General features: G+C 57.7%; 54 protein-coding genes and 2 pseudogenes (1 of these 56 running past the window's edge). 23 read left to right on the forward strand and 33 right to left on the reverse strand.

Annotated elements, in window-relative coordinates; genetic code table 11:
- Positions 1–259: 259 nt before the first annotated feature.
- A complete protein-coding gene (locus ABLV30_RS17810; RefSeq protein ID WP_048263708.1) occupies positions 260–1027 on the reverse strand; it encodes a phytanoyl-CoA dioxygenase family protein in 768 nt (255 codons plus the stop codon).
- A gap of 252 nt (positions 1028–1279) precedes the next feature.
- Between ABLV30_RS17810 and ABLV30_RS17815 the strand changes: the two genes are divergently transcribed.
- Entirely contained in the window at positions 1280–2113 is an 834-nt protein-coding gene (locus ABLV30_RS17815; protein ID WP_025106241.1) for an AraC family transcriptional regulator, read from the forward strand.
- 1 nt (position 2114) lies between these two features.
- Here the strand turns inward: ABLV30_RS17815 and ABLV30_RS17820 are convergent, their stop codons facing one another.
- On the reverse strand, positions 2115–3017 hold the full coding sequence (locus tag ABLV30_RS17820; protein ID WP_025106240.1) for a GGDEF domain-containing protein: 903 nt from the start codon (positions 3015–3017) through the stop codon (positions 2115–2117).
- Between the two features lie 1209 nt (positions 3018–4226).
- Between ABLV30_RS17820 and ABLV30_RS17825 the strand changes: the two are divergent.
- The 4 genes and pseudogenes from ABLV30_RS17825 to ABLV30_RS17840 all read left to right on the forward strand — a co-directional run bounded on the left by ABLV30_RS17825 (position 4227) and on the right by ABLV30_RS17840 (position 6526).
- A pseudogene (locus ABLV30_RS17825) lies at positions 4227–4431 on the forward strand (hypothetical protein).
- Positions 4389–4505, forward strand: coding sequence for a hypothetical protein (locus tag ABLV30_RS17830; protein ID WP_239659190.1), 117 nt, complete (start codon positions 4389–4391; stop codon positions 4503–4505). The pseudogene ABLV30_RS17825 and the gene ABLV30_RS17830 overlap by 43 nt, the downstream one beginning before the upstream one ends.
- 329 nt (positions 4506–4834) lie before the next feature.
- Positions 4835–5413: a hypothetical protein gene (locus ABLV30_RS17835; RefSeq protein ID WP_025106238.1), complete on the forward strand. Its 579-nt coding sequence runs from the start codon at positions 4835–4837 to the stop codon at positions 5411–5413.
- 48 nt (positions 5414–5461) lie between these two features.
- Positions 5462–6526 (forward strand): hypothetical protein, encoded by a 1065-nt coding sequence (locus ABLV30_RS17840; RefSeq protein WP_265800587.1) that lies wholly within the window; start codon positions 5462–5464, stop codon positions 6524–6526.
- A gap of 154 nt (positions 6527–6680) precedes the next feature.
- Here the strand turns inward: ABLV30_RS17840 and ABLV30_RS17845 are convergent, their stop codons facing one another.
- The gene (locus ABLV30_RS17845; RefSeq protein ID WP_025106236.1) at positions 6681–7079 is read right to left on the reverse strand and encodes a MerR family transcriptional regulator; all 399 of its coding nucleotides are present in this window, start codon (positions 7077–7079) and stop codon (positions 6681–6683) included.
- A gap of 83 nt (positions 7080–7162) precedes the next feature.
- On the opposite strand from ABLV30_RS17845, the gene ABLV30_RS17850 reads away from it, so the two are divergent.
- Positions 7163–7642 carry a DUF2938 family protein gene (locus ABLV30_RS17850; RefSeq protein ID WP_077254595.1) on the forward strand — a complete coding sequence of 160 codons (480 nt, stop codon included), beginning with the start codon at positions 7163–7165 and terminating at the stop codon, positions 7640–7642.
- Positions 7643–7712: 70 nt separating this feature from the next.
- Here ABLV30_RS17850 and ABLV30_RS17855 read toward each other — a convergent pair whose 3' ends face one another.
- Together ABLV30_RS17855 and ABLV30_RS17860 are read right to left on the reverse strand one after the other, a co-directional pair.
- Positions 7713–8027 carry a chorismate mutase gene (locus ABLV30_RS17855; RefSeq protein WP_014228778.1) on the reverse strand — a complete coding sequence of 105 codons (315 nt, stop codon included), beginning with the start codon at positions 8025–8027 and terminating at the stop codon, positions 7713–7715.
- Positions 8028–8103: 76 nt separating this feature from the next.
- A complete protein-coding gene (locus tag ABLV30_RS17860) occupies positions 8104–8640 on the reverse strand; it encodes a LuxR C-terminal-related transcriptional regulator (RefSeq protein ID WP_025106233.1) in 537 nt (178 codons plus the stop codon).
- Between the two features lie 691 nt (positions 8641–9331).
- On the opposite strand from ABLV30_RS17860, the gene ABLV30_RS17865 reads away from it, so the two are divergent.
- Positions 9332–10033 carry an oligogalacturonate-specific porin KdgM family protein gene (locus tag ABLV30_RS17865; protein WP_025106232.1) on the forward strand — a complete coding sequence of 234 codons (702 nt, stop codon included), beginning with the start codon at positions 9332–9334 and terminating at the stop codon, positions 10031–10033.
- A 68-nt stretch (positions 10034–10101) separates the two neighbouring features.
- Positions 10102–11811, forward strand: a complete 1710-nt coding sequence (locus tag ABLV30_RS17870; RefSeq protein WP_064405528.1) for a pectate lyase — start codon at positions 10102–10104, stop codon at positions 11809–11811.
- Positions 11812–11875: 64 nt separating this feature from the next.
- Here ABLV30_RS17870 and hpxK read toward each other — a convergent pair whose 3' ends face one another.
- The 7 genes from hpxK to hpxU form a co-directional block, all read right to left on the reverse strand.
- Positions 11876–13138: an allantoate amidohydrolase gene (gene hpxK, locus ABLV30_RS17875; protein ID WP_049101184.1), complete on the reverse strand. Its 1263-nt coding sequence runs from the start codon at positions 13136–13138 to the stop codon at positions 11876–11878.
- On the reverse strand, positions 13135–14376 hold the full coding sequence (locus ABLV30_RS17880) for an alanine--glyoxylate aminotransferase family protein (protein WP_257198582.1): 1242 nt from the start codon (positions 14374–14376) through the stop codon (positions 13135–13137). The genes hpxK and ABLV30_RS17880 overlap by 4 nt, the downstream gene beginning before the upstream one ends.
- Before the next feature lie 10 nt (positions 14377–14386).
- Entirely contained in the window at positions 14387–15127 is a 741-nt protein-coding gene (locus tag ABLV30_RS17885) for an amino acid ABC transporter ATP-binding protein (RefSeq protein WP_025106229.1), read from the reverse strand.
- Positions 15108–15764, reverse strand: coding sequence for an amino acid ABC transporter permease (locus ABLV30_RS17890; RefSeq protein ID WP_014228771.1), 657 nt, complete (start codon positions 15762–15764; stop codon positions 15108–15110). The genes ABLV30_RS17885 and ABLV30_RS17890 overlap by 20 nt, the downstream gene beginning before the upstream one ends.
- The gene (locus ABLV30_RS17895; protein ID WP_014228770.1) at positions 15764–16429 is read right to left on the reverse strand and encodes an amino acid ABC transporter permease; all 666 of its coding nucleotides are present in this window, start codon (positions 16427–16429) and stop codon (positions 15764–15766) included. The genes ABLV30_RS17890 and ABLV30_RS17895 overlap by 1 nt, the downstream gene beginning before the upstream one ends.
- A 9-nt stretch (positions 16430–16438) precedes the next feature.
- Positions 16439–17224, reverse strand: a complete 786-nt coding sequence (locus tag ABLV30_RS17900) for a transporter substrate-binding domain-containing protein (RefSeq protein ID WP_014838043.1) — start codon at positions 17222–17224, stop codon at positions 16439–16441.
- Between the two features lie 214 nt (positions 17225–17438).
- Positions 17439–18278 carry a MurR/RpiR family transcriptional regulator HpxU gene (gene hpxU, locus ABLV30_RS17905; protein WP_004849708.1) on the reverse strand — a complete coding sequence of 280 codons (840 nt, stop codon included), beginning with the start codon at positions 18276–18278 and terminating at the stop codon, positions 17439–17441.
- 168 nt (positions 18279–18446) lie between these two features.
- On the opposite strand from hpxU, the gene hpxW reads away from it, so the two are divergent.
- The 4 genes from hpxW to hpxZ are packed head-to-tail and all read left to right on the forward strand — an operon-like array spanning position 18447 to position 22005.
- Entirely contained in the window at positions 18447–20030 is a 1584-nt protein-coding gene (gene hpxW, locus ABLV30_RS17910) for an oxamate amidohydrolase (RefSeq protein WP_265800582.1), read from the forward strand.
- Between the two features lie 9 nt (positions 20031–20039).
- Positions 20040–20228, forward strand: a complete 189-nt coding sequence (gene hpxX / locus ABLV30_RS17915; protein ID WP_004131209.1) for an oxalurate catabolism protein HpxX — start codon at positions 20040–20042, stop codon at positions 20226–20228.
- Entirely contained in the window at positions 20225–21622 is a 1398-nt protein-coding gene (locus ABLV30_RS17920; RefSeq protein ID WP_265800580.1) for an AtzE family amidohydrolase, read from the forward strand. The genes hpxX and ABLV30_RS17920 overlap by 4 nt, the downstream gene beginning before the upstream one ends.
- The gene (gene hpxZ, locus ABLV30_RS17925; RefSeq protein WP_009653539.1) at positions 21619–22005 is read left to right on the forward strand and encodes an oxalurate catabolism protein HpxZ; all 387 of its coding nucleotides are present in this window, start codon (positions 21619–21621) and stop codon (positions 22003–22005) included. Before ABLV30_RS17920 ends, hpxZ begins: the two co-directional genes overlap by 4 nt.
- A 129-nt stretch (positions 22006–22134) precedes the next feature.
- Here hpxZ and puuE read toward each other — a convergent pair whose 3' ends face one another.
- From puuE to ABLV30_RS17940, 3 genes and pseudogenes are all read right to left on the reverse strand, one after another.
- A complete protein-coding gene (puuE, locus tag ABLV30_RS17930; RefSeq protein WP_004849698.1) occupies positions 22135–23067 on the reverse strand; it encodes an allantoinase PuuE in 933 nt (310 codons plus the stop codon).
- A pseudogene (locus tag ABLV30_RS17935) lies at positions 22955–23827 on the reverse strand (aspartate/glutamate racemase family protein); the annotation flags it as partial. The pseudogene ABLV30_RS17935 and the gene puuE, both read right to left, overlap by 113 nt.
- Entirely contained in the window at positions 23827–24543 is a 717-nt protein-coding gene (locus ABLV30_RS17940) for a GntR family transcriptional regulator (protein WP_014228762.1), read from the reverse strand. The pseudogene ABLV30_RS17935 and the gene ABLV30_RS17940, both read right to left, overlap by 1 nt.
- 144 nt (positions 24544–24687) lie before the next feature.
- Here ABLV30_RS17940 and ABLV30_RS17945 point away from each other — a divergent pair, with 144 nt between their 5' ends.
- Both ABLV30_RS17945 and guaD read left to right on the forward strand, forming a co-directional pair.
- The gene (locus ABLV30_RS17945; RefSeq protein ID WP_014228761.1) at positions 24688–26175 is read left to right on the forward strand and encodes an NCS1 family nucleobase:cation symporter-1; all 1488 of its coding nucleotides are present in this window, start codon (positions 24688–24690) and stop codon (positions 26173–26175) included.
- 109 nt (positions 26176–26284) lie between these two features.
- Positions 26285–27604, forward strand: coding sequence for a guanine deaminase (guaD, locus tag ABLV30_RS17950; protein WP_025106222.1), 1320 nt, complete (start codon positions 26285–26287; stop codon positions 27602–27604).
- Positions 27605–27708: 104 nt separating this feature from the next.
- On the opposite strand, the gene uraH is transcribed toward guaD, so the two are convergent.
- Genes uraH through ABLV30_RS17965 form a run of 3 tightly spaced genes read right to left on the reverse strand, consistent with a single transcriptional unit; the run spans position 27709 to position 29892 of the window.
- The gene (gene uraH, locus ABLV30_RS17955; protein WP_025106221.1) at positions 27709–28035 is read right to left on the reverse strand and encodes a hydroxyisourate hydrolase; all 327 of its coding nucleotides are present in this window, start codon (positions 28033–28035) and stop codon (positions 27709–27711) included.
- Positions 28032–28532, reverse strand: coding sequence for a 2-oxo-4-hydroxy-4-carboxy-5-ureidoimidazoline decarboxylase (gene uraD, locus ABLV30_RS17960; protein ID WP_038424292.1), 501 nt, complete (start codon positions 28530–28532; stop codon positions 28032–28034). The genes uraH and uraD overlap by 4 nt, the downstream gene beginning before the upstream one ends.
- Positions 28510–29892, reverse strand: a complete 1383-nt coding sequence (locus tag ABLV30_RS17965) for a nucleobase:cation symporter-2 family protein (protein ID WP_049071245.1) — start codon at positions 29890–29892, stop codon at positions 28510–28512. Before ABLV30_RS17965 ends, uraD begins: the two co-directional genes overlap by 23 nt.
- A 346-nt stretch (positions 29893–30238) precedes the next feature.
- Here ABLV30_RS17965 and hpxO point away from each other — a divergent pair, with 346 nt between their 5' ends.
- The gene (gene hpxO / locus ABLV30_RS17970; protein ID WP_265800577.1) at positions 30239–31393 is read left to right on the forward strand and encodes an FAD-dependent urate hydroxylase HpxO; all 1155 of its coding nucleotides are present in this window, start codon (positions 30239–30241) and stop codon (positions 31391–31393) included.
- A gap of 615 nt (positions 31394–32008) precedes the next feature.
- Here the strand turns inward: hpxO and hpxR are convergent.
- Positions 32009–32941 (reverse strand): LysR family hpxDE operon transcriptional regulator HpxR, encoded by a 933-nt coding sequence (gene hpxR, locus ABLV30_RS17975; RefSeq protein ID WP_025106218.1) that lies wholly within the window; start codon positions 32939–32941, stop codon positions 32009–32011.
- A gap of 125 nt (positions 32942–33066) precedes the next feature.
- On the opposite strand from hpxR, the gene hpxD reads away from it, so the two are divergent.
- Together hpxD and ABLV30_RS17985 are read left to right on the forward strand one after the other, a co-directional pair.
- Positions 33067–34104 carry a molybdenum cofactor-independent xanthine hydroxylase subunit HpxD gene (gene hpxD, locus ABLV30_RS17980; protein WP_014228754.1) on the forward strand — a complete coding sequence of 346 codons (1038 nt, stop codon included), beginning with the start codon at positions 33067–33069 and terminating at the stop codon, positions 34102–34104.
- 13 nt (positions 34105–34117) lie between these two features.
- Entirely contained in the window at positions 34118–35086 is a 969-nt protein-coding gene (locus tag ABLV30_RS17985; RefSeq protein ID WP_265800576.1) for a PDR/VanB family oxidoreductase, read from the forward strand.
- A 10-nt stretch (positions 35087–35096) separates the two neighbouring features.
- Here ABLV30_RS17985 and ABLV30_RS17990 read toward each other — a convergent pair whose 3' ends face one another.
- From ABLV30_RS17990 to leuO, 5 genes are all read right to left on the reverse strand, one after another.
- Positions 35097–36125, reverse strand: coding sequence for an ABC transporter ATP-binding protein (locus ABLV30_RS17990; protein ID WP_265800574.1), 1029 nt, complete (start codon positions 36123–36125; stop codon positions 35097–35099).
- Entirely contained in the window at positions 36126–37700 is a 1575-nt protein-coding gene (locus ABLV30_RS17995; RefSeq protein WP_064358326.1) for an iron ABC transporter permease, read from the reverse strand.
- A gap of 23 nt (positions 37701–37723) precedes the next feature.
- On the reverse strand, positions 37724–38740 hold the full coding sequence (locus ABLV30_RS18000) for an iron ABC transporter substrate-binding protein (RefSeq protein ID WP_025106214.1): 1017 nt from the start codon (positions 38738–38740) through the stop codon (positions 37724–37726).
- Between the two features lie 261 nt (positions 38741–39001).
- Positions 39002–39481: a hypothetical protein gene (locus tag ABLV30_RS18005; protein WP_162557613.1), complete on the reverse strand. Its 480-nt coding sequence runs from the start codon at positions 39479–39481 to the stop codon at positions 39002–39004.
- Positions 39482–39991: 510 nt separating this feature from the next.
- Positions 39992–40939: a transcriptional regulator LeuO gene (gene leuO, locus ABLV30_RS18010; protein WP_014228748.1), complete on the reverse strand. Its 948-nt coding sequence runs from the start codon at positions 40937–40939 to the stop codon at positions 39992–39994.
- A gap of 908 nt (positions 40940–41847) precedes the next feature.
- On the opposite strand from leuO, the gene ABLV30_RS18015 reads away from it, so the two are divergent.
- The 5 genes from ABLV30_RS18015 (at position 41848) to ABLV30_RS18035 (ending at position 46274) form a co-directional block, all read left to right on the forward strand.
- On the forward strand, positions 41848–42228 hold the full coding sequence (locus tag ABLV30_RS18015; protein WP_032719734.1) for a hypothetical protein: 381 nt from the start codon (positions 41848–41850) through the stop codon (positions 42226–42228).
- A 46-nt stretch (positions 42229–42274) separates the two neighbouring features.
- Positions 42275–44299, forward strand: coding sequence for a protein-disulfide reductase DsbD domain-containing protein (locus ABLV30_RS18020; RefSeq protein ID WP_265800571.1), 2025 nt, complete (start codon positions 42275–42277; stop codon positions 44297–44299).
- Between the two features lie 6 nt (positions 44300–44305).
- Positions 44306–45028 carry a DsbA family protein gene (locus ABLV30_RS18025; RefSeq protein ID WP_046877440.1) on the forward strand — a complete coding sequence of 241 codons (723 nt, stop codon included), beginning with the start codon at positions 44306–44308 and terminating at the stop codon, positions 45026–45028.
- Between the two features lie 44 nt (positions 45029–45072).
- A complete protein-coding gene (gene dsbG / locus ABLV30_RS18030; protein ID WP_109240741.1) occupies positions 45073–45831 on the forward strand; it encodes a thiol:disulfide interchange protein DsbG in 759 nt (252 codons plus the stop codon).
- Positions 45832–45938: 107 nt separating this feature from the next.
- Entirely contained in the window at positions 45939–46274 is a 336-nt protein-coding gene (locus ABLV30_RS18035; protein WP_014228743.1) for a gamma-glutamylcyclotransferase family protein, read from the forward strand.
- 43 nt (positions 46275–46317) lie between these two features.
- On the opposite strand, the gene ABLV30_RS18040 is transcribed toward ABLV30_RS18035, so the two are convergent.
- From ABLV30_RS18040 to ABLV30_RS18050, 3 genes are all read right to left on the reverse strand, one after another.
- Positions 46318–47346, reverse strand: a complete 1029-nt coding sequence (locus ABLV30_RS18040) for an LLM class flavin-dependent oxidoreductase (protein WP_014228742.1) — start codon at positions 47344–47346, stop codon at positions 46318–46320.
- Between the two features lie 191 nt (positions 47347–47537).
- A complete protein-coding gene (locus ABLV30_RS18045; RefSeq protein WP_048263131.1) occupies positions 47538–47915 on the reverse strand; it encodes a RidA family protein in 378 nt (125 codons plus the stop codon).
- A 580-nt stretch (positions 47916–48495) separates the two neighbouring features.
- Positions 48496–48717 (reverse strand): cold-shock protein, encoded by a 222-nt coding sequence (locus ABLV30_RS18050; RefSeq protein WP_064358333.1) that lies wholly within the window; start codon positions 48715–48717, stop codon positions 48496–48498.
- A gap of 662 nt (positions 48718–49379) precedes the next feature.
- On the opposite strand from ABLV30_RS18050, the gene ABLV30_RS18055 reads away from it, so the two are divergent.
- The gene (locus ABLV30_RS18055; protein ID WP_004849644.1) at positions 49380–49592 is read left to right on the forward strand and encodes a cold-shock protein; all 213 of its coding nucleotides are present in this window, start codon (positions 49380–49382) and stop codon (positions 49590–49592) included.
- Between the two features lie 137 nt (positions 49593–49729).
- Here ABLV30_RS18055 and ABLV30_RS18060 read toward each other — a convergent pair whose 3' ends face one another.
- The 6 genes from ABLV30_RS18060 to citF form a co-directional block, all read right to left on the reverse strand.
- Positions 49730–51163, reverse strand: a complete 1434-nt coding sequence (locus ABLV30_RS18060; protein ID WP_265800569.1) for an anion permease — start codon at positions 51161–51163, stop codon at positions 49730–49732.
- Between the two features lie 108 nt (positions 51164–51271).
- The gene (acnB, locus tag ABLV30_RS18065; RefSeq protein WP_265800568.1) at positions 51272–53872 is read right to left on the reverse strand and encodes a bifunctional aconitate hydratase 2/2-methylisocitrate dehydratase; all 2601 of its coding nucleotides are present in this window, start codon (positions 53870–53872) and stop codon (positions 51272–51274) included.
- Between the two features lie 68 nt (positions 53873–53940).
- A complete protein-coding gene (locus ABLV30_RS18070) occupies positions 53941–54507 on the reverse strand; it encodes an alpha/beta hydrolase (protein ID WP_014838027.1) in 567 nt (188 codons plus the stop codon).
- Between the two features lie 32 nt (positions 54508–54539).
- Complete coding sequence (gene citG / locus ABLV30_RS18075) at positions 54540–55412, reverse strand: triphosphoribosyl-dephospho-CoA synthase CitG (protein WP_143439634.1); 873 nt, start codon at positions 55410–55412, stop codon at positions 54540–54542.
- On the reverse strand, positions 55387–55935 hold the full coding sequence (gene citX / locus ABLV30_RS18080) for a citrate lyase holo-[acyl-carrier protein] synthase (protein ID WP_014228731.1): 549 nt from the start codon (positions 55933–55935) through the stop codon (positions 55387–55389). The genes citG and citX overlap by 26 nt, the downstream gene beginning before the upstream one ends.
- Positions 55932–55982 carry the 3' end of a citrate lyase subunit alpha gene (gene citF, locus ABLV30_RS18085; RefSeq protein WP_032749691.1) on the reverse strand. It continues 1470 nt past the right edge of the window, so the window shows 51 of its 1521 coding nt (coding positions 1471–1521); the start codon falls outside the window, past its right edge; it ends in the stop codon at positions 55932–55934. Before citF ends, citX begins: the two co-directional genes overlap by 4 nt.

A 55982-nucleotide genomic window follows, 5' to 3' on the forward strand; every position in this document is an offset into this window, starting at 1 on the left:
CCGGGGCTACAGGTTCACCGCCGTTTGCCGTTTTGTAGCCCGGGCAAGGCGCTTGCGCCGCGGCCCGGGGAAGTAGCACTTCGCCTGCTCAGACTTCCCCCGGTCGCGCTGCGCTTACCGGGGCTACAGGTTCACCGCCGTTTGCCGTTTTGTAGCCCGGGCAAGGCGCTTGAGCCGCGGCCCGGGGAAATAGCACTGCGCCCGCTCAGACTTCCCCCGGTCGCGCTGCGCTTACCGGGGCTACAATTCCATGCGATTTTTACGCCACCCCCAGCAGCCATTTCTGCGCGGGCGTCAGGCGGCTGGCGGTTTCCGGCGTCAGCCAGCGCTGCTGATCCTGCTGCGCGGTATCCGCTCTGTCGATATATAAGCCGTGCAGCACGCGCCTTCTGCTGCCGACGCGGTTGCGCGTCCCGCCGTGCCAGGCGTGGGCGTTATAAATCATCACGCTGCCCGCCGGCGCGGCGAACACCACCTCATCAGGATGCGCCAGCTCCGGGTCATCCAGCACCGCTTCCGGCAGCTCCGGACGCAAATGGGTGCCGGGAATAATGCGCGGCGCGCCGTTTTCAGCGCTCAGATCATCGATAGCCCAGATGGTATTTACCAGATGCACTTTCGGAAAATCGTGACGCGGCTTTTTCCAGTCCGCATGCAGCGGCTGATGGCCGCCGTTGAACAACGCTTCCCGCGCGTTCAGGCTGGAGACTTTAAAATCCCCCTGAAAAACATGCCGACAGGCGGAGAGAATCAGCGGATGGGACCAGACCTTTTCCCAAATCGCGCCTTTGTTAATCAGGTTAGCGATGCGGGTTGCCGTCGCTTCCTGGTGGTGCTCCATCGCCAGATTATCGCCCTCTCTCTCGACGATGGCGTCGATAAGCGCGCGCATCGCCGCCAGCCACTCCGCGTCCGCCACGTTATGCACGACGGTGTAGCCCAGGGTATCCAGCTCCTGTTTCATTGCCGGGCTCAGCGCAACGTTCGCCCCCAGCGCATCCAGATAAACCGCAGATTGTTGTTCCATATTTATATTCCTTAACTTATCGATAACACAAAACAAACTCTAATCGGCGGCGGGCGGGAATACATGAGGGCAAAACTACGAAAAACTGGACGAGCGTACGCGGCAGGGAAAAGTGTGATGGCCATCAAAATCCAGCTTTTTCCCCCTTCCTGCAGGGCAGGCATTAGCGAAGCCGCCTGATACAGAACAAACCTGTGCAGATAAAATAGATTATAATCAACAGGATAATTGCTCTCTTCTAAGGCATACGGAATGATTGACGATCTGGCGGATATTTTAAATCGTTTAGTAAATCAGAAAGATAATCTGCACGTCAGGTTCCCCGACCCGGATATCTCCGAGCCCGAGCTGGCGTTTAAGGTGCCCTTTCCGCGGCTGGAAATTGTGCTTGAGGGCGAGCTTAAGGAGAGCGGGCTGCCGCTGTCGGAGACAATGCTCTCCGCCTCGCAGGTGCTCTACGTCCAGGCGGGTAAATGGACGCTGCCGGAATGGACCGCGCCGGCGTCGACGTTAAGCATTCTGTTTGGTCGCCAGAAGCTCGGGTTTTGCGTTCAGCACTGGGACGGCAAGCAGCTGCGCACGGAAAAGCAGAACGTCGCCCGCCTCGGACCGCGCGTGGGCTCCTACCTGCTGCTGTCGCTCAATGAAATCTGCCTGCAGCCGGACCCGGTAACCGCCAGGCTGGTGGTCGCGGCCCTGTTGAGCCACTGCCTTGAGCAGCTGGTCGGACTGGAGATGCGCGTCAGCCGCAGCCGCGATCTGTTTCTGGCGGTACAGGATTATCTCGAAGAGCATCTCACCCAGCCGCTGACCCGCGAGTCGGTAGCGAAGCGTTTTCATATTACGCCCAACTACCTGTCGCATATATTCCAGAAATCCGGCTCCGTCGGTTTTAATGAGTTTCTCACCAGCGTCCGCCTGGAAAAGGCGAAAAAGCTGCTGCGCGGCTACGACCTCAAGGTCAAAGAGATCGCCCACAACTGCGGTTTTGTCGACAGCAACTATTTCTGCCGGGTGTTTAAACGCTACACCGAGCGCTCACCTTCCGAATATCGTCGCCACTGCCGCAGCGCGCAGCAGGGATAGTTCACGCGGCCCATTCAACCCGTCCGCGGCCGTTATTTTTCGCCTTATAGAGCGCGTCATCGACCTTTTTAATAAACAGGTTCTGCGGCTCGTCTTTATGGCGCAGACCGACGCCAATGCTGATCGACAGCGGGTTATCGTGGTTGATCAAGATCGCGCGGGCGTTTTGCAAAATCGACTGCGCCAGTTCATCCACTTCCTGCGCCGACAGGCCATCGACAATAATGGCAAACTCTTCTCCGCCAATCCTCGAGGGCAACACCTTATCGCTGGTAAGCTTCGCCAGCTGTTTGCCAAGGGCAAACAGCACTTCGTCCCCCACCAGATGTCCCCAGGTGTCATTAATTTTCTTGAAGTAGTCGATATCCACAATCATCAGCGCCAGCCTGCGCCCCTCCTTCTCGCGGATGGTGTCGATAAAAAAGCGACGGTTGGGCAGCTGGGTCAGCTCATCCTTGAGCGATTGCGAACGCGCGTCGACGTACAGGAGATTGATGCGCTCAATAATTTTGTAGACCCCGACCGCGCTCAGCAGCATGCCGGACAGGCGCAGCAGATCTTCGCAGTAGTACCCCATCCAGCGCGGCTGGTGGAATATTTCGTCCATCAGATCGAAAGTGCCCCCGGCAATCCACAGCAGCAGGCCGTAGCGTACCCAGTTAACCGCCACGTGGTTCATCCGCACCTTGGTCGAACTCCAGAGCATAAACAGCAGAAATAGCAGCGCCAGCAGATCGATATACATCCCTGGATTGGTCAAAATTTCGCGCCACGGCCCCAGCGGCGGCGAGACGAACGCGCACAGGCTCGATACGACGACGATCGCCAGCATTGCCGGAAGAATATGCGTTCGAGAGATAGAGGAAGAGGGTTGAATATGGATGTTTTTTTCGCGTTCGGGCATGGTCAGGTCTCATTACAGCGCGGCTTGCCGGGTTTTTAGCATAACAGCGCAGAGCGTTTGCGCGAACTGTAAAGGTGCGATGCCGGGCGACGGGCGCGGACTTCCACCTATCCCATGCTCTGTATGAGATGAAATTGTTATCGAAGCGGGTTCGCGCAAGCGCGCGAGTCTGGGAGCAGAGGGTTGCATCAGCAGGCGATGGGAGAATATTCATCAAAGCCACGCCGGGGTCAGGGATAAACTTCATAAACCGCAGGAAGCCCATCGTAAAATAAGGGGTTCCGCGCCGTTTTTGCATTTCCATACCAACTGGCTGAATCGGGATTGCCATTATTTATCTGCCACAACTATGCTGATAGTACCCGCCTCATCAGCCGTGTCCTGCCGGTTAAACGCTAAATATAAGGTGTCGTTATGGCCATTGATCCGGAGCTCTTATATATAGAAATCCTGGAGACTATTCTGATGGCGGCGCTGGATCCCCAGTTCTGGAAACCCGCGCTGCAGAAACTATCGTTACTGACAGGACATCAGTACGCGGCATTGCTTTATTATGACAAAGGTAATGCGCATCTCATGACGGATTCATTACTCTTTGATGAAAAAGTCTTTACGGCCTATCGGGATATCTTTCTGGCAATAGATCCTGCCGAAAAAATATTGACGGGGTTACCTGTAGGGCAGATGTACAGGGACAGGGAGTTTTTAGGGGATAAATTTATTGCTAACAGCGCTTATTATAATGAATTTCATCATCCTAATGATTTGAATTATCTGACCAGCGTTAAATTGTGTACCGTCAACGGTTATTCTACGTATTTATCACTGATGACGGCTAATGAAGCCAGCTATCCGCTGGCTGTACAATTTGACCTGTTCCGGCGTCTCATCCCGGCGTTAATTTCCGCCAGCCAGCTTCATGCCAGATTTGAACAACTTCGTGACACGATTAAATATCAGAGTGCCGTTATGGATAACGGTATCTACCCGGTCTGGCTGGTGGATCGCGCCGGGAAAATGCTTTACGCCAGCACCCAGGCCGAACATTACCAGCGCGCAAACCACAAAGCGATCTGGTCTGTCGGCGCTGACACCCTAAGCCTGAATACGGACAGCAAAAAACTGCGGCATGCCATTGAACAGGCCACCCGGACGGAGGCGCGTCCGCGGGCAGGATTATGCTACACCGCCGGACGGTATCCAAAACCGATTCTGGTCATCCCGTCCCCCAGCATTCCCGGTACGGCTTGCATTATCATCCCTGAACCCTTCCTCAGCGGCAGCGCGCTCATGGAACTGTTTAATGTCAAACCCGCCGAAAATGCGGTGGCAGAGCTGCTGCTCAGAGGGATGACTGCGGATGAATGCGCCATGCATCTGGGCGTCGCCATCACCACCGTCAGAACCCATCTGAGTGCGCTTTACCGAAAAACGCATACCCGCAATCAGTCCGAGCTCCTGCTCATTATCAGGGCTATTTATCGCTGATTTATTTTGCTCGCTCATTCATTTGAATGAATGTGGATGCCATGACCACCATTATACTGAACCCTATACGCGGGGCCGCGTATCATTAAACCACGTGGTTTTTGCTTGCTGCCAGCCGGTCCGGAGAGCACGTCAGCACCCGGCTTGCCTGTGGCTTTTCATAAAACCCGCTAAAGAGAGGCGGTGGAGGTCAGAAAAAAGAAATCATCTTATCGGCATAGCAAACGGGAATAAGCGAGTATCCTGTAGTCAGTAGAAATATCCGCGTATATATCTTTATCTTCGCATGCCACATATAAATAAACTTTATATTGGTGAGGAATATACTTATGTTTTTGCTAAAAAGACACACATCAGCATCGGCAATCGTTTTGTTTTTTCTCTCTGCCGCAGTTCACGCTAATGATGTATCCTGTCAGGCTGAGCAGCCCTGCGGTGATAACATCGACAAATATTTAATTTACCTTGTATTTTTCATCGTTATTTTTGGTACCTTGCTTTCTATTTTAGTCATCCGCAAGTCGCTTCCTGAAGCGTGGTCTTTAGCCGATGCGCTTTCGGAAGACGTTGAATTATCCGCTACCGAAGAGGTTAAAACCACCACGGACGGCACTGATACCGTGACAAAGAAACCGCTTTATGACGTTGCGGGCAAACCGCTTCTGGTCAAAGAGATGAAAGCCAGTTCGAGCCGGCTCATTGCGCTAATCGGCATGCTGGTTATTTTGTTTATGTATATTGGCTTCGGCTCGTTATTGCTACTTGATTTTGGCCACAATAGAAAAATATCCAACCCTGATGCTCTGGGTGAAATCATTAAATTCCTGATAGCCGGAATGACATTATTTGCGCCTTACCTGGTAAATAAAGTTTCTTCTCTCTTTCAGGGCTTAACCTCGAGTAAATAGACCTAAGACACTATCTCAATATTCGTCACCGTCATGAAGGAGAGTTTTATGGATACTAGCAACAAGCGTATATTCATCGCGACTCGCTATCCCGTCAGCACGCAGCATGGTCGTCCACCGATAGCGTTTTTAGAACAGCTAGTCGATACTTTAAATGCTTTACCTGATGAGGTTTTTGCTGAAAATAAGCTTCATGATATCTATGCCGTAATGAAAGGGGCTCTGGGGCCCTACACCAGCCTTTTACACCGTAAAGCCGTCATGTGTGAAGTGCTTCGCGTTCAGGCGGGGTTTGAATCAGACTGGCGCTGGGATGCCGGCGTTGATTCCAAAAACGCTCGTTCACAGGCTCATATCGAAAGCGAAGAAACCGGGGCGTTTCAGGTGTCATTTGACAGTATCGGCAATGGAAAGGCGGAACTCCGTAATTTTGCCAAACAGCATGACATTGATACAGCTGAAAATTTCATTACAAAAATGAAAACAGACCACCCGCTGGCGATAGAGTATTGTGCCCGATTGTTGCGTTTCAGCACCAGCTGGTGCGGTACCATCGTATACCCCGCGATGGTTATTTCTCACGTGCGACGTGATGCCGTGGAGGAATTCCAGACATTTGTTACGCTACATACGCCTCCTGTGATGTTTGCCGATAGCATCGCGCCGCTGAGCGACAAAGAAAAAATGCGCAACGTAGTCAATATTGCCAAAACGCCGGTTCGTTATGAAAACGTTCAGGCCGTCGCTGCGATTGAGCTTTTCAAATTAGCCCATGAGCAGTGGCCGCATGATGGTTGCGCCCTGAACCTGGCCAACCTGTTACAGGCCGGAGGGATTGCCGTTCCCGATATTACGCAGGCATTAGCGTTGGGCAACTATCTTCGTGATAAACGACAATGGGAAGTCATTTCTGTGGGTGAACAACGGCCCGGCGATGTCGGCTCCACCTGCGGTCCCGCGGCGCACCACGGTTACGATCATATTTATCTGGTTCTGGAATGCGAAGGTAACGACATAATGCTCATTGCCGATAATCAAAAACCAGTCCCTCATCAACGACTAGCCAGTGGAAATGGCAAAACACCCACAACATTCTTTTTGCGGCCAGTCTGATACCACAGGGTCAAACTTACCGCGCGCTGAATCCCACCGCGGCATCGCTTTCGGGATAACGCGGGCCGGGGAGCCCGGACCGGGATGTGCCGTCTCCGGGCCTCCCGGCGTTTCCGGCCTGCGTCGCGAAAAACCGTAGGCTCGCTCATTCTCGTTAGCTGACCAGCCTCAGCCCTCTCGCGACAATCCTTTTAAACTCTTCACAATGCCTATGCTCCGGCTGCGTGCAGCGCGCAGCGTGCTTCAGCCCGCGGCTTAACAGCCGCAGCCTGCGAATGGTGGCGTCAATCTCTTGTGCGCGCTGGTGTAGCTGCGCCCGGTCTATCGCTAACGCTGATGCGGTACCAAACATCGCGGCAAGTTCATCCAGAGAGAACCCTGCCGCCTGCCCCAGCACAATGAGCTGCAGCTTATTGAGCACATTTTCATGATACTGCCTTCGTAAACCATTACGGCCAACAGGCTGAATTAACCCCTTTTTTTCGTAATACCGCAAGGCTGAGGGGGTAACGCCTGAGAGGTCGGCAATTTGTCGGATATCCAGCGCTTTCATCGTTGACTTAAACCTCGCTTTAAGTTGCACACTGGCTACCAGCCTGTCATTGATTGGAAAAGGAGTACACCCTGGATACGATTATTGTTGTTAAAACTGTCATAACGGGTATTGGCGCGACGCTGATTATGGATTTGTGGTCATGGTGTCAAAAAGACCTCCTCAAGATACCGCCGCTGAACTATGCCCTGGTCGGTCGCTGGATATTATGGCTATCCAGAGGAAAGCTTTGCCATCGCACCATCGTCTCAACGCCGGAAATCGCTGGGGAGAGGCTTACCGGCTGGGTATTTCACTACCTGACCGGGATCGTTTTTGCTTTTGTCCCTCTGGTACTGTACGGCGCCGTCTGGCTGGATGCCCCCTCGCTTACGGGAGGCCTGCTGGCAGGCGGGTTAACGTTATTTGCGCCGTTCATAATTCTTCAGCCCGCATTGGGCTTCGGCATTGCGGCGTCGCAAACACCTCGCCCGTGGCTGGCTCGCTTGCTAAGCGTGCTCACACATCTGGCCTGGGGATTCGGGCTCTATATCGCGGCACTGGCTATCAGAGCGTGGGGATAATAGCTTAGCAGCCCGTCGGGGGTCAGAATGAGGCTAACTGACCCTTCACGCCAGGAGAATATCGTGTGGGTCACTCACCCAACACACCGTTACTTTTTTGCCGCTGTAGCTGATTATGTTGCTCAAGCTCATATTCAATGAATGCATCTATCATGGACCGATACACTTTCTCAATAATCACTTCGGGTAACCCTGCGGCAGCCGCCTTTTCGCGAACCCGATCAATAACCTGCTGCACGCGCGCGGGAGCACGAACGGCGGAGTGGTCAGTTTTGAATGCGGCAGCGGCTTTAACGCACTCAGCACGTTGAGCAATCAGGCTAACCAGTTCGCTATCAATCGAATCGATCTGGCTTCTGACATCGGCAAGGGTGGAAAACGTCATCACTTTGAACCTTTAAACTAGTACAATGGCTCAGAATAATATCTCAAATTTCGCCAGATTCCAGCCCTGCGTTTATTCAGAAAGCGCTGGTACGCATAGCCGCATAGAGGGAGCAGAGCTCCTGCAGGCTTTTGGTTCCCATGCGCTTCATCAGCCGGGTACGCTGGACGCTGACCGTGGACGGGCTGACCCCGCGGATACGGGCAATATCATCCAGAGAATGGCCGCGTAAACTGAGCCTCATGATCTGTTGCTCGGCATGGGTAAAATTAAACGTATCGGGCAGATAAGCAACGCTCTGGTTCTGAGCCGATAACAGGCCCATCACTTTTAACGCCTGACGCAGCTCTTCGACCGTCAACCTCTCTGACAAACAGAGCTTTAACAGGCCCGGAAACAGCCGGTTGATGGTCTCAAAATGGCGCTCAGAGGTGATGAAGATGGCGTAGTGCTCCGGCGGATGGCGAAAGAACAAAGTATATATCTCCTGGATATCCATCCCGCAGGTGACATACACGCAGTTGCTTAACCCCGCATCCGCGCCATCGCTCAGCTCCTGCACTATATTCTCTACGCCAGAAATAAATACACGATCCTTTCCATGAATAGTCATCTTGAAGTCCCGAGGTTACCGTCTTTTATTATCCTTCCATATGGACGCTTTTCTGAGAGTGTTATGTCGTCAGTCTGGCAGATCAATACCGCCCTCTTTTCCGTTTAGCTTTCGTTTAGCTTAAAGGGATTGGCAGTACTGGCTTCGGTTTAACCATTGAAACCATCGAAGTATTTTTAAGTTTTAACAAATTGAGCGCTTAAAAATATAGGAATAAGATTACCGTCAATTCACAAAAAATCCTTATATTCGCAAATAAAAACGCAAAACAAACCCAAAGAAACCACTCAATCTATTGATTTAAAAGAATAATAAATTATTAGGATTATCTTTATAAATGACATAAAAAATATTTACCCTCTATTTTTAATATTCAGATCTCGATCTCAAAACATCATTTCATTTTGTGTAAAAGTTATTTTCAATAAAATCACAAGCAGTGCGAATTTGTCATCATCAGGGAATAAAGAATAATGTGTGGTGAATCCCCCTAAGCGGCGGGGTCATGCTGAATTGAGGAATACCCTCATCGACGTTTCGTTTTTATAGACGAATCAGGAAGTCAGCGCCTGATTCACCGGGAGGCACCCGGCACCACACTACCATCTAATAATTTCATTTGTATCGTTCTGCCTGCTTTACGGCAGGTAATTTCTTGTACCTTTGGAAAATAAAAAAGTAGAGGCACCCTATGTTTCGTTCTTTATTATTAGTCACGATCCCTTTTATCAGTATTGCTGCCCACGCGGTGACATTTGATTATCGTCATGAAACCAATGACAAAGCCGGCAATAATCATAAAGACAGACTGCTGATGTCTCACCGTTTTGCCAATGGCTTTGGCCTGTCGCTGGAAGGGAAATGGAAAGGTTCACAGGATAAAAATAAAGCCTATGATGAAACCGTGAGTAACGGCACCGAAGTGGTGGCGAGCTATGTGCATAAAATAAATAAAACCTTCCAGATTGAGCCCGGCTTCTCTCTGGATACCAGTTCGTCCTCAAACAACTATCGTCCCTACCTGCGCGGTAAAGCGAATCTGACCGACGATGTCAGCGCCTCATTGCGCTACCGACCTTACTACAAGCGCAATTCAGGCAATATCGGCACGTCTAAAGACACCTCGGAGAACGGCTATAATCTGACCAGCGTTCTTTCCTGGAAATTCCTCAAAGATTATCAGCTCGATTATGAACTGGACTATAAAAAAGCCAACTCCGCCGGGGTTATTTTAGCGGATAACGAAAGCTATGACTGGACCCATGATTTTAAGCTAACCTATAAATTTGATAAAAACTGGTCTCCTTATATGGCCATCGGCAACGTTTCCGGCAGTAAAGCCACCGATGAACGCCAAACGCGTTATCGCGTTGGTGTGAAATACTCCTTCTGATAACTTCCTGTCAGCCAGATAATAAATAAGGGTTTTATTAAACCCTTATTTTCATTAAGAGGATAATAATGAAGATTGCAAAAATCACCCTGGCATTGGGCGCTCTGAGTCTCTTCTCACTGAGTGCTGGCGCCCAGGAGAACGCGCGCCTGAGCAGCGTAAAGCAGTTCGCTGACGTCGTGCTGGATAAAGCGGGAGATCGGTACGGCCATCACTCTCCTCTGCTGGCCAATGGCGTGGATCCTCGCACCGGCAAGCAAATGGAATGGGTTTTTCCGGACGGTAAAGTGACCGTGCTGTCGAACTTCTCGGCCCAGCAAAACTTGATGCGGGTGCTGGTAGGGTTAAGCAACCTGACCGGCGAAGCAAAATATAAGCAGCGGGTCGCGGAGAATATTCGCTACTACTTTGACCACTATCAGGACGCCAGCGGGCTACTGCTGTGGGGAGGCCATCGCTTTGTTGATTTGAAAACGCTGCAGCCTCAAGGCCCGAGCGAAAAGGAGATGGTCCATGAACTTAAGAACGCGTATCCCTATTACGACATGATGTTTGCCGTCGATGACAAGGCCACCGCGCGCTTTATCAAGGCTTTCTGGAACGCCCATGTTTACGACTGGAAAACGCTGGAAACCAGCCGTCACGGGGAGTACGGCAAAGCGATGGGCGCGCTCTGGCAAAGTGATTTTGTCCAACAGCCACCCTTTTTCGCCACCAAAGGCCTGAGCTTTCTCAATGCCGGCAACGACCTTATCTACTCCGCATCGCTGCTCTATCAATACGATGGTGACGCTGGCGCGCTGACGTGGGCGAAGCGTCTGGCCGAACAGTACGTTCTGCCGCGAGATAAGAAGACCGGGCTGGGCGTCTACCAGTTTACCCAACCGCTAAAACGCGCCGACACCACCGATGACAGCGACACGCATTCGAAATACGGCGACCGCGCGCAGCGTCAGTTTGGCCCCGAACTGGGCCCGGATGCGCTGGAGGGCAATATGCTGCTGAAGGGCCGGACCAGCACGCTCTACTCAGAAAATGCGCTGATGCAGCTTGCCCTGGCAAAATCGCTCGGCAAAGACGGTGACGATCTCAAAAAATGGACCCTTGATGGCCTCAAGGCCTTCGCGACCTACGCTTACGATGAGCAGAACAATACCTTCCGCCCGATGCTGGCCAACGGCACGGATCTCTCCGGCTATGCGTTAAAACGCGATGGCTATTATGGGAAAAAAGGCACGGTGCTCAAAGCCTATCCGGCGGGAAATGAATTTCTTCTCTCCTACGCCCGCGCCTGGACGCTTGAACCGGATCGTGCCATCTGGAAAGTCGCCCGCGGCATCGCGAAAGGCCAGGGTTTAGGCGATATCGGTGAACCCGGCGGCGCGAACCGCAGGCTGAATAGCCAAACGGAGAACCATCAGCCGTATGCGATTTTCGCGCTTATCGACCTGTGGCAGGCCACCGGGCAGCAGGACTATTTGACGCTGGCGGATCGCATCGGCGCGAACATCATCAACAAGCAGCGCCTCAACGGCTTTTTTGTCGATGACCCTGAGGCCGAATATGCCAGTATCGATAGTATTGCCCCCTATGCGCTTCTCGCCCTGGAAGCCGCCTTCCGCAACACGCCGGACGCGGTGGCGCCGTTCCTGAACGGCGCGGGATTCACCGAGGGTGCTTATCGGCTGGCTGACGGGACGGTTCGCTACTCCACCCGAGATGACGAGCTGTTCAGGCTCAGACCCGGCGAACAGCTTAAACCGAACGGCAAAAGATAAAACAGGCCCCCACCGTGGTGGGGGTTGCGCTATGCCCGGTTTACCAGAAGCGAAACGATAGCCGCTACTTCCCGGCATCCAGCGCCGACACCGCGCGCGAATAGGCCGCTATCGCCAGCGCCACATCGTCGGCGGTGACCGACTCGGCGGGATGATGGCTGATGCCGCCTTTGCAGCGCACAAATAGCATCGCTGACGGCCAGCGTTCGGCAATGGCGATGGCATCATGCCCGGCGCCGCTCGGCAGCGTCAACGAACGCCCCTGCACCGCCTGCACCGCCTCGCTCAATACCTGCTGCAATCCGCTATCGCAGGCGGTGGCGGCAATACGGTAAAACTCTTCGGCACTGAACCGCAGCTGGCGACGAGAGGCAATGGCCTGCGCCTCCTTCAGCAGCGTATCCAGCAGCGCATCCAGCGGCTGGTCGTGCGGCCCGCGAATATCCAGGGTCAGCGTAACGTCGCCGGGTATCACGTTAACCGCGCCGGGCGCGCAGCGCAGCGTACCCACCGTGGCGACCCGGTTTCCGCCCTGCTCGCGGGTCAGGGTCTCTACCCGCACCATCCACTCGGCGGCGGCGGCCAGCGCATCTTTCCGATGACTCATCGGCACGGTCCCGGCGTGTCCCGCCTCGCCGGTAAAGCGGCAGTTCAGGCGACGCGCGCCGTTGATCGCCTCGACCACCCCCAGCGCCAGCCCTTCCTGCTCGAGGCACGGCCCCTGCTCGATATGCAGTTCCAGGTAGGCGGCAATCTCCTCCGGGCGGCGGGCGGCAAGATGAATGCGCGCCGGATCCAGCCCGGCCAGCACCATCGCCTGCGCCACGCTGACGCCGTCGGCATCGGTCTGCGCCAGCCAGCTCTCGGGCCAGGTACCGGTTATCCCGCGGCTGCCGAGCAGCGTAATACCGAATCGCGTCCCCTCTTCATCGCAAAAGCCGACAATCTCGATGGCCTGTTTCAGCCTCCGCCCCTGTTGATGCAGACCGTGCACCACTTCGATCGCCGTGAGTACGCCGAGCATCCCGTCGTAACGCCCGGCGTTGCGCACCGTATCAAGGTGCGACCCCAGCAGGATGGCGGGCGCTCCCTCCTGCTCTCCCTCGTAGCGGCCGCAAATATTGCCGACGCTGTCCTGCCAGACGGTCATTCCGGCCTGGGTCATCCACCGCGCCGCCCGCTGGTTGGCCTCGAGATGCTGTGGGGAGAGATAAACCCGAGTCAGGGCATCCGGCGTTTCGCTGATCGCGGCCAGCTCATCGGCGCGGGCCATCACCCGCGCCGCGGCCTGCTGCATTTCCGCCTGCTGGCGTTGTGCTGGACTCATTGGGCGCTCTCGCTGCGATAGTGATCCCACGCGGCCTGCATCGCCGCGCCCTGAGTGGTGGGGAATTTGAGATAGTTCAGCACCGACTCCAGCGCGCTGAGCGTGGTCATCACGCAGTCTTTACGCGCGTTGTAGCCCATGGTGCCGATCCGCCACACTTTGCCGTGCAGCGGGCCGAACGAGGTACCGATTTCAATACCGAAATCTTCCAACATCAGCTTGCGCGCCTGGTCGCCGTTGATACCCTGCGGGATAACGACGCCAAGCACGTTGTTCATCTTATGTTTCAGGTCGCCGAAGGTCTCCAGCCCCATCGCCTGAATGCCTTTGACCAGCGCGTCGCCGTGCAGCTTATGGCGGGCAATGCCGTTATCCAGCCCCTCCTGGAGGATCAGCCGTGCGCATTCGCGGGCGCCGAACAGCGCGGTAGTGGCCTCGGTATGATGGTTAAGGCGCTCCGGCCCCCAGTAGTCCATCACCATGCCGAGATCGAAATAGTTGGAGTAGATCATCTCCTCGTCGCCGTCGCGGTGGGCATCGGTGCGAATCCCCTCTTCCACGCATTTGCGGCGGCGAATCGCCTCTTCCATGCGCGCGCTGAGGGTAATCGGCGAGGTGCCGGACGGGCCGCCGAGGCACTTCTGCATCCCGGCCGAGACCGCATCCAGCCCCCAGGCGTCGGTTTCCAGCGGGTTGCCGCCCAGCGAGGCGGTGGCGTCGGTGTAAAACAGTACGTCATAGCGGCGGCAGATATCCCCCAGATCCGCCAGCGGCTGCAGCATCGTGGTGGAGGTGTCGCCCTGCACCGTCAGCAGCAGGCGCGGACGAATACGTTTGATGGCATCCTCCACCTGGTCCGGGGCAAACACCTCACCCCAGGGTACTTCAATGGTGTGCACTTCCGCCCGGCAGCGGCGGGCGATTTCGCACAGCAGATGGCCGAAGCGGCCAAACACCGGCACCAGCACCTTGTCCCCCGGCCGAATAGCCGAAACGAGGATCGCCTCAATCCCGGCCCTTGAGGTTCCGTCCACCAGCATCGTCCAGCGGTTTTCGGTACGAAATACGCCGCGGTACAGCGCCATCACTTCGTTCATATAGTGGGTCATCGCCGGGTCGTACTGGCCGATCAGCTGGCTCGACATGGCGCGCAGCACGCGCGGGTCGGCGTTAATCGGGCCGGGCCCCATCAGCAGGCGCGACGGCGGATTGAGTTGCGGAAACTGAGTGATATCCATCTTTAAGTCCTTATTGATTGAGGCCGCGCACGGAGGAAATAAACTGCTTCAGTTCGCTGGTCTGCGGGTTGGCGAACAGCGTTTTGCTGTCGCCCTGCTCCCAGACCCGTCCCTGATGCATAAACACGACGCGGTCGCCCACTTCGCGGGCAAAATTCATTTCATGGGTCACGAGAATCAGCGTCATGCCCTCCGCCGCCAGCTGCTCCAGCACCTTAAGCACTTCGCCAACCAGCTCCGGATCCAGCGCCGAGGTGATCTCGTCACAGAGTAAAACTTTTGGCGACATCGCCAGCGCGCGGGCAATCGCCACGCGCTGCTGCTGGCCGCCGGAGAGACTCGACGGGTAGTAATCGAGCCGGTCGCCCAATCCGACCTTTTCCAGCATCCGCTGGGCCAGTTCACGGCACTCGGCGGCGCTCTTCTTCAGCACCCGACGCGGCGCCAGCATCACGTTTTCCAGCGCCGTCATATGCGGAAACAGGTTAAAACTCTGGAACACCATGCCGATAGAGCGGCTGATCTCCCGCGCCTGCGATTCGCGGTCGGTAATGGTCATCCCGCCGAGCTTAATGCTGCCTTCCTGATAGCCTTCCAGGCCGTTGATGCAGCGCAGCAGCGTGCTTTTGCCCGACCCGCTGCGGCCGATAATCGAGATCACTTCGCCCATATCGATATCCAGATCGACGCCCTTGAGCACGTGGTTATCGCCGTAGTACTTCTGCATCTGATTAATGGTGATGAGAGGCATTGAATTTGTTCTCCAGATGGCGGCTGTAGCGGGACAGCGGGTAACACAGAATGAAATAGCCCAGCGCCACCAGCGCAAAGACTTTAAACGGCTGATACGTCACGTTGGTCAGCATCGTTCCCGCTTTGGTCAGCTCGACGAAGCCGATAATCGACGCCAGCGCGGTACCCTTGATCACCTGCACGGCAAACCCCACCGTCGGGGCGATGGCGATCCGCAGCGCCTGCGGGGCGACGACCCGATACAGCGTCTGGCCAAAGCTCAGCCCCAGACAGCGCGAGGCTTCCCACTGCCCTTTTGGCAGGGCGCGGATGCTGCCAAACCAGATATCGAGCAAAAAGGCGCTGGTATACAGCGTCAGCGCCAGCGACGCCGCGGTCCACGCCGAAACGTCGATGCCGAACAGCGCCACGCCGAAAAAGGCGAGAAACAGCTGCATCAGCAGCGGCGTCCCCTGAAACAGTTCGACATAGCCGCGGATCAGGCGTTTTACCTGACGCCCGCCGGTCATGCGCAGCAGCAGGAGCGGCAGCGTGACCAGCGCGCCGCCGAGAAACGCCACCAGCGACAGCAGCACCGTCCAGCGCCCGGCCAGCAGCAGATTGCGGACAATGTCCCAATCGGTAAAGGTGGTCATCATGCCTGCACCCCCAGCCATTTACGTCCCGCCGCCATCAGCAGCTGACGCATTGTTATCGACAGCGCTAAATAAATCCCCGTCGTCACCAGATAGACCTCAAAACTGAGGAAGGTGCGCGACTGAATCAGGTTAGCGGCAAAGGTCAGCTCTTCATAAGAGACCTGCGACACCACCGACGAACCGAGCATGACGATGATGCACTGGCTCACCAGCGCCGGATAAATGCGCTGCAGCGCGGGCGGCAGAATGACCTGAATAAAGGTCTGCGTCCGGGTCAGCCCCAGCACGCGCCCCGCTTCCCACTGACCTTTCGGCGTCACCTGAATCCCGGCGCGCACGATCTCGGTACTGTAGGCCCCAAGATTGACCACCATCGCCAGCAGCGCGGCCTCGCCCGCCGTCATCTTCAGCCCCAGATTCGGTAAGCCGAAGACGATAAAAAACAGCTGTACCACAAACGGCGTGTTGCGAATCAGTTCGACATACCCGCCCCAAATCCGGCTGAACCACGTGGGACGCCCGCTGCGGATGGCGGCGCCGAAGATGCCAATCGTCAGGCCACCTATCGTCGCCAGCACCGTCAGCTGAATGGTCACCCACAGCCCCGCCAGCAGCTCCGGCCAGTGCGGCCAGAGCGCAGAAAAATGAAGTTGCTCCGTCATGCCCGGACCTTACGCGCCGAGGCTGGCAGGCAGCGGCGCTTTCAGCCACTTCTCAGACAAACCGTTCAGGGTGCCGTCTTTTACGCCCTGCTCAATCAGCGCATCCACTTTCGCCTTCAGGGCCGGTTGGTTCTTTTTCAGGCCGATAAAGCACGGCGAATCCTTCAGCATAAAGCTCGGCACCGGGGCCTTGTCAGCGTTCTGCCGGGAGATGGCCGCCACCACCAGGTTGCCGGTGGCCACATACTGCACCTGGCCAGATAAATAGGCCGACAGCGTGGTGTTGTTATCTTCGTAGCGCTTAATCTGCGCCTCTTTCGGCGCCACGCTGGTCAGCACCATATCTTCCACCGCGCCGCGGGTCACGCCCACGCTTTTACCGCTCAGCGCCGCCGGGTCTTTCAGCTCCGCGCCTTTCGGGCCAAATACGCCGAGGAAGAACGGCGCATAGGCGCGGCTAAAGTCGATCACCTTTTCGCGCTCGGCGTTTTTACCGAGGCTGGAAATCACCAGGTCCACCTTATCGGTTTGCAGATAAGGCACGCGGTTGGCGCTGGTCACCGGCACCAGCTGCAGCTTGAGCTTCATCTCTTTGGCGAGATAGCGCGCCATATCGATGTCGTAGCCCTGCGGCTGAAGGTCGGTACCCACCGAGCCAAACGGCGGGAAATCCTGCGGCACCGCAATGCGGATCGTGCCGCGCTTTTCAATATCCTGGAGCTGGTCAGCTTTCGCCGCCGGGAGGTTGGTTAACAGACAAGCGGCCCCGGCCAGTGCGATCAACAGTTTCTTCATGATGTTTACCCGTTACGTTAGCATGAAACAAAAGATTCTTTGAAGTCACTTTTGCAACTAATGTGCCAGATACAGCGCCGCGCATCGGGTTAGCCCGTCGTTTGGCTAAGCGAACGTAAAACAAGGGAAATTGAGGAATTAAGAGGGAACAACCGCGCGTTCCCCCATTATTTTATCGCACCAAAACCATGCAAGGCACCACGCTGGCGCCCCATTATCGTTGCTCCAGCTCGTCCAGCTGCTGATAAAGGGTGGCGATGTCGTGAATGCGCGGGCGGCCTTTATCGAGAATTTCGTGCAGAAAGGCGTTCGACAGCAGATTGATCAGGCTATTGACCGAGGCGTAGCTGTCGTAGGCCGATACGCTATCCAGCGGCGCGCAGAGCCGCCAGCGCGCCAGCGGAAACAGGCCGTGGGCCTGCGGTTCGCACATCAGCAGCGCCGGAATGCCGCTGCTCTGCAGCTGCTGCAGCAGCGGGCGAATAATTCGCGGGCGGCGGCGGAACGCCATCACCACCACCAGATCGTCGGCGGTTAAATCCACCAGCTCTTCGCTTAAGCTTTGTCCCGGCTGCGGCAGCACCAGCACCTGCCCGCGCGCCTGCAGGAGCTGCTGGCGCAGATGCAGCGCCGCCGGATAAGCATTGCGCATGCCGATAATCACGATACGCCGGGCGCTCACCAGCGCCTGAATCGCCTCGGCGAACTGCTGGACATCAAGGGCGTTAACCCACTGGGTCAGGTTGGCCATCTCCTGTTTATAGTGGCGCGCCAGCAGCGTGTTGCCCTGCACCGCATCGCGATTATCGGTCAGCGGCATTCCGCTCTGGCGCAGGGTGCGCAGCTCATCGCGCATATCTTTATATTTTTCATAGCCCAGGCGCTTGAACAGACGGCTGACCGTGGCTTTCGATACGCCGCTCAGCTGCGCCAGCTCGGCGCTGTTGTAGCTAATCAGGTCATCAAAATGATCGAAAATAAAATCCGCCACCCGCTGCTCCTGGGGCGATAATGACGGGTACTGCTCTTTCAGTCGTTCATCAAGCTGTTGCATAAGACCTCTGTAACTTTCGTTTCACCGCACTATACCGTTAACGTCTTTCATAATGCATGCCAGTTCGACAAAAAACCCCCATCGCCAGCAGCAATTGAAACTTTACGTTCAGACATGGAACAGCTTTTGCAACCCTCTGCGGACATTTCGCTTAATTGAGGACACCCCATGCAAAGTCATGTTGCCGCCCGCGGGATGGCGGTTGCGCCCCATCATCTGGCCAGCCAGAGCGCGCTGGCGGTTCTGCGCGAAGGCGGAAGCGCCATAGAAGCGATGGTCGCCGCCGCTGCGACCATCGCCGTGGTTTACCCGCATATGAACGGCCTCGGCGGCGATGGCTTCTGGCTTATCGTGCCCCCCGAGGGCGATCCCATCGCCATTGACGCCAGCGGCGCGGCGGGGTCGCTGGCGACGCCGCAGGCCTACGCCGGCCTCGCGCAGATCCCCCACCGCGGACCGCAGGCGGCCCTGACCGTGGCGGGCACCGTCAGCGGCTGGGACGAAGCGCTTAAGGTTTCGCGGGAGTTAACCGGGAAATCGCTGCCGCTGACGCGTCTGCTGGAAGATGCCATCGGCTACGCCGCCGGCGGTATCCCGGTGACCGCCTCGCAGGCCAGCGCGACCGCCGATAAATTCAGCGAACTGCGCGACCAGCCCGGCTTCGCCGAAACCTTTCTGGTGGACGGCCAGCCGCCGAAGGCCGGGAGCCGCTTTTTGCAGCCGGCGCTGGCGAACACCCTGCGCCGATTAACCGAAGACGGTTTAGACAGCTTCTATCGCGGGCCGCTGGCGGAGCAGCTGGCCCGCGGTATGGAAAAGTATGGACTGCCCGTCACCCTTAGCGACCTGCGGCAGCATCGCGCTCGCCGCCCCCAGCCGCTCAGGCTGGCGCACCGGCACGGCGAACTGTGGAACCTCGCGCCGCCGACCCAGGGGCTGGTTTCGCTGGCGATCCTCGGCATCACCGACAGGCTGGCGATGGCCAATGCCGACGATGCGATGACCGTCCACCGAATTGTGGAGGCGACCAAGCTGGCCTTCGGCCTGCGCGACGCGCATATCACCGATCCCCGCCACCTTGATGTCGATATCCAGAGCCTGCTGACGCCGGCGGCGCTGCAGCCGCTGGCGGAGAATATCGACGACCAACGGGCGGCCCCGTGGGGCGCGGGCAAAGGCCCGGGCGACACCGTATGGATGGGGGTTATCGATAAAAGCGGGCTGGCGGTTTCCTTTATCCAAAGCCTGTACCACGAGTTCGGCAGCGGCGTGGTGCTGCCGGAAAGCGGCATTGTCTGGCAGAACCGCGGGGCATCGTTCAGCCTCGACCCGCGCCACCTGCTGGCGCTGGCGCCCGGCAAGCAGCCGTTTCACACCCTCAACCCCGCCGCCGCAAGGCTGAACGATGGCCGGGTGATGGTGTACGGATCCATGGGCGGCGACGGCCAGCCGCAAACTCAGGCCGCTATTTTCACCCGCTACGTCATGCAAAACGTGCCGCTACAGGAGAGCATCACCCGGCCGCGCTGGCTGCTGGGACGCACCTGGGGGCAGACTTCCGACTCGCTCAAGCTGGAGGGCCGCTTCAGCGCCGAAAGCGTTGCCCGCCTGCGTCAGCTGGGGCACGACGTTGACGTGCTGGCCGATTTTAGCGAAGCCATGGGCCACGCCGGGGCGATTGTTCGCCATCCCAACGGCCTGTTTGAGGGGGCCAGCGATCCGCGCAGCAACGGCTCCGCCGCCGGTTATTAGGAGCTGATGATGAACACACCGCACAACGAATGGGACGCTTACCTCACACAAATGGAACAGCTGCTGGCGCTGGAGCTGGACGATGCGCGGCGCGCAGAGCTCAGGGTGCAGTTTAGCCGCATTGCCGCCATGGCCGGGCCGCTGCTGGCCTTTCCCCTCGACGATCGCGTCGAAATCGCCGGAGTCTATAAAGCATGAAGCTACCTGAAATGACGATTCACGAAATCCAGCGCGCGCTGGCCGCCGGCGAGCTCAGCGCCAAAGAGATCGCCCGCCACACCCTGGAGAACATCGCCCGCGTTAACCCGCAGATCAACGCCTGGACCCACGTCAGCGAAAAGCGCATGCTCGCTGAGGCGGAGAATATCGATACCCTGCGGCGGGAAAAAAAGCCCCTGCCCGCGCTGGCAGGCGTTCCCTACGCGGTGAAAAATCTGTTCGATGTCGCCGGCCATACCACCCTTGCCGGGGCGCAGCTGCTGAGCGATCGCCCCGCCGCCGCCGCCGACAGCTGGGCGGTGCGCCAGCTGCATAGCGCGGGCGCGCTGCTCTCCGGGATGCTGAATATGGATGCCTACGCCTACGGTTTTACCACCGAGAACAGCCACTACGGGGCGACGCGTAACCCGCACGATCTTTCGCGGATCGCAGGCGGCTCCTCGGGCGGGTCGGCGGCGGCGGTGGCCGCCGGGCTGGTGAATTTCTCGCTGGGCAGCGATACCAACGGCTCCATTCGCGTCCCGGCCTCACTGTGCGGGATCTTCGGCCTCAAGCCGACCTTTGGCCGTTTATCGCGCTCCGGCAGCCATCCTTTCGTCGCCAGCCTCGACCATATCGGTCCATTTGCCCGCTGCGTCAGCGACCTTTCGGCGGTCTACGATGCGCTGCAGGGTCGCGATCCGGGCGATGGTTTTCAGGCCGACAAGGCCAGCGAGCGCACGGCTAATCTGCTGTCGCGCGGTCTCGAAGGCCTGCGCTGCGCCACGCTCGGCGGTTATTTTACGACATGGTGCGATAACGACGCCCGTGCGGCCGTCACTCGCGTCGCCGGGGCGCTGGCGGCGCATGAGGCTGTGATTTTCCCGGAGGCGGAGCTGGCCCGCTCGGCGGCGTTTATTATCAGCGCCGCCGAGGGCGGAAATCAGTACCTGCCCGCGCTGCGTAGCCAGCCCGAACGTTTTGAGCCGAACTCCCGCGAGCGCCTGCTGGCGGGCGCGATGATCCCGTCGGCATGGTATCTTCAGGCCCAGCGCTTCCGCCGCCACGCGCAGCAGGCGTTTAAAGCCCTGTTCGCCCATACGGATGTGCTGATCGCCCCGGCCACGCCGTGCAGCGCGACGCTCATCGGCGCGCAGACCATGGAGATTAACGGCCAGCCGCTGCCGATTCGCGCCAGCATGGGGATGCTGACCCAGCCCATCTCCTTCCTTGGCCTGCCGGTGGTCACCGTGCCGCTGCGTACGGCGAACGGTCAGCCGATTGGCCTGCAGCTGATTGCCGCGCCTTTTAATGAACAAGCCTGTCTGCGCGCGGCGCGGGCGCTGGAAGAGATGGGCATTACCGACGCCCGCCCGGTGGAGATAGCAGCATGATGACGCAAGAGCAGATTAATCGCCCGTTGGTTCTCGCCGAGGTGACGGCGGCGTTTTACCGCTATGAGGAAGCGCTGGTGAGCAACGATATCGCGGTACTGGATGAGCTGTTCTGGCACGATAAGCGCACGGTGCGGCTGGGGGCCGGGGAAAATCTCTACGGTATCGACGAAATCCGCGCCTTTCGCGCCGCCCGCCCGGCCGCCGGCCTGCAGCGCGCGCTGCGGCACACCACCATCACCACCTTCGGCGAGGATTACGCGGTGTGCAGCACCGAATTCACCCGCGAAGGCAGCGAACGCATTGGCCGACAGCAGCAAACCTGGGTGCGCTTCCCCTGCGGCTGGCGCATCGTCGCCGCCCAGGTGAGTTTGATGAGTTAAGCCCCGCGCCTTTCCCGGTATCCCCCGGGTTGCGCTGCGCTTACCCGGGCTACGGGTCCTACCGGATTGCGGCCGTTTGCAGAGCTGTAGCCCGGGTAAGCCGCTTGCGGCGCGACCCGGGGAACGCCTTTACCCCCGGAACGGATGAACGTCGCGCCAGTGGTCGGCAATCTGCTGACGAGTGCAGACCCAAACCTGGTCGTGCTGCTGCACATAATCAAGGAAACGCTGCAGCGCGCGGAAGCGGCCCGGGCGCCCCAGCAGGCGGCAGTGCATCCCGATGGACATCATCTTCGGCGCGCTGGCCCCCTCGGCGTACAGCACATCGAAGCTGTCTTTCAAATAGGTGTAAAACTGCTCGGCGGTATTGAACCCCTGGGCGGTGGCAAAGCGCATATCGTTGGCGTCGAGGGTATAAGGTACGATCAGGTGCGGCTTACGCGTCCCGTCGCCGCAGGCCACCTCGCTCCAGAACGGCAGATCGTCGCCATAATAGTCGCTGTCGTAATCAAAACCGCCGTGCTCCACCACCAACTGGCGGGTATGGGGACTATCGCGCCCGGTATACCAGCCGGTGGGCGGTTTGCCAAACAGATCGGTTAACACCTGCACGGCTTTATGAAGATGCTCCCGCTCCTGCTCGATAGGCATATTCTGGTAGTGGATCCAGCGCCAGCCGTGGCTGACCACGTCATAGTTCGCCGACTTAATCGCCTCGACCACCTCGGGATGACGCGCCAGCGCCATGGCGACGCCAAACACGGTCAGCGGCAGTCCCCGCTGGCTGAACTCATTATGGATGCGCCAGAAACCGGCGCGGCTGCCGTACTCATACAGCGAATCCATCGACATATGCCGGTCAGGATAGCTGGCGGCGCCGATAATATCGGACAGAAACTGCTCAGAACCGGCATCGCCGTGCAGCACGTGGTTTTCCGAGCCCTCTTCGTAGTTCAGAACAAACTGCACGGCGATGCGCGCATTGTTCGGCCACCGCGCGTGCGGCGGCTGTCCACCGTAGCCGCGCAGGTCGCGCGGGTAATCGTCTGCCAAAAATGCCATCTGCTACCTCTTCATATTAAAAGGGATTTAATGCCTGAAATTTGCCGCTCAACGCCTTGGCTTCCGGAAACCCTAAATCGCCCTGCTTGCTGGTCGACAGGCCTAACGCCACCAGCGACTCAACCATTTTGACCGCCGCGCTGACGCCATCGATCACCGGCACGCGCAGCTCGCGGGTCAGCTCCTGGGCCAGCGTCGCCATCCCGCCGCAGCCCAGCACGATAGCCCCGCAGCCGTCCTCTTTTAGCGACTGGATACAGCGCGCTCGTACTTTCTCCTGCGCCAGACCGCTGCCGTCCTCCAGCGCCAGCACCGGTAAATCAATGGCGTGCAGGGCGGCGCAGTGGTCATGAAAACCATACTGGTGCAGCAGATGACGGGCGATGATCAGGGTGCGCGGCAGCGTGGTCACGATGGAAAAACGGGTGGCCACCAGCGTCGCCATATGCATCGCCGCTTCGGCAATCCCCACCACCGGCCCCTGCGCCAGCTCGCGCGCCGCCAGCAGCCCGGGGTCGCCAAAACAGGCGATCACGTGCCCGTCTACCCCCTGTTGACGACCGGCTTTGATCTGCTCCAGCACGCCCACGGCGGCGATGGCTTCATCAAAGTGGCCCTCTATCGACGGCACGCCCTCGCGGGGGCAGACCGCCAGAATCTCGGTTCCCGGCGCGGCAGCCGCCCGCGCGGCGGCGCCGATGGTTTCCGTCATAGCCAGGCTGGTGTTGGGGTTGATGACTTGTATACAAACAGCGGCCATTACGGCTCCTTATAGCCGGCAAACAGCCGGGCAAAATCGGGCAGAGTCACGCCAGAGCGCTCAAAACAGAGGCTGGCGACAATATGTTCAAAATGGTGGCTTAAGGCGTCGCTCAGGGGCTGGAGCGCCTTGTCGCGCAGCAGCTGGACAAGCTGTTCGTGATCGTCGCAGCGGCAGCCCTGACGCCACGGCGATCCCCACGCCGCGATAACCAAGGATGAACGCTGGCTCAGGCGGGTCACCATCTCGGTGAGCACCTGATTGCCGGAGATCGCCTGCAGCTGGATATGAAACTCGGCCGAATAGCGGATCGCCGCCGGGCCGTCATAGCGTTCATGCGCCTGTTGCTCCTGACGGATAATGGCCTCCAGCGCCGCCAGGTGCGGCGGCTGGCAGCGGGTCAGCACATCCGGCAGGTTGGCCACCTCCAGCAGCGCGCGGGTACGGAAGATCGCCTGCGCCTCTTCGACCGTTGGGCTGGCGACCTGTGCACCACGTTTGGGCGTCAGGGCGACCATTTGCACAGTCGCGAGTCGTTGCAGCACTTTTCTGATCCCGGTGCGGCTTACGCCAAACACCTCCGCCAGCGCCTCCTCCGGCAGTTTGCTCCCCGGCGGCAGCTGATGCTCGACGATCGCGGTCATCAGCGCCTGATAGATGGATTCGTCTTTATCCTGCAGTTCTGGCGCGGCCTGCAGACGATGTTGGTTGCTCATTAACCACTCCGACTTTCACTTTTTGATATCGAATCGTATACATAAAATTTAATTCTTGCATACAAAATTAACTGTTTTGGCCTGATTCCTGCAACAGCCTCGGCAATCCATTTAAACGGGTGTTCATTTACAGGAGCAGGTTTCATGCCAAATCAACAAAATACGCATCAGGTTAAGGCCGCTGATCCCCACGCTGGATACAGCCCACGGCTTTGCAATGAGGATCTGGCGCCAACGCGCGACCAGAACTGGAGCTGGTACAACATCTTTTCTTTCTGGATGTCGGACGTGCACAGCATGGGAGGCTACGTGGTGGCGGCAAGCTTCTTTACCCTTGGTCTTGCGAGCTGGCAGGTGCTGCTGTGCCTGCTGGTGGGGATTTGCATCGTTCAGCTGTGCGCTAACCTGGTGGCGAAGCCCAGCCAGATGGCGGGGGTGCCCTACGCGGTCATTTGCCGTCAGGCGTTTGGCGTCTTTGGGGCCAATATTCCGGCGGTGATCCGCGGGCTTATCGCCTTCGCGTGGTACGGCATTCAGACCTATCTCGCCGCCAACGCGCTGATGCTGGTGCTGCTGAAGTTCTGGCCCTCGCTGTCGACGCTCACCGCTTCCAGCTTCCTTGGCCTGTCGCATCTGGGCTGGCTCTGCTTCGCCACCATGTGGCTGCTGCAGGCGATGGTGTTCTGGCACGGGATGAACGCCATCAAGCGCTTTATCGATATCGCCGGCCCGGCGGTCTACGTGGTAATGCTGGCGCTGGCGGGATGGATTGTATACAAGACCGGTTTTGACGGGATCTCCTTTACCCTCGCCAGCAAATCGCTGAGCGCCGGGGAGCAGACCTGGCAGATGATCACCGCCACCGCGCTGGTGGTCTCCTACTTCTCCGGCCCGCTGCTCAACTTTGGCGATTTCTCGCGCTACGGCAAAAGCATGGGTGAGATCCGCCGCGGCAACCGCTGGGGCCTGCCGTTTAACTTCCTGCTGTTCTCCATCGTGACCGTGGTGATTGTCTCCGGCACGCAGTCGCTGTTTGGCCGCATGATCACCGACCCGATTGAGACCGTGAGCCGCGTGGGTAACGACCTGGCGGTCGCCATTGGCCTGCTGACCATGATCACCGCCACCATCGGGATTAATATCGTGGCCAACTTTGTCTCTCCGGCGTTCGATTTCTCTAACTGCTCGCCGCAGAAAATCAGCTTCCGCACCGGCGGGATGATTGCCGCCGTAGGGTCTATTCTGCTGACGCCGTGGAACCTGTTTAACTCGCCGGAGCTGATCCACTACACCCTCGACGTGCTGGGGGCGTTTATCGGCCCGCTGTTCGGTATCCTGATCGTGGACTTTTACATCATTAAGCGCGGCAAGGTTTCCGTTAACGACCTGTTCGACGACACGCCAAAAGGCCAGTACTGGTACCGCAACGGCTTTAACCCGAAAGCGATCGCCGCCCTGGTACCCTCCGTCGCGATTGGTCTGGTCATCAGCTTTATTCCGGCCCTGCACGAAGTGGCTAACTTTAGCTGGTTTATCGGCGTCTTCCTGAGCGGCGCGGCCTACCGCTGGATCGCCCGCGACGAGCGCGTCGGCGCCACCGCCGGCTTCAGCGCCCTCGCCCAGAAAGAGTAACCCGGCTTTCCCGCCGCGGCGTCACGTCGCGGCGGCTCTCCGCCTGCGCAAACTGGCATTAATCTTGCTCAATCAACCTATCCTTTCGCTAACCCACAGGGCAGCTATGATGTTTGACTACCATGCCGCGGTTCGCGGCGCATTTTTCGATATCGCCGGGGTTGCCGAGAGCGCCGACGATATCGCCCGCCAGGCGCGCTATCTGGAGGATGGCGTGTTGTTTCTTCGCGACGGACGCATTCAGGCGCTGCTGCCGTGGCAGGAGGGCGAACGCTTTCTGCACCCGCAGAAGGGCTATCGCGACCTGCGCGGTAAGCTACTGCTGCCGGGGTTTGTCGATGCCCACGTCCACTATCCGCAAACCGAGATGATCGGCGCATTTGGCGAGCAGCTGCTGGAGTGGCTCACCACTTATACCTTTCCCGTGGAGAGCCAGTTTGCCGATGCCGACTACGCCGCGGAGATCGCGCAGTTTTTTGTCAACCAGCTGCTGAGCCACGGCACCACCACCGCACTGGTTTTTTGTACGCTGCATCCGCAATCGGTGGATGCCCTGTTTAACGAAGCGCTGCGCCTGAATATGCGCCTGCTCGCCGGCAAAGTGATGATGGATCGCCACGCGCCGGACTACCTGAGCGAAAGCGCGGAGCAGAGCTACCGGCAAACTCGCGAACTGATTGAACGCTGGCACCGGCGCGGCCGCCTCGGCTATGCCATTACGCCGCGCTTCGCGCCGACCTCAACGCCGGAGCTGCTGGCCGCGGTGCGGCAGCTGCGGGAAGAGTTTCCCGATACCTGGCTGCATACCCATTTGAGCGAAAACCTCAACGAAGTGGCCTGGGTAAAAAGCCTGTGGCCGGAGCATGAGCACTATCTTGACGTCTACCATCACTATCGGCTGACCGGCGAGCGCAGCGTGTTTGCCCACGGCATTCACCTGGCGGACGCCGAGTGGCAGTGCCTGCACGAGACCGGTTCAGCGCTGGCCTTCTGCCCGACGTCAAACCTGTTTCTCGGCAGCGGGCTGTTTCGTTTACCGGCCTGCTGGCAGAACAAAGTGCGCATGGGCATCGGTAGCGATGTTGGCGCGGGCACAACGTTCAGTATGCTGCGCACCCTCGGCGAGGCGTATAAGGTCAGCCAGCTGCAAAGCTATCGCCTGCGCGCCAGCGAAGCCTTCTACCATGCGACCCTTGGCGGCGCGCGCGCGCTGCGCCTTGACGAGAAGATTGGCAATTTCCAGCCCGGCAAAGAGGCCGATTTCGTGGTTATCGACCCGGCGGTCACGCCGCTGCAAAGGTTACGCAGCGGGCGCTGCAAAGATATCTATGAACAGCTGTTCGTGCTGATGACCCTGGGCGATGAACGTAATATCAGCGAGACGTGGGTAAACGGCGAGCGCGTGTGGGGGGATGCGGCTGCGCAGTAGTCCCTTTCCCGGAGGCGGCACGTTGTGCCTGTCCGGGCTACCAGACCACAGACAGCGCCGAACTCATAGCCCGGACAGGCGCGCAGCGCCGCCTCCGGGGAAATTTAGCTGCCGCGATAGGTGGACCAGCCGCCGGGGGCAATTAAAAACGGTAAATGATAGTGCTCGCCGGCCGCTTCGCGGATGACGAAATCAATCTGCGCGCTCAGGTAGAGCGTCTCGCGCCCGCTGGCGGCAAACCACTCGCCGATTTCCGCGCACAACCGGTAACGCCCCGGCGCCAGCGTCCCGGCGCCGAGTTCGCCAATGCGACCGTTATCATCGGTGACGCCGCGGGCAACCAGCGCGCCTTCGCGCTCCAGCGCAATCTTTACGCCCTGCGCCGGTCGGCCGGTGGAAATATCCAGAATATGAGTGCTTAAGGTACTCATTCGCCAATCGCTCCTTCCAGTCTTAATAGGGTGATTTCGCGCAGCTGCGCTAACGCGTCCTCGACTTCTGCGCGCTCGCTGTTTTGCAGGCGACGCGACAGCGCCGCCAGGATTTCATCCCCGCTGCGCCCTTTCGCGCGAATCAAAAAGACCCGGCCAAATCGCGCTTCGTAGCGGGCGTTGCCCTCTTTCAGCGCCTGCGCCAGCGCAGCATCGCGGTCATCAACGCTTCCCTGTTCCTGACGCGAGAGCGCCGCGTGCGCCTGAGACCCGGCGGGCTTTTCGCCGATACGCGGATGGGCGCTTAGCGCCTCGGTCAGCTCCGCTTCGCCCCACGCCGCCATCAGCCGCCGGGCGGCGCTGAGTAAATCAGCGCGGCTGCGCCAGGGCCGGCCGGCGGCCAGCGCCGCCGCCCAGCCGGAGATGGCCACGCAGGGTTCCAGCACGGCGACGGCATGTTCGCCGCTCAGCTGATTAAAGTGATTCAGCGCGATCATCGGTGCTCCTTGTGGCCGCCGCCGCGGCCGGTTTCTCTTCCGGAATAATCAGATTCAGGACAATCGCCACCAGCCCGCCGCTGGTCGCCGCGGAACCGAACAGGTTACCCACGATCGGCGGGAAGTGGGTCAGAAACGCCGGAACCGCTTCAATGCCGAGACCAAAACCGAAGGCCAGGCCAACGATCAGCATATCGCGACGGGTTAGCGGTTTCTGGGTGATAATGCGGATCCCCGCCGCCACAACGCAGCCAAACATCACCATCGTCGCGCCGCCCAGCACCGGCGCCGGGATCTGGCGCAGTATCTCGCCGAACGGCGGAAACAGGCCCAGCAGAATCAAAATCACCCCGATGTAGCGGCCAACGTAGCGGCTGGCGACGCCAGTCATCTGAATCACGCCGTTGTTTTGCGCAAAGGTGGTATTGGGGAACGCGCACAGCATCGCCGCCACCATGCAGCTTATGCCATCGGCAAGAATGCCGCCTTTCAGCCGCGAACGAAAGTCCTCGTCATCTATCGACTGCTGAGAGATCAGGCAATTGGCCGTCAGATCGCCTACCGCCTCAAGAATGCAGACCAGCGACACCAGCGCAATCGGCAGAAAAATCGCGCTGTTAAACTGAAAACCAAACGGGAACAGCTGCGGTAAGCGGAACCAGACATCGCCGACGCCTTTAAGCTGGAACGATCCGCTCAGCGCCGCCGCCGCGCAGCCGACGGCAATCCCCACCACCACCGAAGAGAGACGCAGCCAGCGGTTTTTCGCACAGCTCAGCAGGACGATGGTCCCCAGCGTGCCCGCGCCGAGGGCGATATTGCTCATGCTGGCAAACGCTTTAGCCTGCTCGCCGCCGCACCAGTTAATGACGCTGACTTTAATCAGGCTAATGCCGATCAGCGCAATCACGCTGCCGGTAATCACCGGAGTAAAAATGCGCTTCAGCGGTTCAATAAAGCGGCTAACGAGACAGGGCACCAGCGCGGCAACAACGTTGACGCCAAACAGCATGGCCATAATATCCTGCGGCGTGCCGCCCTGCCCTTTTACCCACATACCGCCGGCAATGGCGACGCCGAGGAACGCAAAGCTGGTCCCCTGCATACAGATCATGCCCGCGCCGATCCCCCACAGGCGGTTGGATTGCAGGAAGGTCCCGATGCCGGAAGCCAGCAGGGACATGCTGATCAAATAGGGCAGCCACTCCCCCAGCCCCAGCGCCGCGCCGATAATCAGCGGCGGCGTAATAATGCCTACCAGCCCGGCGAGTACGTGCTGTAAGGCGCTAAAAAAAGCCGGGAGCGGCGGGATCCGCTGCTCAAGGCCGTACAGTAAGCCGCCGTTTTTTTCATCTGACATGGTCGTTTCATCCCGTTGCGAATAAGCGTGCGGGAACGGGTGCACAAAACAGGCCAAATTCGCTCACATTTGCGCAACATTTAATTTTATTCCGTTTTTTCAAGCAGATAACCCATCATTTTTGCCAGATCCCTGGCGTCTGACCTCGGCAAGACAATGAAACATTAGATTCTCAATTACAAATTTAGAAATTATTGATTCATAAAAAGGCAATAAAACCCGCTCTGCGCACCAGCGTTGTGCAACCGCACGGTCGCGGGGAGCCCGAATCGGCGAAATCAGCGCCTGCGCCAAAGTGGTACGCAAATTGCTCAAGCCAATAACGACGTATGTAAAGGAGAAGCAAATGAAAGCATTAGTTATCGGCGGCGGAATCGGCGGCCTGAGCGCGGCGGTGGCATTAAAAAATGCCGGTATCCACTGCGAAGTCTTTGAAGCGGTGAAAGAAATCAAGCCGGTGGGCGCGGCTATCTCCATCTGGCCTAACGGCGTTAAGTGCATGAAGCATTTAGGCATGGGGGATATTATCGAGAGTTACGGCGGCCCCATGTATTTTCTGGCTTACAAGGATTATCTGCGCGGGGAGACTCTGACGCAGTTCAGCCTCGCGCCGCTGGTGGCGCGCACCGGTGGCCGTCCCTGTCCGGTTTCCCGCGCCGAGCTGCAGCGCGAGATGCTCAACTTCTGGGGGCGCGACGCCGTGCAGTTTGGTAAACGCGTCACCCGCTGCGAAGAAAACGCCGACGGGGTTCGCGTCTGGTTTACCGACGGGTCGATGGCTGAAGGCGATTTTCTGATCGCCGCCGACGGTAGCCATTCGGCGCTGCGCCCGTACGTGCTCGGCTATACCCCTGAGCGCCGCTACGCAGGCTACGTTAACTGGAACGGTCTGGTGGAAATTGATGAGGCGATTGCGCCGGGCAACCAGTGGACCACCTTCGTCGGCGAGGGGAAACGGGTGTCGCTGATGCCGGTCTCCGATGGACGGTTTTACTTTTTCTTTGATGTTCCGCTCCCGGCGGGGCTGGCCGAGGATCGCAGCACCCTGCGGGCGGATCTTAGTCGCTACTTCAGCGGCTGGTCGCCGCAGGTGCAGAAGCTGATCGCCTCCCTCGACCCGCAGACCACCAACCGCATTGAAATCCATGATATCGAGCCGTTTGAACGGCTGGTTCGCGGCAAGGTGGCGCTGCTGGGCGATGCCGGGCACAGCACCACGCCGGATATCGGCCAGGGCGGCTGCGCGGCGCTGGAGGATGCGGTGGTGCTGGGGGATCTGTTCCGCCAGAGCCGGAATATCACCGAGGTATTGCGCCAGTACGAAGCGCAGCGCTGCGACCGGGTCCGCGACCTGGTGCTGAAGGCGCGTAAGCGCTGCGATGTGACCCATGGCAAAGATATGGCGCTGACGGAAGCCTGGTACCAGGAACTGAAATCCGAAACCGGGGAGCGGATTATCAACGGTCTGTGCGAAACCATTCAGGGCGGCCCGCTGGGGTAAAGATGCTGGCATCAGCCCCCTTCCCGGCTCGCGGCGTAAACGCCTTAGCCGGGCTACCGGATCGCAGACGCCGGGAAACCCGTAGCCCCGGTCAGCTCGTAGCCCGGCTAAGGGCAACGCGAGCCGGGAAGAAGCCACGCCGATGCATCACCCCGACACCGTCCCGGAGGCGGCGCTGCGCGCCTGTCCGGGCTACCGGATCGCAGATGCCGGGGAACCTGTAGCCCGGTCAGCGCAGCGCCACCGGGGAAGCAGGCCGCAGAGTATTTCAGGCCGGGCCTGTTCCCGGCTCGCGGCGTAAACGCCTTAGCCGGGCTACCGGATCGTAGACGCCGGGCAACCCGTAGCCCCGGTCAGCGCAGCTCGTAGCCCGGCTAAGCGCAGCGCGAGCCGGGAAGAAGCCACGCCGATGCATCACCCCGACACCGTCCCGGAGGCGGCGCTGCGCGCCTGTCCGGGTAAGCAGGTCGCAGAGTATTTCAGGCCGGGTCTGTTCCCGGCTCGCGGCGTAAACGCCTTAGCCGGGCTACCGGATCGCAGACGCGGGGAACCTGTAGCCCGGTCAGCGCAGCGCCACCGGGGAAGCAGGCCGCAGAGTATTTCAGGCCGGGCATATTACGCAGACGGGGGGGAAGCCGCTGTCCCGGCCTGCATCTCCTCCATCACGGCGGTCAGCTTCTGGATCGCCATCTGCGCCGGGCGGGAGAGCTGGCGCGATGGCGCGGTGCACAGGGCCAGGGTGAGCGGGCGCAGCAGCTTGTTGCGCAGCGGGACAAACGCCAGCTGCCCGAGCTTCACCTCTTCCAGCACGTCCAGACGGCTGAGAATAGTCACGCCGCCGCCTTTAAGCACCAGCGATTTAATCAGCCGGATATCGTTGCAGCTGATACTGTTCGCCGGGAAAAAATCATAATGGCGATAGAGCATCGCGACCCGATCGTGGACGATCAGCGGCGCGCCGGGAACAATATGCCGCTCCTCGCTGAGTTCGCCCAGGGACAGCATCGCAGCCTGCGCCTGGGGGTGATCCGGGCGCATCACCGCGCCCATCTCCAGTTCAGCAAAGGCCAGTACGCTCAGTCCGGCCTGGCCTTCAGGATCCAGAATCAGGCCGAAATCAAGATCCGCCTGCCGCACCTTCTGGCTGACGGTATGGCTATCCGCGACCTGCAAATTCAGCTCGAGCCACTGCCAGCTGCCGATAATCTCCGCCAGCGCGGCGGCAAAGCTCCCTTCCGCCAGCGCCTGCACCATGCCAAGGCTAACGGTGCCGCGCTTTAGCCCCTGCAGCTCATCAAACTTTTGCCGCGTCAGATGAAACTCCTTTTGCCAGCGCAGCAGATTGTCGTACAGCAGCTCTCCGGCGGTGGTCATGCGCAGCCCTTCCGGCAGGCGTTCGAACAGCGGCGTGCCGAAGGCCTCTTCCGCCTGCAAGATTTGCCGGTTGATGGCCGAGGCGGAAATATGCAGCTTTTCTGCCGCCCGCCGCAGGCTACCGCTGCGGGCGACCTCGGCAAAATAGAGGGCGAAACGTGAAAATGGGCTCATCGGTGACCTGTTCTCTTTTTTGCAACGGCTGGATGAATTCTTGCTGATGGATGTCAACACCCTAATATGACAACAATAAACTCACAACAATTAAACAAATGTTTTTGTGAGCAGGAAGAGAAGCCATGAACAGACCACAACCCACCCCACCCGCCCATTGCACCTTTGAGCCGGAGGACTGGCTGCGCCTGGCGAAATGCTGGCACCCGGTCGCCCGCGCCTGCGATATCGGCCCCGCGCCGGTAAAAGCCACCCTGCTTGATGAGCAGCTGGTGATCTATCGTATTAAGGGCCAGGTGGTGGTCGCTCGCGACGTCTGTCCCCACCGCGGCGTGCCGCTGACGCTCGGCTTTCACGATGAAGAAGGGATCGTCTGCCCGTACCACGGCCTGCGCTTCGGCGAAGATGGCCGCTGTAACCGTATCCCATCCAGCCCCGACCAGCCGGTACCGGCGAAGCTCAACCTCACCAGCTTTGCGGTTGAGGAGCGCTATGGCCTGATCTGGACCTGCCTGGCCTTCGACCCGGAGAACCCGATGCCGCTGCCGGTGATGCCGCACTGGCACGACGACGGCTTTCAGCAAATCAACTGCCCGGCCTTTGAGGTCAACGGCTTTGCGGGGCGCCAGGTCGAGGGCTTTCTGGATGTCGCCCATTTCGCCTGGATCCATACCGATACTTTCGCCGACCCGGATAACCAGGTGGTGCCGAACTATAACCCGCAGGAGACGTCGTTTGGTTTTATCGCCGATTACTGGAGTTCGGTCGGCAACTATCCCGCCAGCTCCGAGTTTCGCGCGCCGGAGGGCTTCCAGTGGCTGCGTCATTTCGAGATGCATCTGCCGTTTACCGCCACCCTGACGATTCATTTTCCCGGTGAGGCCAGGCTGGTGATTATGAACGCCGCCTCGCCGGTTTCCTCGCGGATAACCCGGATGTTCGCGCCCATCGCGCGTAATTTCGATCTGCACGTGCCGGTAGAGGATGTTCACGCCTTTAACCTGCGCGTCTTTGAGGAAGATCGCCTGATGGTGGAGACCCAGCGCCCGGAGAGACTGCCGCTGGATTTAACGCTCGAAGCGCATATCCCCGCCGATCGCAGCTCCATCGCCTATCGCCGCGGACTGAAAAAAATGGGCTTCGGCGACTTTTTCCTCGTTTAAGTGGAGAGCCATCATGAGCGATGTAGTAGAGGTTATCGTTGACGGCCTCTGGCGCCAGGGCAGCCAGAACCTCGCCGTCAGGCTGGTGGCGCGGGACGGGCGACCGCTCCCCGCCTGGCAGCCCGGCGCGCATATTGACGTTCATCTGCCGTGCGGCATTATCCGCCAGTATTCGCTGACCGGCCCGGAGGACGCAGACGACGGCTACCTGATCTGCGTGGCGCTGGAGAAAGCGTCACGCGGCGGTTCGCGCTATATTCATCAGCAGCTGCGCCCCGGCCAGACGCTGTTGATTTCTCCCCCGCGCAATCTGTTTCCCTTACGGGCGGCGGAGCGGGTGACGCTGCTGGCCGCCGGTATCGGCATTACGCCGCTGTACGCAATGGCGCTAAGGCTGGAGGCGGAGGGCGTGCCGTTTACGCTGCACTATTACCTGAAAAATCGCGCCCAGGGGGCGTTTGTCCGCGAACTGCAGCGGCGATTCCGCGCCGAAAGCGTGGTGATTCACAGCTCTTGCGAAGGAGACAGCGCCCGGCAGCATTTAGCCGCCGCGCTGAACAAGACGCATACCGGATATCCGATTTATCTCTGCGGGCCAGAGGGATTTATGGCCGCCGCGCGCCGGGTCGCCATGGAACAGGGCTGGGCGGAAACGCTGATCCATAGCGAAGCCTTTCAGCCTGTCGCGATGCCCGCCGGCGCTGAGGAGGGAGAAACGTTTAGCGTGACGCTTGCGTCCTCGGGAGAGCGGTGGCCGGTGCCCCCGCATAAGACCATCGCCCAGGTGCTCCAGGAGAACGGCGTCGCCGTCCCCCTCTCCTGCGAGATGGGGATTTGCGGCGCCTGCCTGACGCCGGTTCTCGAGGGGGTTGTCGACCACCGCGACACCGTGCAGTCGGAGGCGGAGAAATCCGCCGGCGCGCAGCAGATCGCCCTGTGCTGCTCCCGCAGCCGGTCGGCGAATCTGTGCATTGATTTATAGCCCGTCGGCGCTAGCAGGCAAAGACCCGCGCCTCGCCCACCACCTCAATGCGTACCGCCGCCCCCGGCCGCCATAACTGCCGGCTGACGGTTTTGACGATCAGCGGCTCGCCCTGGCCGGGCATCGCCAGGGTTAACGTTGACAGGTGGCCGCTAAAGTCCACATCGCGTACGGTGAGCGACTGTCCATCCGCCGGAGAGGGGGAAATAACCAGCTGCTCGGGGCGCAGCATGACCCTTCCCTGGCCGACGGCATGCGGATCATCGATTGAAATTTCGCCAATCGCACAGCGCGCCCGCCCGCCGCGAAGCTCGGCGGGCAGCACCAGCGCATCGCCGAGAAATAGCGCGGTCTCTTCATCGACGGGACGGCTGTAGACCTCATACGGCGTGCCGACCTGGGCAAAACGTCCCTGGCGCATCACCGCGACCTGGCTGGCAAAGGAGAGCGCTTCATTCTGATCGTGAGTCACCAGAATCGACGCGACCCCGGCCTGCGCCAGTAAATCGGCGGTGGCTTTGCGCGTGGCCGCGCGCAGCCCGGTATCGAGAGCGGAAAAAGGCTCATCAAGCAGCATCAGCGCGGGCCGCTGCGCCAGCGCGCGCGCCAGGGCTACGCGCTGCTGCTGACCGCCGGAGATTTCGTGCGGCCAGTGGTTCGCCAGTTGACGGTCCAGCGACACCCTCTCCATCAGCGCCGCCACCTGCTGATATTTCTCCTGCCGGCTGCCGTCGAGGCCCCAGGCGATATTGTCCGCGACGTTCAGATGGGGGAACAGCGCGCCTTCCTGCGGCACGTAGCCCACCCCGCGCAGGTGGGCGGGAATAAATGTCCCCTGCGCAAACAGCGTGCGCCCCTGCATAACAATGCGCCCGCTATCCGGCGTTTCGAAACCGGCGAGGATCCGCAGCAGCGTGGTTTTACCGGAGCCGGAGGGACCAACTATCGCCGTCCGGCTGCCTGCGGCCACCGTCAGATTCAGGTTTTCGAGCACCCGCGTACCGGCAAAAGATTTTGAGATTGAGGAGAGTTCAAGCATTTACAGGCCTGCGATTTTTTTCGACTGGATATAGAGAATGCCGGTCAGCGGCAGCGAAAGCAGAATCATCAGCATCGCGTAAGGCGCGGCGGCGACGTAATCAATTTCGCTGGTTAGCGCCCAGAAGCCGGTCGACAGCGTGCGGGTGCCGAGCGGAGAGAGCAGCAGCGTGGCGGTCAATTCATTGGTGATGCCGAGAAACACCAGCGCCGCCGCTGCCGCCGCGCCCGGCGCCGCCAGCCGCATGGTCACGCTCCACAGCGCCCGGCCGGGGCTGCGGCCCAAACTGCGGGCGACGTTTTCCAGCTCCACGGGGGCCTGAGCGATGCCGGCGCGCAGGTTGACCAGCGCCCGGGGCATAAACATCAGCAGCCAGGCGAGCAGCAGCGTGACCTCGGTCTGATAGATGGGGCGCGCGTAGTGAATGGTGACCGTCACCAGCGCCAGCGCCGTCACGATGCCGGGCAGAGAGCTGGTCATGTAGTTACACCCCTCCAGCAGTCGAATAAGACGCTGCGGATAGCGAACGCCCAGCCAGGCAATGGGAATAGCGCAGGCGGTGGTGAGGAGAGCGCCCACCGCGCCGAGCAGCAGCGTTTGCCGCAGGGAGAGCCAGAGGTCGGCGTTTAACCAGTTCTCCACGCCGCCCAGCCATAGCCAGCGGCAGAGCACCATCAGCGGAACGCCCAGCGCCAGCATCACCAGCGTCAGCAGCGCGAGCTGGAGAGGGATCGCCGCCAGCCGGCCCAGCGGCTGCCGCTGCTGTTCGCGCGCGGCGCCCGAACCGATGCGGGCATAGCGCGCTTTCCCCCGCGACGCCCCTTCCAGCAGCAAAATAGCCAGACAGCAGAGCGCCAGCACCCCGGCCAGCATGTTCGCCGCCGGGCCGCTGAAGGTTGACTGGAACTGGTCATAGATGGCGGTGGTAAAGGTATCAAAACGCACCATCGCGAACAGGCCAAACTCCGCCAGCAGATGCAGCGCCACCAGCAGCGCGCCGCCGCATATCGCCAGCCTGAGCTGGGGCAAAACCACGCGGAAAAAGATCCGCCACGGCGGCGTACCTAATGAGGCGGCAACATCTTCCAGCGTCGGGTCCAGCCGCCGCAGAACGGCGGCAACCGGCATATAGATAAACGGGTAGTAGGCCAGCAGCGAAAGAAACACCCCGGCAGAGAGGCCGTGCATTGCCGGCACCGCGCTGACCCAGGCGTAGCTTTGCACAAAGGCCGGGATCGCCAGCGGCGCAACCGCCAGCACCGACCAGAGCCGCCGCCCCGCCAGCAGCGTGCGCTCCGTCAGCCAGGCCAGGCCAACGCCCAGCGCAATGCACAGGGGTACCGTCAGCGCGATAAGCCACAGGGTATTGCTTAACAGCTCAGCGACGCGCGGGCGAAAGACCAGCGCCTGGATTGTCTCCCAGCCGGTATCGACCCCTACGGCAATAACAAAACCCGGCGGCAAGAGCGCCAGCAGAGAAAACAGAACGGCTAACGCGATCATCGGAAAAGCAGGACGCCTGCGCTCGGGCAGGCGTTGGGCTTTTTTTCCGAGCGCGAAACTCAGAGAAGACATAGCGTGTTCACTTTAACGGACGATTACAGCAGGCCAGCCTGGGTCATCAAATCAACCACTTTTTTGCTGTTCAGCGAAGACGGCTCAACCTTCGGCGCCTCTAACGCTTTCAGCGGCGTCAGCTTCGGGTTGGACGCGGCGTTGACGCCAACGGCGTATTCAAAGGCGTTATTGGTGCGCAGTTCATCCTGTCCCTGCTTGCCGGTGATCCACTTGATAAAGGCCTGAGCCTGTTCCTGATGTTTGCTGGAGGCCAGCACGCCGCCGCCGGAAATGCTGACAAAGGCGCCCGGATCCTGGTTTTTAAAGTAGTGGAGACGGGTATTTTTGCTGTTCTCGCCGGTTTTCGCCTGATCGACAAAGCGGTAGTAATGATAGATAACGCCGCCATCAATCTGACCGGCATTCACCGCTTTCATCACCGTGCTGTTGCCCTTGTAGGCCACAAAATTGGTTTTCATCGCTTTAAGCCATGCCAGGGTTTCCTGCTCGCCTTTCAGCGCCAGCATGGCGCTGACGATGGCCTGAAAATCCGCGCCGGATGGCGAAGCGGCCCAGCGCCCTTTCCACTGCGGCTGCGCCAGATCCATCAGGGATGTCGGCAGCTGCGCTTCGCTGATTTTCGCCGGGTTATAGACGAATACGGTGCTGCGGGCGGCAATGCCTATCCAGCGGCCGTGCTCAGGGCGGTACTGCGGGGCGACCTGTTGAAGGGTCTCGGCCGCCAGCGGCGCAAACAGCTTCGCGTTATCCACCAGCACCATCGCCGGGGAGTTTTCGGTCAGAAAGACATCCGCCGGGGATGCCGTCCCCTCCTGCACCAGCTGATTACCCAGCTCGCTGTCGCCGCCGTTACGCAGCGTCACTTTAATTCCCGTCTCTTTGGTAAAGCCGTCAACCCAGGACTTCACCAGATTTTCATGCTGCGCGTTGTAGACCACAATCCCGTCGCTGCTGGCCGCCGCCAGCGCCTGCGGGGCAATAAACGCGGAAGAAGCCATCAATGCAGCGGAGCAATAAGACACCAGACGAAAACGCATAAACTAATCCTTAATAGAGGTGGGCGAAGAGTCACTGGCCGCCGGCCGGCAAGGATTAAATCACAGAGGAATGTGAATGATAATGCAAACAATTACCATCTAATGAAAAAAGTGAAATGTACTGAGCGCGGGCGGATAAGGGCGAGAAAAATGCTATAAAAAAATAACCGTCGCGGTGAAGATTAAAATAACCTTAAGATGACTTCATTTTTTATTACGGTTCTTTCAAAGCCCCACAGCGGGCGGGTTTTCGCCACTGTATTAGCGAAAACTCCACTGTATGCTCACCACAAAGACGGCGGGAAGAATAATTCCGCTTTCAACGCCGAAATAATTGGTAAAGTTGTACTGAAAACCATGATAAATATAGGGAGAAAAGCCGATGCCGGTGGCGTCTTTAAAATCCTTATAAGAACCATGATCGCCGCAGTGCTCGAAGGCCGAGAAAAAAAACTCGCCAACGTAGCCATAAATTCCCTTAAACACCCAGCCGTTGCCCAACGAGACCCAGTCGCGGCGAACCCCCAGCGCAATGCAGCGATCGTCAAAGCTGTTTTTCATCGTTCCGGCCAGCAGGCTGTACGGCGAATCTTCGGAGAACCTGCGCTCAACGGAGGCAAACTGGTTGTCAAAACCTTCGGTGTACTGGCCGTGGTTGTTCGACAGATGGTAAATCCAGGAGCCGGTATTAACCGAATACAGGTTGATTTCATCCGCCTGTAGGGCCGTCGATGACATCATCAGGGCGGCGACGGCCACCGCAGGCTTCATCATTTTTCTGCGCATCAACATCATCCCCTGGTTCAGGCGTCGGCCCGGCTGGATAATAAGAGTATATACCCGTCGTCTTTCAAGTGGCTTCTTTGTTGGCTACGTTCGTTCACCCCAGTCACTTACTTGAGTAAACTCCTGGGGATTAATGAGAGGCTCCTGCCGCTCACCGGCGGTCAGCCTTCGGCTGGTCAAATTCGTTCCGACGAATTTGTCTCTCTCTTGCCGCCTCAAAGCAACTCGAAATCCATTGGGTACAGAAACCGCCGGTTGGCTCTGCCGGAGAAATGCGCGATTTTCGGTAAATAGATTTTTTAATGAAATTCTGGTGGGTTAATTTTATTAATACAGCGTATTTTATCCGGTCATCAGTGCCTGATGAACAAGAATAAAGGAGGGATCTTAATTAATTTTCAGGGCGAGAGTTGAGCGTGAATAATAAAATACCTGGCGTCTTACCAGGCATTTCTTCAGGTCTATTTAGCGCTGGCAAATTTTTATTAGCAGCTCCGCCATCCAGCGATGGCTTCTCTCCTGGCCCGCCGTTTCATGCCACGAAAGATAGCAGGTACGGCTGTCCATTTCTAAAGGCAGCGGCAGCAGCTGTAGCGCAAACTGCTCTTCAAACTCTTTCGCCAGCCATTCCGGCGCGATAGCCACCATATTGGTTTGCGACACCACGCTCAACACGCTGACCATCGCGTTACCGTGAAAAGCGACGCAGGCCTGCTGCTCTTCAGAGCTATACCAGGGATAGCTGAAGGAGGCGTAGCGATCCAGCGCGACGGTGGCGTGCTGCTCGCGATAAATATCCTCCTCGCTCAGCGGCGATGCGATACGCGGATGGTTGCGCCTGGCCACCAGCACCATTCGGTCATGGAACAGCGGGATGCTGGTAAATTCCGGATGATTGAATTTGTTGTAATCGAGTACAAATTCCACCTCCTGATAGCGCAGCTGATTTGTCACCTGCTGACTTAGCGAAGATTTAAAGGAAAGAGTGACCCTGGGAGCAATCTCGCTGATTTTGTTAAAAATAAGCGGAGTCAGGTAGTTATCCAGCGGGCTACAGACGCAAAGGTTGTAATTACGTTCGCAGTCCAGCGGGTCGAAAAGCGTATCCGGTAGCTCATTTTGCACCAGCGACAGCGCGCGACGAACGGAGCTAAACAGCTGAAAGGCGCGCTCCGTCGGTTTTATCCCGCGGCCGTTGCGGACGAACAGTTCATCCTTAAACAGCACCTTCAGGCGAGAGACCGCGCTGCTGACCGCCGGCTGAGACATGCCCAGCGTGTGCGCCGCTTTGGTTAAGCTTTGCTCCTGCATAACGGTATCAAAAATGGTTAACAGGTTAAGATCGACTTTCCGCAGGACGGGCTGCCGGACTTTCGGTTCAGAGGTTGCTTTAGATGTTGTATTTTCACTCATGTAGGGAACTCCACCAGCACATTAATCAGCGATTCTGCTTCGTAACACTGAGACCTTTCGCCAAAGGAAAAAAATGGGCAGATAAATCACCATCGGCCCCAGCAGCCATGTGTTATCGGTTTCCAGCAGCACGCTCAAATGTATGAAACTTATTATCAAAATGGTAAACAGTAAAAGAATATGAAACGTATTATGTTTTCTGGAGAAAACGGCATAGCGGTAAAGCATTCTTTTTTCCTTCGTTCACTCCTTGAACAAGGGAGAATACCATATAAAAAGTGATGAAATTTCTGAAAAATACGCGACTAAATCCTAATAAGTAGATTCACATTAAAATTATTCAGATTTGCTTAGGTAAATCTTAAACACTCCAAATTCAGATATTCCTTTGCCGGGGCAGTCGCGATAAAACCAGGCAATCACATTCCGTCGCGAGTAATAGCGAGAGAAGAGAAATTATTTCACAGGCAATAATAACGGCTATGTAGCAATAGCAGGAAAGAGATCTAAAAGGAGTGATTAAAGATGTTCAGAGGCGTATTCAACAGAAGCGGGAGGCTTTATTACCGATATCGTGCGGATCCGCTAAGCAAGTGTTGGGCCGCCATCGAGGCCTCGAACCCCGTTCCCTACAACGTACGTCGTTCGCTCTTCCAGATGAGCTAATGGCGGTCAGGCGCTAAGCAGTCACGTCCGGCAGCGGCGTGCCGGTACCGCTTAGCGACGCGAATAGTAGCCGGATGCATCAACGCTGTAAATAATATAAATGTACGAAATACCTGAACGCCCGCCTTTCCGCCGCATACGCCGGCAACGTTATCCATCCAGACAAAACCTTACACGCCAGCCTCTTGTACATTGATAAGGATTGTTTATGATCCTCGGGTTCTGTCTTGTCCTGGTACCCTATGCACAATCGTCGGCTTCCTGGTAAATGGTTTTTGATACTGACCTGCCTGGTCATGGCATTCTGCCTTGTTCAGCGGGCGGCCTATCTGCACCATTTTTTGGCCGATGTCGGCGCCCGCACGCAGGCGATATCCTTCAGCGCGCAGGCCCAGCAGCCGTCTTCTGAGGAGGCTGAGCCAGGCCCCTCGCCCTGTCAGCTGAGCGCTAAATCCCTGCTCTGCGCGCAGCCGCTATTCTTTGATGGCGCCTTACCTGCCGTCATACTCTTCCTCGCCCTGCTTCAGCTGCTCACCGCAGGGCGTCCGGTGGTTTTCCGGGACGATCCCGTCCGGCCGCCCACGCTGCGAATACACCTTAAAAACTGCGTTTTCCGTGAATGAAAAAATCGTTCTTAAACGATTAATTTTTTAATTCACGGAGAAAAAAATGCTGAATATCTTCAGGGGCTTCGTCTTCCTGTTGCTGGCCTGCGCGGGCGTTGCCCACGGGGCGGACACCGGATGGCTGACATCCCCGCAAAACGACCATGCCCGGATCCGCTTCCAGGCGGAAAAAGGAAACGATCGGATCGACGGACTGCTCTCTATTGAGCTGGCCTCCGGCTGGAAAACCTACTGGCGCTCGCCGGGCGAAGGCGGCGTCGCCCCGCAAATCATCTGGAACAACGGGGAACAGGCGCGGTGGTACTGGCCTGCCCCGTCAAGATTCAAGATTTCCGGCCTGACGACCCAGGGCTACCATGACCGGGTCGCGATCCCGATGACGATCGCCGCCGCCCCCGGCGACGTGCTGGAAGGCACGCTTACGCTATCGACCTGCAGCAACGTCTGTCTGCTGACCGACTACCGGCTGCGTCTCGATTTCAATCAGCCCGCGGACGGCGATTTCCGGGACGCCTTTGCCCGGGCCATGCGCACTATCCCGGCAGATACCGGCATAACCAACGATCTCGCCGCGCATCGGGTCGGGAGCCAGCTGGTCATCACCGCCACCGCGACCGGCGAATGGAAAAACCCCGGGATCTATTTTGACCCTATGGACGGGGGAATTGTGGCCGGCGATCCGGACATTCGCGCCGAGGGCAGCCACCTCAAGGTGACGGTACCGGTCACCGACGAATGGGGAGAAATCCCCGCCACGCTGGCAGGAAAAGCGCTGTCGTTGGTGCTGACAAATGGTGAAAAAGCGCAGCAGATAAACCTTACGACTGGCGCGGATCTCGCCCCGGCGGCGACGGTTAGTCTCGGGAAAATAGTGCTTTTCGCGCTGCTCGGCGGCTTAATCCTTAACCTGATGCCGTGCGTATTGCCGGTGATGGGCATGAAGCTCAGCGCGGTGCTGCAGGCCGGTTCAGACCGGGGCATGGTCAGGCTGCGTTTTCTGGCCACCAGCGCGGGTATTCTGACCTCGTTTGCTCTGCTGGCGCTGATGGTGACGATACTGAAGCTCACCGGCGCATCGCTGGGCTGGGGGATCCAGTTTCAGAATCCCTGGTTTATCGGCTTAATGGTTGCCGTCACCTTTCTCTTTTCGCTGAACCTTTTCGGGGTAGTCGAGATGCTGCTTCCCTCGGCAGCCGTGAGCCGGCTGGCGACCGCCGGCGGCGCCGGGATGGCGGGCAGCTTCTGCGAGGGCGTTTTTGCCACCCTGCTGGCAACGCCCTGCTCGGCCCCCTTCCTGGGCACGGCCGTCGCTTTCGCGCTTGCCGCTCCGCTTCAGGAGCTGTGGCTGATTTTTCTGGTGCTCGGGCTAGGGATGGCTGCGCCGTGGCTGTTCGTCGCCCTGTTCCCGCAAACCGCCGCCCTGCTCCCCCGCCCCGGCCGCTGGATGAACACCCTGAAAATGGCGCTTGGCGTCATGATGCTGGCCTCCAGCCTCTGGCTGACGACGCTGCTCGGCCTGCACCTGGGAGAAACGGCGGGCGGCATGCTGACGCTGGCCCTCACCGTGGCGGCCCCGATCGCCTTGTTAGTCGCCCGTCCGCGAGCGACGCCAGCATTCTGGCTGGTGATTATCGCGCTGGCGGCGTTTGCCGGCTTTCAGGTTCGCGGCCTGCTCGCCGAGGGTGCTATCGTCTCGTCGCCGGAGGCTAACGCTCAGCAAATTCGCTGGCAGCCTCTCAGCGAGGCGGCCATCCAGAGCGCGCTGGCGGATGGCAAACGGGTGTTTATCGATATCTCAGCCGACTGGTGCGTCACGTGCAAAGTCAATGAACACCGGGTGTTAAATCAGCCCGCCATCATCAGCGCGTTGGCTGAGCCGGATGTCGTCGCGCTGCGCGGCGACTGGAGCAAGCCCTCTGAGCCGATCGCCCGTTTCCTGCAAAGCCGAAATCGTTACGCCATTCCCTTCAATCAGGTCTACGGTCCAGGCGTGCCGCAAGGAGAGACGCTCCCGCCGCTGCTCGATCAACAAAGCGTCCTGAACGCGCTCACTCATGCCAGAGGTTAATTAACGATGAAAAATACGCTGCTCACTTTTCTTCTTCTCTCGGCGTCGTTGACGGCGTCAGCCTCGTCGCCGCTCACGCCGGCGCAGGAGGCTCGCGTGCAGGCACTGGTCCAGGAGACGCTGCTCAGCCATCCTGAAATTTTGATCGCCGCGGCCGATAAGCTCGATCGGCAGAATGCCCGGGCGGAACAGGAATCGCTCAAGCAGGTGCTGTCGCAGTACGGCGATTTTCTCTTTCACGACCCCCACTCACCGCGAATCGGCGCGCAAAAGCCGAAGCTGACGCTGGTGGTCTTTACGGATCATAACTGTCCGTATTGTAAAAAGTTTGACCCCTATCTGGAGAAGATTGTGGAAAAATACCCGGATGTTGCGGTGATTTTTAAGTTTCTGCCCTGGCGCTCCGAAAGCTCAATGACCGCGGCCAGGGATGCGCTCACCCTGTGGCGCACGCATCCTGAACAGTTCGCCAAATTTAATGCGATCCTGATGGCAAAAAAGGGGTATCACGACGGCGCCAGCCTTGAGCAGGCGAAAAAAAAGGCGGGCGTCATCGTGGCTAAGCCGGATGCGCAAAGCCTGGAGACGATTCAGAAAAGCTTCTCTGTCGCCGAAAAGCTCGGCATTCAGGGAACGCCGGCCACGCTAATTGGCGATGAGATGCTGTCGGGCTGGATCCCCTGGGAGCAATTTGATGCCACAATCGGCGATGCGCTGAAAAAACAGTAACCCACGTCAGGGGGAGCGCTCCCCCTGCATTGAGAGGCGATATGATGAAATATATTTTCCTGCTGGCGGCCTGGATGATACCGGGCCTGGCGCTTGCGGAGGGGGCGATTCCCCAGATAGTTAAAGACTTTGGTGAACAGCAAGGGATCAAAATTATCAAGGAGATAGACTCCCCCGGCGGCGTAAAAGGCTGGGTCGGTCAGTATCAGGATATGGGGGTGACCCTGTTTTTAACCCCGGACGGAAAGCACGTCATTTCCGGGTATCTTTATGATGATAAAGGGCAAAACCTCAGCGAGGGGTATTTTAAAGAAGCGATCTATACCCCATTAGGCCGCGAAATGTGGAAGAAGCTGAACGATGCCGGGCCGCTCAAGGAGGGCGCGGATTCGGCGGCCCGAAAAGTCATCGTCTTCGCCGATCCGTTCTGCCCTTACTGCAAGACGTTCTGGTCGGCGGCGCAGCCGTGGGTAAAAGCCGGTAAGGTCCAGTTGAATACCCTGCTGGTTGCCTTTCTCAACCCGAAAAGCGGCCGATACGCCACGGCAATCCTGAATGCCAAAGATCCGGTAGCCGCCTGGCAAGAGTATGAACTCTCCGGCGGCAAAAAAGTGCCGCGCTTTGACGGCGTGACGCCGCGCGAAACCTTTAATCTTCTTCAGCATAACCAAAAGCTGATGGATGATTTGGGCGCCAGCGCGACGCCGGCCATCTATTACATGAATGAACAGAATGAACTCCAGCAGGTGGTCGGCATGCCCGACAAGAAACAGCTGCTGGAGATGTTCGGACCTGAGCCCTGATGAAGAGCGGGCGTCCCGCGGGGCGCCTTGCCAACCCCGGCCAGAGCTCGTATTTTATGACCTGCTCTGCCCGTCCGGGCCTTCAACGCTTGAGTGATTGAGGAATAATGGAACGTTTATTTGTCTACGGCACGCTGCGTCCGGGCCACTCCAATGCCCATATTATGGACAACATTGGCGGCGAGTGGCTGCCCGGCTATGTGCAGGGTCTGTTTTATGAACGCGGCTGGGGAGCGGCGGCGGATTTTCCGGGGATCGTGCTCGACAACAACGGGCCTCGGGTCGACGGCTACCTGTTCCTGTCCGCGAATCTTAGCGCCCACTGGCCAATGCTGGATGCGTTTGAAGAGGGCTACGACCGCGTTGCCGTTGACGTTACCATGGAAGACGGCCAGCGCGTGACCGCCTGGATCTATCAGCTACAGCCAAAGGTCGCAGCGTAAAACCCTTTCGCCCCGCGCCTGCGGGGCGTCGCTCAGCGCGGGTTTATGCGTCGCGCCAGCCCATTGCCGGCGCAACGTGCTTCAGTATGGACTCAATCACGTGGGCGTTATACTCCACGCCCAGCTGGTTCGGCACCGTCAGTAACAGCGTATCCGCTTCGGCAATCGCCTCGTCCTGCTTCAACTGTTCGACCAGCTTATCCGGCTCGGCGGCGTAGCTACGGCCAAAAATGGCGCGGGTCTTCTCGTCGAGAAAACCTATCGAATCGCTCTCGTCACGGCCTGAACCGAAATACATCCGGTCGCGATCGTTCATCAGAGCGAAAATGCTGCGGCTGACCGAAACCCGCGGCGTGCGCGTATGGCCCGCTTCTGCCCAGGCCTCGCGATAGGCGCGGATCTGCTTCGCCTGCTGGATATGGAACGGCTCACCGGTTTCATCGTCTTTCAGCGTCGAACTTTGCAGGTTCATCCCCAGCGTTGCCGCCCATCTTGCCGTCGCATTCGAACCGGCGCCCCACCAGATTCTCTCGCGCAGCCCTTCAGAATATGGCTCAAGCCGCAGCAGTCCCGGCGGATTGGGGAACATGGGCTGCGGGTTAGGTTTCGCAAACCCCTCTCCGCGCAGCGCGTCCAGCAGCACTTCGGTGTGGCGGCGCGCCATGTCGGACTCGTTTTCGCCCTCGCCGGGAACATAACCAAAATAGCGCCAGCCATCGATCACCTGCTCCGGCGAGCCGCGGCTGATACCCAGCTGTAAACGGCCGCCGGAGATTAAATCCGCCGCGCCCGCATCCTCGGCCATATACAGCGGGTTTTCATAGCGCATATCGATAACGCCGGTGCCGATTTCAATACGTTTGGTTTTCGCCCCGACCGCTGCCAGCAGAGGAAACGGCGAGCTAAGCTGGCGGGCGAAATGATGCACCCTGAAATAGGCGCCATCCGCGCCCAGCTCTTCGGCGGCAACGGCGAGATCGATGGATTGCAGCAGCGCATCAGCGGCCGAACGCGTCCCGGACTGCGGCGATGGCGTCCAGTGACCAAATGACAAAAAGCCAATCTTTTTCATGACGTGGTGTCCTGGGTTGCAGGGAGGTCGTTGGCAGGTGGCGCATAATGAAAAACGTGTCTGCCGCGTTATGCCTCTACTTTACGCATAACCAGGTGAGAATAAATATTGTTTGTTTAACCGAATGCATCAAATAAATTGATTGAGTCTGCCCGGCGGCGCAGACCGCGGCCCGGGCAATAAACACTGGCTCACAGGCCGAATATTGCCTCAATTTCAATTTTGAGATCCGCAGAAAACAGGCGGCTGACTTCTACGAGCGAGCTGGCGGGTAGATGATCGCCGTAGTTCCGGTAAAGCACTTTGCGCAACTCGTCGATCTCATCAAAAGAAGTGATAAAGATCGTGACTTTGATAAGAGAGGAAAAATCGATGCCTTCGGCGCGGGCAACGGTTCGTATCTGCGTAAAAACCTCCTCCGCCTGTGCGCCAATACCGGCCTGCTGCGCACGGGTGCCAAACGCGGTGAGCCCTGAAATATAGAGCGTGTTCCCGTGCTTAACCGAATGAACGTAGGGTGCCTTGACCTCGCCCAGTTCAGGGTAATTTTTTCGTACCATCTGACCCATACACTCCTCCTTATTTAACAAGAAACTGACTTGCCTCACTCGTTCGGCGGTCTTGTCGTCAGCCGCTAAACAGCGGCTGATAAGGCTAATGGCGCGCGCTTTTCATGGCATCCTGCTTGCCCGGATTGCACGGCTCTTTTGTGCCCGGAAGATAAAATTTTCCGGACGAGTCAGGCTGCGTTCCGCCGGGGCAACCATCGCGTCCCGACGCGGTCGAGCTGCCATCAGAGCCATTGCCCCCATCCGAGTTATTCCCATTCCCGCCGTCGCCGCCATTCCCGCCGTTAGCGGCAAAGGCTGAGCATGCGCACAGCATAAAGAAACACACCAAAAAGCGTCTGACCATCACTATCCCCTGTCATCGGATTTAAATACTGACTGAAAGCCGATGAATTGTACGCGCTTCCAGAATCCGTTGAACGCATTTCTGCCGCATCGCCGGATAAGAAAAACCGTACGCAACGCGGCTGTCGTTGCGCTCAGGGACAGGACATGGAATAAGGGAGGAATAATCCTGGGAAAGGCCGTTGTGATATCGCCAGCACGGCTTTCGCTATCGCGGGCGTAACGCTATAAATCGTTATTTATCGCACAGTATGACATGGGTGGCGGCAGGGCCTTTGTCATCTCTTTGGAGTATGGCATATTCAACTTTCTGGCCTTCAAACAGGGTATTAAAATTATCACCACGCAGCGCCGAGCAATGGACCGAGATATCTTTACCGCCATCGAGAGGTGAAATGAAACCAAATCCCTTCGACTCATTATACCACTTGACCAGACCTTTAATTCTTGAGGACATACTGACTCCTTGCGCATCAGGTAATTGACAGAAAACGTGTCGGATTAAACGTATGGACTCAAAAGAAAGGGGGTATCAGCGATAGCGCCTGGTAATGAGAACGGGCCGGTAAAATTTTTAAGTGCATGCGTTTTTTCGGATTAATAATTTCATTAAGGCATGAATACCATTAATAAGCAAATGAAATTTTAGCCATCCAGATACCCCGAAGGGGATAAATAATGAGAAACGGCCTAAATTAATCGCGCTGCGACGGGTGATATGGCTTCACCGCCGGGTGAGCCTGTTCGGAAAAATAAAAAAACATTCTCTGCAGATTCATCCACGTCACCGTAACCAAAAATCGAGTTAACCCAATGAAATACTGAAAGTTATTATCATTGCGTCATCAATAAGTCGCTGGTGAATCACTCCCCCCTCTTCCCGTATCACTCTCCGCCCCGGCAATATCAATTGAAATAAGTCTTGCTATCCGCGATGAAGTATGTGACTAATGATTGGTCGGTTAAGTACACAGACATAATAAAGCGGTTCAGTAAAGCAGTCCTCATCTTAAGTGTTATCCGTTGATAATTCTTCCTTTTGAGTCTCCTTATCGTTATTAATTAGATTCTGTGCGAAACCTTTTCGCCGTAAGGCTCAGATATGTTGAGGTATTATCAATGTCTAATAAAATGACTGGTTTAGTAAAATGGTTTAATGAGTCGAAAGGCTTTGGTTTCATCACCCCGGACAACGGTAGCAAAGATGTGTTTGTACATTTTTCCGCTATCCAGGGCGGCGGTTTTAAAACCCTGAACGAAGGCCAGAAAGTCGAATTCACCATTGAAGATGGCCAGAAAGGCCCTTCTGCCGGTAACGTCTTCGCCATCTAAGCTGCGCTTTATTTGCTGGCGGTAGATTTCAGCTTCGCTGCCGATGATGGACTCACGCCAGTTAAAAAACCCTGACATCATGTCGGGGTTTTTTCGTTATATCGCGAGCCGTCAGGTAATAAAAAAAAAGGCTGGCCTCAGAGTATTCCGTGCTGAATCAAAAAGCCCCACCACGGAATGCCGACAACCATATGCAGCAGAAACGTTAATAAAGCGATTATGGTCCCGGTTAACCACCAGGATTTAATATCGTTATAACCGGCGGCAAAGATAATCGGCCCGGCGGCACCGCCATAGTGCGTGATACAGCCCCCGTAAGAGTTAGAAAACAGGATGGCGAGCGCCAGCAGCGCAGGCGCCGTTCCGGTAACCAGTCCGACGGTGGCGAAGACGGGAACCATAGCCGCGACGTATGCACCGCCGGAGGCGAATAAATAGCGCACGACGATGCTTAAAAAAACAATAATCACAATGGTCGTGTTACCGGCGCCGAGGAAATCCAGATGCTCGGACATAAAGGCGGCAAGCCATTTAAAAAATCCCTCTTTGCTTAAGGTCGCACTCAGTCCAATAATGCCGCCGTACCAGATTAACGTATTCCAGCCGCCCTTATTTTGCAGCACATCATTCCAGCAAATGACATTCGTGAGCAAAGCGCCAGCCATGGCAATCACCGCAACGGAGGATTCATTCAGCCCCAGATAATGAGAAAATATCCAGCCGGAGAGTGCGGAGATAAAGACCACGATCAGCCCTTTCTCTTTCGAACTGATGGGCCCCAGGTCATTCAGGCCCGCAGTGGCTATTTTTACATTGTCTATTTCTTTTAATTGCGGGCGCACTATTTTGTAGGTGATATAAGGAATGACGGCTAACATCAATAGCCCAAGCGGTACCCCCGCCAGAGCCCACCCTACCCAGCTTATGCGGATATGAAAAATATCGGAAATTAACTGTAACGCTAAGGCATTTCCGGCAAACGCGGTCAAAAACATATAGCTGGTGGTTTTAGTCACCATATAGATATTCACCATCAGATAACGTCCGGCCTGACGCGGACTCTCTTTTGGCGTTGAACCTAACACCAGGGCAATGCTATTGATAATCGGGAATACGACGCCGCCGGCGCGTGCGGTGTTAGAGGGCGTCGCCGGTGACAGCATTAAATCCAACAGCGCCGTGACATACCCCAGCCGCAGGGTTGTCCCACCGAACTTTAAAATAAACCAGTACGCCAGACGTTTCCCTAATCCGGTGGTGACAAAAGCGGCGCTCAAAGTAAACGCGCTAAATACCAGCCATGTCGTTCCCGAGGAAAAACCGCTCAGTACATCCATTGACCTGACGGGGGAGTCATCAAATCGTGCCACCGTTAAGCACGACAAGCCTACCGCCGACAGCATGATAACCGGCTCAGGATAAGGCTTACTCACCAGACCTATAATGGATGCCAGGTAGATATCGGCCAGTATCCAGGCTTCTTTCGTTAATCCCGCGGGGGGTGGAATGATGATTGCTAATATAATAATAAAAATAAGCACCGCTATTTTTATTAGCTTTGACTTCAACATGCTTCACCTCGGCTACAATCCGTGTCATTAAAAGCAGAAGCCTCTTTCTTCTGAAGCTTCCGCTGAACAAGTGAGCTATTCACCGTTATTGCTTAATGCAGTAAAGAATTAGCCAGCGAATGTTTTAATAATATTTTTTCCATCATTCGTTGACTGATACTCTGGCAGCCGATCGAAGTTCAGGTAACGATAAATATCGTTCCTTGATGCTTTGATTTTATCCATGTGCCAGAAATATTGTTCAACGGTCGGCATTTTCCCTATCATCGCCGCCACGGCGCTCAGCTCCGCCGATGCTAAAAAAACGTTCGCATCGGTGCCCAGACGATTCGGGAAGTTACGAGTCGATGTTGAAACAACGGAACTGCCCTGACGTACCCGCGCCTGGTTCCCCATACACAGCGAACAGCCGGCGGGTTCGATTCTGGCGCCCGTTTTTATAAACTGATTAAAGTAGCCTTCACTGGCAAGCTGACGCGCATCCATTTTCGTCGGCGGAGCCAGCCACAGCCGTACGGGTATCTCGCGGGCGTCGGCAATAATTTTACCGGCGGCGCGGAAATGGCCAATATTCGTCATGCAGGAGCCAATAAAGACCTCATCTATCGGCGTACGCGCGACTTCCGACAGCAGCCGGGCGTCATCCGGATCGTTCGGCGCACAGACGATGGGTTCGGTAATTTCCGTGAGATCGATCTCAATCACCGCGGCATATTCGGCGTTCTCATCGGCCACCAGCAGCGACGGATTCGCCAGCCATGCCTCAATTTCCGCAATTCGCCGCGCCAGCGTGTCGGCATTTTCATAACCCTGATTAATCATCCAGCGTAGCAATGTGGCATTGGAGCGCAGGTATTCCGCCACGTTCTCCTCTTCCAGACGCAGCACGCACGCCGCTGCGGAGCGTTCGGCCGAGGCGTCGGCCAGTTCAAAGGCCTGCTCCGCTTTCAGCATCCCGAGCCCTTCGATTTCCAGGATACGGCCGGAGAAAATATTGATCTTATTTTTTTTCTCCACCGTCAGTAATCCCTGCTTGCGGGCATAGAGCGGAATAGCGTGAACCAGATCGCGCAGGGTTATCCCCTGCTGCATCTCTCCCGTAAAACGGACCAGTACGGACTCCGGCATATCCAGCGGCATAATGCCCGTTGCCGCAGCAAAGGCCACCAGCCCGGAGCCCCCGGGAAAAGAGATGCCAAGCGGGAAACGGGTGTGCGAATCCGCCCCGGTCCCCACGGTATCAGGAATCAGCATACGGTTAAGCCAGGAGTGGATAATGCCATCACCCGGCTTCAGCGCCACGCCGTTTCGGCGGCTGATAAACTCGGGCAGCGTTTCATGCAGCTTCACATCAACCGGCTTGGGATAGGCCGAAGTATGGCAGAAAGACTGCATAACCAAATCAGCGGAAAAATTCAGGCAGGCCAGATCGGTAAGCTCATCGCGCGTCATTCCTCCGGTGGTATCCTGCGAACCGACGGTGGTGACTCGCGGCTCGCAGTACTGTCCTGGTCGGATCCCGGCAACGCCGCAGGCTCTCCCCACTATTTTCTGCGCCAGCGTAAAGCCGGGGGCGGAGGGTGCCGGCGCTTTCGGCCGGCGGAAAACGTCGGAGGGCGCAAGGTTCAGTGATTGCCGCGCTCTGGCCGTCAGGCTGCGGCCAATAATCAGCGGAATGCGCCCTCCGGCGCGCACTTCATCCAGCAGAACGTCCGTTTTCAGGGAAAATGAGGTGACAGGACGCTGGCTGTGGGCTTCGCAAATTTCCCCGCGATACGGATAGAGATCAATCAGCATTCCCGTGGATAGCGCGGAAACATCCATTTCAAGGGGCAGCGCGCCGGAATCTTCCAGGGTATTAAAAAAGATGGGCGCAATATTGCCGCCAAAAACAAAGCCGCCGCTTCGTTTATTCGGCACCCATGGAATATCGTTGCCAAGGTGCCATAAAATAGAGTTAGTGGCCGATTTTCGCGAAGAGCCGGTGCCGACGACATCGCCGACGTAGACCAGCGGATAGCCCTCTTTCTTTAACTGCTCTAGCTGTCGTATCGGCCCGCGGCTTCCCGGTTCATCCGGGCTGACGCCGTCGCGCGGATGACACAACATGGACAAGGCATGCAGAGGAATATCCGGACGTGACCATGCCTCGGGCGCAGGGGACAAATCATCAGTATTGGTTTCCCCCGTCACTTTGAATACTTTCAGCGTGATCTTCTCCGGCAGCGCCGGACGACGTAAAAACCATTCGGCGTCGGCCCATGACTGAATCACTTTTTGCGCCCAGGCATTTCCTTGTTTCGCCTTTTCTTCCACATCCTTAAATTTTTCAAAAATAAGCAGCGTGGCGCTTAATTGTTCCGCTGCGCTGCTGGCCCAGCGGGGATCGTCCAGTAAGTGAATGAGCGGTTGAATATTATAACCGCCCTGCATGGTGCCCAGCAGTTCAATAGCCTGCTGAGGCGCAATAATACTCGCCGGGTTTTCTTCTTTGATCTGCTGATAAAGAAAATCGGCTTTAATCTTCGCCGCCGGATCGACGCCCGGCGGCACGCGATGCGCTAACAGCTGTACAAGGGCATGTTTATCATCGCAGGTCTTGCTGGTCAGTAATGTAATTAATTCTTGCGTTTGCTCAGCGGTTAACGGCTTCGGTGGAATATTTTTTTCAGCGCGTTCGTCCACATGCTTATTATAAGCTTCTAACATATGCTCTCCGTTTCAGATGTTATTTATCTGAAGGTTGTTTATGTAATAGCGATATTCGGTTGGTAAAATTAACTTTTAATAAATTGCGGTAAGCCTTCACAAAATTCTGCTAACTGCTCCAGACCATAATTCCACTCCCCGAATCCGGACTCAGCATTAATATGCCCGGCGTCACCCAGATCGATTAACCGCCCTCCCCAGCATTGCGCCCAGTACTGCGCTCGCTTAAAGGTCATTAACGGATCGTTTCGGCTGGCAAACAGGAGGCTGGGCACCCGCAGCCTCTCGGGAAGTACCGCCTCGTCCAGTTCGAAGAGCGATGGCTCCGCAGGCGCAACCATGACGATACCCGCGATGTTCACCTTTTGCGTCTGAATCAGGCGACATGCGGCGAGCGCCCCAAAGCTGTGGCCGACCAGCACGGCCGGCCGCTGACAGGTAGCCAGCTCCCGACGGATAGCGGATACCCAGGCATCGATATCCGGCTCCAGCCAGTTCCGCTGGCTTATCCGCTTCCAAAAAGGAAAACGACGACTCCAACAGCTTTGCCAGTGATGCTCATCGCTGTCTCGCAGGCCCGGTACCAGAATAATCGTCAACTTCTCGCTGAGCTGTTCCAGACGTTGGGTAGTCATAAAGCCTTCCTCTCCACGTTCAGTACCGCCCGTCAGGCCGGGTAATGGGAAAGTACCCAGCCAACGGCAAGGAGATCCGCGCTGCCGCCAGGGCTAATATTTCTGTCAATCAACGCCTTATCCATGTGTCTCAGCGCTTTTCTGAGCTTTTCACCCGCCAGGTGTTCTATATTCAGAACGCGTTGCGCATAGCGCTGCACATACTGCAGGCCGCTCAGCCCGCCCCGGGACACCACATTGGTATCGGGGTTGAAGGCCATCAGGGCCAGCAGCATCCTGAGCAGCGCATCCTGCTCAGATAACCCCTCCCGCCGCGCTTTCTGCCACTGCGGCAGCCCGAACTGCCTGACGGTATAAAAGCCGTTCTCAGCCTCACCTCGCGCGCCGCTAAACCCGAAGCGCTGAAAAATATGCTCGCCTTTGGTTTTAGCGAGGCCCTTTCTTTTCAGTTCCTGGCTAACCAGGCCCGCGCACATCGTGCGCGTTTCCTCGCACAGATTGCGCTGGCTAAGCATCTGGTTGCGCTTAACAAGACGCCCAGCGGCGGCGCACAGCAGGCCAAGGGAAAAAATGCCGCCTTTGTGGGTGTTTACTCCCCCCGTGGCGTTAAACATCGCCTGTTCGCAGGCCAGTCCTGTGGGCCTTATCGCCAATAGCGTCTGCGGGGCAGGCAAATCCGCCGTCGCCTTTCCCTGCGCAAAAAAGCGCGGAAACCAGGGCGAGACGGCGCGAATACTGGCCATAAACAGCGCGATGTTCATATCACGATGCGCACCATTGTTCTCGCCATCAACCAGCCCGGGCTTTGGCGTTAATCTCACTTCCCGATACATCGCCTCGGCAGCCAGCCAGGCGATGCTTTCCCGTTGCTCAGCCCGTTCAGCGTTGACCGCGAAAATAGTCATAGGCTAAATCCTCAATCACTTGCGCAAGTTCATTCTGAGAATGGCGGCGCATACGGGAACAGACGTGGGCAGCCTCATTGCAAATGAAGCATTTGCGCATCGGCTGTCGGATCGCGCTGCGCTTAATTAATCCGGATGTGGGACAAAAGACATCGATATCCCACAGACGCCCGAGAGGATGATGATCTTCAAGATGCGCCGTCACGTGCTTGATCATCCAGGCTGGCGCCGCTACGGACCAGAACGCTTCGGGCCCGGTGGGCTGAAAACGAACGTCGTGTCTGGAAACGCCCCAGCGATGTTTCCGCAGCAGCTGGCTGAACGCGTCCGTCGCCTCCGCCATAACCTGCCGGGCAAGCGGCGTATCTTTTACCTCTCCAGGCCAGACGAGCGTGGTGGATACCATCGGTTGTTCGAAGCGGCGCAGCCACGCCTGTTGTACACTCGCGCGCGCTTCTCTGGCTTTGAGGACTTCCTCAAGGGTGAGAGGGGCGCAGGAAGCGTTTGTTGTTTCGCCGATCATTCTTTCACCTGCCTTACCACGTCAATGACGCTGCCATCGCGATAACG

The sequence above is a fragment of the Klebsiella sp. CN_Kp113 genome (assembly GCF_040064585.1).
GTDB lineage: Bacteria > Pseudomonadota > Gammaproteobacteria > Enterobacterales > Enterobacteriaceae > Klebsiella > Klebsiella michiganensis.

What these genes read in the sequence shown, in the direction of transcription:
- ABLV30_RS17810 (WP_048263708.1), bottom strand. Translation starts at nt 1,027, where the DNA reads ATGGAACAACAATCTGCGGTTTATCTGGATGCGCTGGGGGCGAACGTT.
- ABLV30_RS17815 (WP_025106241.1), top strand. Translation starts at nt 1,280, where the DNA reads ATGATTGACGATCTGGCGGATATTTTAAATCGTTTAGTAAATCAGAAA.
- ABLV30_RS17820 (WP_025106240.1), bottom strand. Translation starts at nt 3,017, where the DNA reads ATGCCCGAACGCGAAAAAAACATCCATATTCAACCCTCTTCCTCTATC.
- ABLV30_RS17830 (WP_239659190.1), top strand. Translation starts at nt 4,389, where the DNA reads ATGCATCTGGGCGTCGCCATCACCACCGTCAGAACCCATCTGAGTGCG.
- ABLV30_RS17835 (WP_025106238.1), top strand. Translation starts at nt 4,835, where the DNA reads ATGTTTTTGCTAAAAAGACACACATCAGCATCGGCAATCGTTTTGTTT.
- ABLV30_RS17840 (WP_265800587.1), top strand. Translation starts at nt 5,462, where the DNA reads ATGGATACTAGCAACAAGCGTATATTCATCGCGACTCGCTATCCCGTC.
- ABLV30_RS17845 (WP_025106236.1), bottom strand. Translation starts at nt 7,079, where the DNA reads ATGAAAGCGCTGGATATCCGACAAATTGCCGACCTCTCAGGCGTTACC.
- ABLV30_RS17855 (WP_014228778.1), bottom strand. Translation starts at nt 8,027, where the DNA reads ATGACGTTTTCCACCCTTGCCGATGTCAGAAGCCAGATCGATTCGATT.
- ABLV30_RS17860 (WP_025106233.1), bottom strand. Translation starts at nt 8,640, where the DNA reads ATGACTATTCATGGAAAGGATCGTGTATTTATTTCTGGCGTAGAGAAT.
- ABLV30_RS17865 (WP_025106232.1), top strand. Translation starts at nt 9,332, where the DNA reads ATGTTTCGTTCTTTATTATTAGTCACGATCCCTTTTATCAGTATTGCT.
- ABLV30_RS17870 (WP_064405528.1), top strand. Translation starts at nt 10,102, where the DNA reads ATGAAGATTGCAAAAATCACCCTGGCATTGGGCGCTCTGAGTCTCTTC.
- hpxK (WP_049101184.1), bottom strand. Translation starts at nt 13,138, where the DNA reads ATGAGTCCAGCACAACGCCAGCAGGCGGAAATGCAGCAGGCCGCGGCG.
- ABLV30_RS17880 (WP_257198582.1), bottom strand. Translation starts at nt 14,376, where the DNA reads ATGGATATCACTCAGTTTCCGCAACTCAATCCGCCGTCGCGCCTGCTG.
- ABLV30_RS17885 (WP_025106229.1), bottom strand. Translation starts at nt 15,127, where the DNA reads ATGCCTCTCATCACCATTAATCAGATGCAGAAGTACTACGGCGATAAC.
- ABLV30_RS17890 (WP_014228771.1), bottom strand. Translation starts at nt 15,764, where the DNA reads ATGACCACCTTTACCGATTGGGACATTGTCCGCAATCTGCTGCTGGCC.
- ABLV30_RS17895 (WP_014228770.1), bottom strand. Translation starts at nt 16,429, where the DNA reads ATGACGGAGCAACTTCATTTTTCTGCGCTCTGGCCGCACTGGCCGGAG.
- ABLV30_RS17900 (WP_014838043.1), bottom strand. Translation starts at nt 17,224, where the DNA reads ATGAAGAAACTGTTGATCGCACTGGCCGGGGCCGCTTGTCTGTTAACC.
- hpxU (WP_004849708.1), bottom strand. Translation starts at nt 18,278, where the DNA reads ATGCAACAGCTTGATGAACGACTGAAAGAGCAGTACCCGTCATTATCG.
- hpxW (WP_265800582.1), top strand. Translation starts at nt 18,447, where the DNA reads ATGCAAAGTCATGTTGCCGCCCGCGGGATGGCGGTTGCGCCCCATCAT.
- hpxX (WP_004131209.1), top strand. Translation starts at nt 20,040, where the DNA reads ATGAACACACCGCACAACGAATGGGACGCTTACCTCACACAAATGGAA.
- ABLV30_RS17920 (WP_265800580.1), top strand. Translation starts at nt 20,225, where the DNA reads ATGAAGCTACCTGAAATGACGATTCACGAAATCCAGCGCGCGCTGGCC.
- hpxZ (WP_009653539.1), top strand. Translation starts at nt 21,619, where the DNA reads ATGATGACGCAAGAGCAGATTAATCGCCCGTTGGTTCTCGCCGAGGTG.
- puuE (WP_004849698.1), bottom strand. Translation starts at nt 23,067, where the DNA reads ATGGCATTTTTGGCAGACGATTACCCGCGCGACCTGCGCGGCTACGGT.
- ABLV30_RS17940 (WP_014228762.1), bottom strand. Translation starts at nt 24,543, where the DNA reads ATGAGCAACCAACATCGTCTGCAGGCCGCGCCAGAACTGCAGGATAAA.
- ABLV30_RS17945 (WP_014228761.1), top strand. Translation starts at nt 24,688, where the DNA reads ATGCCAAATCAACAAAATACGCATCAGGTTAAGGCCGCTGATCCCCAC.
- guaD (WP_025106222.1), top strand. Translation starts at nt 26,285, where the DNA reads ATGTTTGACTACCATGCCGCGGTTCGCGGCGCATTTTTCGATATCGCC.
- uraH (WP_025106221.1), bottom strand. Translation starts at nt 28,035, where the DNA reads ATGAGTACCTTAAGCACTCATATTCTGGATATTTCCACCGGCCGACCG.
- uraD (WP_038424292.1), bottom strand. Translation starts at nt 28,532, where the DNA reads ATGATCGCGCTGAATCACTTTAATCAGCTGAGCGGCGAACATGCCGTC.
- ABLV30_RS17965 (WP_049071245.1), bottom strand. Translation starts at nt 29,892, where the DNA reads ATGTCAGATGAAAAAAACGGCGGCTTACTGTACGGCCTTGAGCAGCGG.
- hpxO (WP_265800577.1), top strand. Translation starts at nt 30,239, where the DNA reads ATGAAAGCATTAGTTATCGGCGGCGGAATCGGCGGCCTGAGCGCGGCG.
- hpxR (WP_025106218.1), bottom strand. Translation starts at nt 32,941, where the DNA reads ATGAGCCCATTTTCACGTTTCGCCCTCTATTTTGCCGAGGTCGCCCGC.
- hpxD (WP_014228754.1), top strand. Translation starts at nt 33,067, where the DNA reads ATGAACAGACCACAACCCACCCCACCCGCCCATTGCACCTTTGAGCCG.
- ABLV30_RS17985 (WP_265800576.1), top strand. Translation starts at nt 34,118, where the DNA reads ATGAGCGATGTAGTAGAGGTTATCGTTGACGGCCTCTGGCGCCAGGGC.
- ABLV30_RS17990 (WP_265800574.1), bottom strand. Translation starts at nt 36,125, where the DNA reads ATGCTTGAACTCTCCTCAATCTCAAAATCTTTTGCCGGTACGCGGGTG.
- ABLV30_RS17995 (WP_064358326.1), bottom strand. Translation starts at nt 37,700, where the DNA reads ATGTCTTCTCTGAGTTTCGCGCTCGGAAAAAAAGCCCAACGCCTGCCC.
- ABLV30_RS18000 (WP_025106214.1), bottom strand. Translation starts at nt 38,740, where the DNA reads ATGCGTTTTCGTCTGGTGTCTTATTGCTCCGCTGCATTGATGGCTTCT.
- ABLV30_RS18005 (WP_162557613.1), bottom strand. Translation starts at nt 39,481, where the DNA reads ATGATGTCATCGACGGCCCTACAGGCGGATGAAATCAACCTGTATTCG.
- leuO (WP_014228748.1), bottom strand. Translation starts at nt 40,939, where the DNA reads ATGAGTGAAAATACAACATCTAAAGCAACCTCTGAACCGAAAGTCCGG.
- ABLV30_RS18015 (WP_032719734.1), top strand. Translation starts at nt 41,848, where the DNA reads ATGCACAATCGTCGGCTTCCTGGTAAATGGTTTTTGATACTGACCTGC.
- ABLV30_RS18020 (WP_265800571.1), top strand. Translation starts at nt 42,275, where the DNA reads ATGCTGAATATCTTCAGGGGCTTCGTCTTCCTGTTGCTGGCCTGCGCG.
- ABLV30_RS18025 (WP_046877440.1), top strand. Translation starts at nt 44,306, where the DNA reads ATGAAAAATACGCTGCTCACTTTTCTTCTTCTCTCGGCGTCGTTGACG.
- dsbG (WP_109240741.1), top strand. Translation starts at nt 45,073, where the DNA reads ATGAAATATATTTTCCTGCTGGCGGCCTGGATGATACCGGGCCTGGCG.
- ABLV30_RS18035 (WP_014228743.1), top strand. Translation starts at nt 45,939, where the DNA reads ATGGAACGTTTATTTGTCTACGGCACGCTGCGTCCGGGCCACTCCAAT.
- ABLV30_RS18040 (WP_014228742.1), bottom strand. Translation starts at nt 47,346, where the DNA reads ATGAAAAAGATTGGCTTTTTGTCATTTGGTCACTGGACGCCATCGCCG.
- ABLV30_RS18045 (WP_048263131.1), bottom strand. Translation starts at nt 47,915, where the DNA reads ATGGGTCAGATGGTACGAAAAAATTACCCTGAACTGGGCGAGGTCAAG.
- ABLV30_RS18050 (WP_064358333.1), bottom strand. Translation starts at nt 48,717, where the DNA reads ATGTCCTCAAGAATTAAAGGTCTGGTCAAGTGGTATAATGAGTCGAAG.
- ABLV30_RS18055 (WP_004849644.1), top strand. Translation starts at nt 49,380, where the DNA reads ATGTCTAATAAAATGACTGGTTTAGTAAAATGGTTTAATGAGTCGAAA.
- ABLV30_RS18060 (WP_265800569.1), bottom strand. Translation starts at nt 51,163, where the DNA reads ATGTTGAAGTCAAAGCTAATAAAAATAGCGGTGCTTATTTTTATTATT.
- acnB (WP_265800568.1), bottom strand. Translation starts at nt 53,872, where the DNA reads ATGTTAGAAGCTTATAATAAGCATGTGGACGAACGCGCTGAAAAAAAT.
- ABLV30_RS18070 (WP_014838027.1), bottom strand. Translation starts at nt 54,507, where the DNA reads ATGACTACCCAACGTCTGGAACAGCTCAGCGAGAAGTTGACGATTATT.
- citG (WP_143439634.1), bottom strand. Translation starts at nt 55,412, where the DNA reads ATGACTATTTTCGCGGTCAACGCTGAACGGGCTGAGCAACGGGAAAGC.
- citX (WP_014228731.1), bottom strand. Translation starts at nt 55,935, where the DNA reads ATGATCGGCGAAACAACAAACGCTTCCTGCGCCCCTCTCACCCTTGAG.